Raw genomic sequence first — 57,421 nt, forward strand, 5'->3', positions numbered from 1 at the left:
CTGGGCGTGTGCCGGCGACGACCCGGTCTTCCAGCCCACCAACGCCGCCACCGACCGCGCACCGGTCATCCCGCACAACCCATCACGGTCAATCTCGGCGGTGATCGCCACCATGCGGGCATCAATGGCATTGCGCTGACCAGCCAACTCCGCCAACTCACCAAACAACACCTCCAACCGCTCCTTCGGGCTCACCACCACCGCCGAAGACGAAGCGATCGAAGACATAACCCCATCCTCACAACCGGCCACGACAAACCACGGCCCCAAACCCCTAACCCCCGAGCGCCCAGACGCGCCTTATCCACAGCCACGAATTCATCCACAAACGCGCCCGACGGCAGCCACCTAAGAGTGGCCGGACAGCTGAGCCCGCATCTGTTCGGATTCCTAGCTGCGAACACCGCGTCGGGCTTATCGTGTCTTCGACCGTTGCCACCGGGAGGCTGATATGGACGGGACCCCGTTCGGGCGATACCGCTTGGTTGAGTTATTGGGTCGCGGCGGTATGGGCGAAGTATGGCGGGCCCACGACACCGAAACCGACCGCATCGTTGCCATCAAGCTGTTGCCCGCCTTTCTGTCTGACGACGAGGAATTCAAGCACCGCTTCCGCCGAGAGGCCCACGCGGCAGCGCGACTGAACGACCCGCACGTCATACCCATCCATAACTACGGCGAGATCGACAACCAGCTCTATGTCGATATGCGGCTGATCGACGGTCGCGACCTGCAAACTGCCCTTGCCGAAGGGCCTTTGGATCCCGCCCGCGCAGTGCGCATCATCGAGCAAGTCGCCATGGCGTTGCATGCCGCGCACAAGGTGGGATTGCTACATCGGGACATAAAGCCGTCCAACATCCTGCTCGACGACAACGACTTCGCTTATCTGATTGATTTCGGGATCGCCCGTGCGATCGACGAGACGCGAATGACCAAGTCCGGCGACACAATCGGCACTTTCCAATACATCGCACCCGAGCGTCTAGACGCCCGGGCAGACGAGGACGCCCGCGCCGACATCTACTCGCTGGCCTGCGTCCTGTATGAATCCCTCACCGGAGAGCCACCTTTCCCCGGCAGCACTACCGCCCACCTGGTCACCGCACACCTCAACGCCCCGCCGCCTCGGCCCTCGACCATACGACCGGATGTGCCTCCGGCTGTCGATGACGTCATTGCGACCGGCATGGCCAAAGACCCGAACCAGCGGTATGCCACCACCATCGAGCTAGCCAACGCCGCGACCGACGCCATCACCGCACCGATTGCCCGGCATCCCAAATCCCGCCCACAACAGCGGCTTTCGCGGCGAACACAGCGGCATCCATGCCGGTGACCGAACTTGCCGCCCAAGCATATGTCGTCGACCCCATCCCCGTGACAACCCAACACGGCCCGGTACCCGAGACCCCCACACCGCAACTCGCGCCGTGGTGGCGTCGCCAACGCCGCCCGGTGCAATTGGGCCTGATCGTCGCCTCGGTGGTAATCCTGGCCGTCGGCACCGGCATCGCGGGCTACGTGTTACGACCACATTCGCCCGCATCTTCAACCCGAGCGTCGCAACCCTCCACCGCTACTCACATCCCCCGCCGCCCACCCCGGCCGGGCCATCTCCTGTCGCGGAAGGTGCACTGGACGGGCTGCTGCTCAGCCCCGTCGACGTCAACACCGCGATGGGCGCCAACGGGATGATGGTCGTGCGCACGCTCACCGCAATGGGGACAACAGTGCCGACGTACCGGACAAGGCTTGCCGACCGATTGGCGGTCCGTTGCTAGCCCCGGTGTATGCGGACAGCGGGTGGAGCGCCTTTCGTGAGCAGGTGCTGCGCGAGCCCGGCACCACCTGGACTCATCTCACCGATCAGGGTGTGGCGGTGTTTCACTCCGCGCACGAGGCGGGCGCCTTCTTCGACTCCTCCGCCCAAAACTGGCCGGCTTGCACCAACCGACAGTTCATCAAGACGGTGACCGGCAGACCAGACATCGTGCGGACCGTAGGGCCCGTCGTTAACACCAACGGCACTTTGAGCGCCAGCTTTACCGCCGCCGGTTCGACGTGGACTTGGCAAACCTGTCAGCGGGCGCTGACGGTGGCCAACAACGTCGTCGTTGACGTCGAAGCATCTAGTTCAAACCGGGCCGACTCCCAGTCCAACGACGGCGTCAACATCGCGCATCAGATCGCCGCCAAAATACCCACCACATAGCAATGGGAGTCATACTCGCGATTGCGTCTGTCCGACGGCTCAGAAGTCGGAAACCCCGGCCTCGAACACCGCGTTGATGCCGGCCTTGGCGGCGGCCAGTGCGACCCGCGGCCCGTCGAGGAAGCGCCGCGCCCACACCGCGGCGGCGTCGTACACGTCGTCGGGGGCCACCATCTCGTCGATCAGGCCCAGCTCCAGCGCCTCCTCGGCGTCGACGAAGCGCCCGCTGAACGCCAGCTCCTTGGCTTTGCTCGCCCCGACCGCGCGGGTCAAGCGGGCCATACCCCCGGGGGTCCGGCCGGCGAGGATCTCGGTCGCCCCGAATTTCACGTTGTCACCGCTGATCCGCCAGTCCGCGGCCAGCGCCAGCGTCAGGCCCGCACCCAGCGCGTAACCGGTGACTGCGGCCACGGTCGGCTTCGGGATGGCCGCCACGGCGTCCATGGCCCGGGCGCGCACCCGCGCCGCGGCGTCCGCCTCGGCCGCGCTCAGCGTGGCCAGCTCGGGCATGTCATCGCCGGCCGAGAAGATTTCGTGGCCGCCGAACAAAATTACCGCGGCCACGTCGTCTAGTTCCCCCACCTCGGCAGCCGCGGCCGCGATCTCCCGGTATACCTGCCGGGTCATCGTGTTGGTCGGGGGCCGCGACACGAGCAGCACCGCCAGGCCGGCGTCCTGGGAGCCGTCACTGACCACGACGTGGACGAACTCGCTCAATGCCGCCACCCCATGCCGCTCATTTCCCGGGCCTGGTGGTAGCGGTCGGAGTCGAAGAACTCGAAGATCCAGTTATCCCCCTGGATCTCCAAATGTGGTTGCACCGTGACGATTTGGCGTTCGACGGCCAGCACCTCGGCGATGGTACGGCCGGTCAGCGAGTCCAGCTGCGTCCAGGTCGGCGGCAGCAGGAAGCAACGCCCGGCCTCGAAGTCGTCGATCGCGGCCTGCGGAGTCGACCAGCCGGACTGGTCGGATTCGGTGTTCTCCCCGTCCGCCCGCTGCCCCTCCGGCAGGGCGCCGACGAAGAAGTAGGTGTCGTAGCGACGGGTGCGTTCGGCCTCCCGGGTGACCCAGTTCGTCCACGGCCGCAGCAGGTCCGAGCGCAAGACCAGGTTTTCGGTCCGCAGGAAGTCCGCGAACGACAGGGTCCGGTCGTCCAGGGCGCGGCGGGCGTCGGCGTAGACCGAAGCGTCGCCGACGATTTCGTCCGGCTCGTCGGCCGGACCGGCGAACAACACCCCGGACTCCTCGAACGTCTCCCGCGCCGCCGCGCACACCAGCGCCGCGGCCAGGTCGGTCTCGATGCCGAACCGCTGTGCCCACCAGTCCGGTGGCGGGCCGGCCCACGCGATATCGGCATTGCGGTCGCGGTCGTCGACGCCACCACCGGGAAACACGATGACGCCGGGGGCGAACTCCATCTTCGAATGCCGGCGCATCAAAAAGACTTTCACGCCGCCGGGCACGTCGCGGACCAGCATCACGGTGGCCGCCGGTCGGGTCGGCAGCGGCTCGGGGGTGGTGCTCATTCCGGCCTCCTCCGGTGCGCCGCGCGGGCACGGACGCGCCGCGCGAAGTACCGTCCGTCGATGATGTCCAGCGCGATCGACTGCCCGAAAGCGGCCGACAGATTCTCCGCCGTCAGCACATCGGACAGCAACCCCGCGGCCACCACCGCACCCTCCGACAGCAGCATACAGTGGCTGAAGCCGGGCGGCACCTCCTCGACGTGGTGAGTGACCAGAACCAGCGCCGGCGCGTCGGGGTCCGCGGCCAGGTCGGCCAGCCGCGACACCAGTTCCTCACGGCCACCCAGGTCCAGACCGGCGGCGGGTTCGTCGAGCAACAGCAGCTCGGGGTCGGTCATCAGCGCGCGGGCGATCAGCACCCGTTTGCGTTCCCCTTCGGACAAGGTCCCGTAGGTGCGATCGGCCAGATGCTCGGCGCCCAGGCTCTCGAGCATGTCGACGGCGCGCTGATGATCGACGTTTTCGTAGCGTTCTCGCCAGCGGCCCAGCACCGCGTAGCCGGCCGAGATGACCAAGTCGCGCACGATTTCGTCGGTGGGGATGCGCTGCGCCAAAGCCGAAGAGCTGAGCCCGATCCGGGCCTTCAACTCCGACACGTCGACTCGGCCCAGCTTTTCGCCGAGCACGAACGCGATGCCGGTCGACGGGTGCTCGGCCGCCGCGGCAATGCGCAGCAGCGACGTCTTGCCCGCCCCGTTGGGGCCGATGATCACCCACCGTTCGTCGAGCTCGACCGCCCAATCCAGTGGTCCGACCATGACGTGCTCGCCGCGTCGCAGCGAGACGTTTCGGAAGTCGATTAACAGATCGGGATCGGCCACGGGGCTGTCTGTTTCAGCGTCAGTTTCGGGGCCGGTTTCGGGCACCCGATCATCGTGCCGCATGCCTCGCAAGCGCGTCCTACTCGGGGGGAATCTCGACGCGGCGCACTTCGCCGTCGACGGCGTCGGCGGCCTCGATCTCGCCGCGGGTGACCCCGAGCAGAAACAGCACCGTGTCCAGGTACGGGCTGCTCAACGACGCGTCGGCGACCGCACGCAACGCGGGCTTGGCGTTGAACGCCACCCCCAGCCCGGCCGCGGCCAGCATGTCGATGTCGTTGGCGCCGTCCCCGACGGCCACGGTCTGTGCCATCGGCACCCCGGCCTGCTGCGCAAAGTCCCGCAGCGCCTTGGCCTTCCCGGGCCGGTCGATGATCTGCCCGACCACCCGGCCGGTGAGTTTGCCGTCGACGATCTCGAGTTCGTTGGCGGCGACGAAGTCCAGCATCAGCTCCGCGGCCAGCGGCTCGATGATGCGCCGGAACCCGCCGGAGACGACGCCGCAGTGGTAGCCCAGTCGTCGCAGCGTCCGCAGGGTGGTCCGCGCGCCGGGCATCAGCTCCAGTTGATCGGCGACCTCGTCGATCACCGTGGCGGGCAGGCCCTCCAGCGTGGCCACCCGCTGCAGGAGCGACTCCGCGAAATCCAGCTCGCCGCGCATCGCGGCCTCGGTGATCGCGGCGACCCGGCCCTCGGCGCCGGCCTTGGCCGCCAACATCTCGATGACCTCGCCCTGCACCAGCGTCGAGTCGACGTCGAACACGATGAGCCGCTTCGCCCGCCGCTCCAGGCTGTAGTCCTCGACCGCGACGTCGACGCCCTCGTTGGACGAGACCTTGTTCAGCGCGGGCCGTAGCGGGCCGTCGGCTCCCGGCGGCACCGAGACCCGCAGCTCCAGGCCGGTCACCGGATAGTCGGAGACGCCGCGGATCAGGTCGATGTTGACGCCCAGCGCCGCCACTTCGCGAGCCACCGCGCCGAACGCCCCGGCCGTAATGGGCCGACCCAGCACGTAGATGGTGTGCGTCGAGGGCTCGCGGATGATCGGCACGGCCTCGCTGCGCTCGATCGTGACGTCGAGGCCCACCGCGTGGATGGCGTCCTCGACATCGTCGCCCAGCACGATGCTTTCGGCGACTTCCGGTGGGCAGCAAAGCAATACGCCCAGGGTCAGGCGGCCCCGGATGACCACCTGCTCGACGTTGAGCAGGTCGATTCCGTGACCGGAGAGCGCGTCAAAGAGCGCCGACGTCACACCCGGTTGATCCACGCCGGTGACGGTGATCAGCACCGACACCTTAGGTGGTGTGTTCACCCGCTATGAACCCCTAGCTGCGGACATCTACGTCGTCGAGTCGGGTCACGTCGTGGCCTTCTTTGCCGTGGGCCCGGCCGACGTGCGACTCGGCACGCATGCGCTCCACCATGTGCGGATAGTGCAGCTCGAAAGCCGGCCGCTCCGAACGGATTCGGGGCAGCTCGGTGAAGTTGTGCCGCGGCGGTGGGCAACTGGTTGCCCACTCCAGCGAATTGCCGTAACCCCACGGGTCGTCGACGGTGACCACTTCGCCGTAGCGCCAGCTCTTGAAGACATTCCATACGAACGGGAACATCGAGGCGCCCAGGATGAATGCGCCGACGGTCGAGACGATGTTTAGCCCCTGGAAGCCGTCGGTGGGCAGGTAGTCGGCGTAGCGGCGCGGCATGCCCTCGTCTCCCAGCCAGTGCTGCACCAGGAACGTGGTGTGAAAACCGATGAACGTCAACCAGAAGTGCAGCTTGCCCAGCCGCTCGTCCAGCAGCCGGCCCGTCATCTTCGGGAACCAGAAGTAGATTCCGGCGTAGGTGGCGAACACGATGGTGCCGAACAGCACGTAGTGGAAGTGGGCGACCACGAAGTAGCTGTCGGTGACGTGGAAGTCCAGCGGCGGGCTGGCCAGCAGCACCCCAGTCAATCCACCCAGCAAGAAGGTGACCATGAAGCCGATCGAGAACAGCATCGGCGTCTCAAAGGTCAACTGGCCCTTCCACATTGTTCCGATCCAGTTGAAGAACTTGATCCCGGTCGGCACCGCGATCAAGTATGTCATGAACGAGAAGAACGGCAGCAGAACGGCTCCGGTGGCGAACATGTGGTGGGCCCACACCGCCACCGACAGCGCGGCGATCGACAGCGTCGCGTAGACCAGCGTGGTGTAGCCGAAGATCGGCTTGCGGGCAAAGACCGGGAAGATCTCCGAGACGATGCCGAAGAACGGCAACGCGATGATGTACACCTCGGGGTGGCCGAAGAACCAGAACAGGTGCTGCCACAACAGAACTCCGCCGTTGGCCGAGTCGTAGATGTGAGCGCCCAGGTGACGATCGGCCGCCAGCCCGAACAGCGCGGCGGTCAGCAACGGGAACACGATCAGGATCAGGATTGACGTCACCATGATGTTCCAGGTGAAGATCGGCATCCGGAACATCGTCATACCGGGTGCGCGCATGCACACGCAGGTGGTGATCATGTTGACCGCCCCCAGGATGGTGCCCAGACCGGCGACGATCAGTCCCATGATCCACAGGTCGCCGCCGGCGCCGGGTGAGTGGATCGCGTCGGTCAGCGGGGTGTAAGCGGTCCAGCCGAAGTCGGCCGCGCCGCCCGGCGTGATGAAGCCGGCCAGCCCGACCGTGGCACCGAACAGGAACAACCAGAACGAAAAGGCGTTCAGGCGCGGGAAGGCCACGTCGGGTGCGCCGATCTGCAACGGCAGCACCAGGTTGGCAAAGCCGAACACGATCGGGGTCGCGTAGAACAGCAACATGATCGTGCCGTGCATGGTGAACAGTTGGTTGAACTGTTCATTCGACAAGAACTGCAGACCCGGCGCGGCCAGCTCGGCGCGCATCAACAGCGCCAGCAGTCCGCCGACGAAGAAGAAGACGATGCAGGTGACCGTGTACATGATGCCGATCAGCTTGTGATCGGTGGTCGTGATCAGTTTGTAGATCAGGTTGCCTTTGGGACCGGTGCGGGCCGGGTACGGCCGAACGGCCTCGAGTTCTCCCAACGGGGGCGCTTCGGCTGTCAACAGCTCCTCCAAACATCCATCCCAGACAGGGTTCTACCGAATCTTAGCTCCCTATCAAGCCGCTGGCAGTGCTGGTCCTACAAACTGTCGTAATTGGTTCATCGGGGGCGCCCGGGCGCGTCGGCAGACCGGGTTCCAGCTGGCCAGATGTTAGCGTCGACTGCGTGCAATCCGGCCACAGGCGACGCTTCGTTGGACGTCTGATGGCCGTCGCAGCGATCGCGGCAGCCGCGATCGCGACGGGCAGCGGCTGCGGCTCCGGACAGTCCGGCCCCAAGGGGCCCTCGACGCGGTCGCTGGTCACCCCCACCACCCAGATCGCGGGCGCGGGGGTGCTCGGCAACGACCGCAAGCCCGACGAGTCGTGCGCGCGCGACGCGGCCCCGGCCGACGCGGGCCCCGCGACCCGGCAGGCCCACAACGCCGCGGGACTCACTCCGGAGGTGGTCCAGGTACCCGCGGAGGCCCAGCGCATCGTGGTGCTCGCCGGCGATCAGCTCGACGCGCTGTGCGCGCTCGGCCTGCAGTCTCGCATCGTCGCCGCCGCCCTGCCCGACGGCTCGTCGAGTCAGCCGGCCTATCTGGGCGAGGCCGTGCACGCCCTGCCCGGGGTCGGCGCCCGCGGCAATCCCGACCTGCGCGCGATCGCCGCGCTGCACCCGGACCTCATTCTGGGCTCGGTCGCGCTGACGCCGCGGACGTATCCGGGGCTCGCGGCGATCGCGCCGACGGTGTTCACCGGCGCACCCGGTGCGGCCTGGCAGGACAACCTGCGCATCATCGGCGACGCGACGGCGCGCCGCGGCGCGGTCGACGGGCTGATCAACGGTTTCGCCCAGCGCGCCAACCAGATCGGCGCCTCCCACGACGCGGCTCATTTCCAGGCGTCGGTTGTTCAGTTGACCGTCAACAGCATGCGGATCTTCGGCGCCAACAATTTTCCGGCCAGCGTGCTCAGGGCGGTCGGGGTGGACCGGCCGGCGTCGCAGCGGTTCACCGACAAGCCCTACGTCGAGATCGGCGCGACCGACGCCGACCTGGCCAAGAATCCGGATTTCTCGGCGGCCGAAGCCGACGTCATCTACATGTCCTGCGCCGATCGCGCCGCCGCCGACCGCGCCGCGACGATCTTGGATAGTGCCCCGTGGCGCAAACTGTCCGCCAACCGGGACAACCGTGCCTACATCGTCAACGACGAGGTATGGCAGACCGGCGAGGGTGTGATCGCGGCCCGAGGCATCGTCGACGACCTGCGCCTGGTCAACGCCGCGATCAACTAGCGGCGGCCGGTCCGGTCGGCACACATCGTCATAAGCTCATGTGTGACCAAGCTCGATTGGCCTGAAACCTTTACCTTAGGTAAGCTTTTCTAGGACGCAACCGAATCGAAGAGGGATCGCTATGAGCACTGTTTCCGCGTATGCCGCCACTTCGGCGACGGAGCCGCTGACCAAGACCACCATCACCCGCCGCGATCCGGGTCCGCACGACGTGGCGATCGACATCAAGTTCGCGGGCATCTGCCACTCCGACATCCACACCGCGAGATCCGAATGGGGCGTGCCGAACTACCCCGTGGTCGTGGGACACGAGATCGCCGGCGTGGTGACCGCCGTCGGCGCGGAAGTGACCAAGCACAAGGTGGGCGACCACGTCGGCGTGGGCTGCATGGTGAACTCGTGCGGCAAGTGCAGCAGCTGCAAGGCCGGGCTCGAGCAGTACTGCAAGCGGGGCGCGATCTTCACCTACAACTCCACCGACAAGGACGGCACCCCGACGATGGGTGGCTACAGCCAGGCGATCGTCGTCGACGAGAACTTCGTCCTGCGCATCCCTAATTCGCTGCCGCTGGACAAGGCGGCATCGCTGCTGTGCGCGGGCATCACGCTGTTCTCCCCGCTGCGCCACTGGAAGGCCGGGCCGGGCACGCGGCTGGGGATCATCGGCCTCGGCGGCCTGGGCCACATGGGCGTCAAGCTGGGCGCGGCGATGGGCGCCGAGGTGACCGTGCTGTCGCAGTCGCTGAAGAAGATGGAGGATGGGCTGCGGCTGGGCGCCAGCCACTACTACGCCACCGCCGAGCGTGACACCTTCAAGAAGTTGCGCAGCAGCTTCGACCTGATCCTGAACACGGTCTCAGCGAACCTCAAGCTCGACGACTACGTGAGCCTGCTCGACGTCGACGGCACGCTCGTCGAATTGGGCATCCCCGAGCACCCGATGGAGATCGGGGCGTTCCCGCTGGCGCTGGCACGCCGCAGCCTGTCCGGCTCGAACATCGGCGGCATCGCGGAAACCCAGGAGATGCTCGACTTCTGCGCCGAGCACCAGGTGACCCCCGAAATCGAAGTCATCGAAGCGGATTACGTCAACGAGGCCTACGAGCGGGTGCTCGCCAGCGATGTGCGCTACCGCTTCGTCATCGACATCTCGACCTTATGAGACGCCCTCGGCCAGGTCGTCGCGGCGCCACGCGATTTCTTCCGTAGCGGCGACGTGCTCGTCGTCGGGGGCTACCGCACTGACACTGATACCGGCCAGCGGCCAGCCGGCGGCGGCCAGCGTGGCGGCCACCCGCTGAATGTTCTCTTTGCCCGGGTCGTGGTGGGTGGTCTTGGTGATGAACTCGGCGATCACTTCCTTGCTGACGACGCCGTCAACTCCCGGCTGGGATTCCTTCGCGGCGATGTTGTGAGCAACCTCTTCGAGCTGCTCCTGGGTCAAAGGGGTGCTCCGCAGCAGGGCGAACAACGCGACCTGGTCGGGGCCGGGGACACCTTGCGGGTAGCCGACGTCCAGCCAGCGGATCACTGACTTGAGGAATTTCGCGTGCTTATGAGAGTGATGTTCCGACACCCCATCAGTTTCATGGTAGGGACGCTGCCGTGGCGTCCGACCATGGTGACTATTCACATGCCGTTCACGACCAGAACATCTGGTGCTTGGAATCCAGCGGTCGGCATTCGGAGGCCGATTGGGCAGGATCGGTTCTCTTTGCGGCTCCAGCGAACTACGATAAGCGAGCCGACAACGGCCCGGGCCCTGCCCGGAAGAACGGAGTGGTCATGTCTGGTCTTACGAGCAAACTCCTGGTCGCCTTGGTCCTCGTTCGCCGCGTCCGCGACCGCGGGATGCACAATCGACTGCCCGGACGGCATGGGAGTCTGCGGCATTAGCTAAAGCCTCCCACTACCGGCGACGCCCGCCCCCGGCGTGCGGCGCATGCGGTTGACCGCGACCACGCGTCTTTGACGATTTGGTATGACGACCGCCTGTGCCATGGGGCGGGAGGCTATCGGCGAGGCGCCGAAGACCGCGCGAAATGTGCGCATCCAGCTAGTTGCGGATTAACCGTTCTCCTCGCGGAGAGCCTGCATCGCCAAATTGTTGAGCAATTGCCGCCCGGCTTCGGTGCGTAACTGGGGCAGCATCGCGGAGACGACGCCGGCGGCGGTGAGCCCGAGACGGATCAGGCCGTCGGGCGCGGTGTCAGCGTCGCGGATCACGTCGTACTCGGCGCTCAGATCTTCCGCGTGTTGTGCCATCGTGATCCGGGCCACCAGTCGATTGTCACGGTCGAGATCGAACTCGTCGGCCGCGGACGCCGCGGTCAGGGTTTGGCCGATCTCGGAGATCTCGTGCGGATCGCACAGCTGAGCCACCAGCTGCCAGAAGATCGGCACGGTGGCGCGGATCAGCTGCGGCAACCGGCCGGTGGGCAGCACCTCGTCGTCGATGATGACGCGCATGCCGGCTTCGTCGCCGCGCTCGCCGTGCTGGATCAGCGCCAACGCGCGACGGAAGTCCGCCGCCCCCACGGGCCCGTCACTGCTCACCGGTCCATCCTGCCCCGAGACGCGAATCGGCGTGCGCGACGGCGCCGCAGAAAGGTCGCGTAACTTTAACCCCTGCGACACCCCTCGGCGAGTCGTCACCATGGTTTCGGTGTCGCGATGTGGCGTTCGCACCCGGCCAACGTCAATAACCCTGCAGGACAACAGGTTCCACCCGGACCGACCAGTCTTGGGATGATGACAGCCTCGCCGATTGCGGGTGCCGGCTACGAGATGACTTGTGTCGGCAGATACCCCGCGTATTTCAACGATGGCTCGACCAAGATCTCAACGCGCTGCCACGGCGGCGACAACGCGGAGGTAATCATCTGGTGACCCCGCCAGGTTGACTGCCTAACCTGCCGCTTTAGAAGTCCCAGTCCTCGTCTTCGGTGACGACGGCCTTGCCGATCACATATGACGAACCCGAACCGGAGAAGAAGTCGTGGTTCTCGTCGGCGTTGGGCGACAGCGCCGACAGGATCGCCGGGTTCACGTCGGTTTCGTCGCGCGGGAACAGCGCCTCGTAGCCCAGGTTCATCAGCGCCTTGTTGGCGTTGTAGCGCAAGAACTTTTTGACGTCCTCGGTCAGCCCCACCTCGTCGTAGAGGTCCTGGGTGTACTCCACCTCGTTGTCGTAGAGCTCGAAAAGCAGCTCGTAGGTGTAGTCCTTCAGCTCGGTGCGCTTGGCCTCGTCGACCAGCGCCAGGCCACGCTGGAACTTGTAGCCGATGTAGTAGCCGTGCACCGCCTCGTCGCGGATGATCAGCCGGATCATGTCCGCGGTATTGGTCAGCTTGGCCCGGCTCGACCAGTACATGGGCAGGTAGAAGCCGGAGTAGAACAGGAAGCTTTCCAGCAGCGTGGAGGCCACCTTGCGCTTGAGCGGCTCGTCGCCGCGGTAGTACTCCACGACGATCTCGGCCTTGCGCTGCAGGTTGGGGTTTTCCTCCGACCAGCGGAACGCGTCGTCGATCTCGGCCGTCGAGCACAGCGTGGAGAAAATCGAGCTGTAGCTCTTGGCGTGCACGGACTCCATGAACGCGATGTTGGTGTAGACGGCCTGCTCGTGCGGCGTCAGCGAATCGGGAATCAGGCTGACCGCCCCCACGGTGCCCTGGATGGTGTCCAGCAACGTCAGCCCGGTGAAGACGCGCATCGTGAGTTGCTTCTCACTGGCGGTCAGCGTTCCCCAGGACGGGATGTCGTTGGACACCGGCACCTTCTCGGGCAGCCAGAAGTTTCCGGTCAGCCGGTCCCAAACCTCGGCGTCTTTCTCGTCTTGCACCCGGTTCCAGTTGATCGCCGAAGCACGGTCGATCAGCTTCATGTTTTCGGTCACCAGAACCCCACTTCACACACCAAATTGGCTGCTGGACTGTTTGCTGTTGCTTGGACCACAAACACTACCCCTGGGGGCCGACAAGCCGGTGCAACACAACAACTTGTGTCTCCGTGTCGTGACGTTCAATCCAATCCGGCCTCTCGCAAGGGGTCGTGAGTCCGCCTCCGGGGCGCTCAGCGCGATCTCGATGACCCTTTGCAGCACCCTCCGTTAGATGTGCCATTTGGTACATGTTTAACCAAACAGCATCGAAATCGACGCGCCGCGGCAGTTGGTCTGGGACGTCTTCAGCGACGTCGAGCACTGGCCCGACTGGACCGCCTCGGTGACGTCGCTGGTCGGACTCGACGGGCCAAACCTCGCCGTCGGCAAGCGCTTCGCGATCAAACAGCCCGGCATGCAGAAATTGGTCTGGAAAGTCACCGAGCTCGACCCGGGCAAGTCCTGAACCTGGGTGCAACGTGCACCCGGCTCACTGGTGACCGCGCGCCACTATGTGACCGGCCGGGGTGGCCGCACCCTGGTCTGCCAGGAACTCGACCAAAGCGGCGTGCTCGGGGCGCTCGTCGGGCGGCTGATGGCCAAGAAGACGCGGCGTTTCCTCGAACTGGAAGCCCAGGGACTCAAGGCTCGATCGGAGCAGCTCAGCCGCGCCAATGGTTCGCACGCCTAACCTGGCTCGGCGCCGCCAACTGCTCGACGCGCTGATCGACGAGTTCGCCGACGGCGGCATCGGCGACCGATCGCTGCGGGAGGTAGCCGACGCCGTCGGCACCAGCCACCGAATGTTGCTCCACCACTTCGGCTCTCGAGAGGAGCTGCTGCTGGCCGTCGTCGACGAGGTCGAGCACCGCCAGATGGGTCAGCTGGCCGAATTGCCCACCGATGCTGCCGACGGCTTCGCCGCCATGTGGGCCGATCTGCGCCGTCCCGAACTGCGCCGGCTGGAGCGCCTGTTCTTCGAGTGCTACGCCCGCGCCACGCAGGGCGAAAAGCCTTTCGCCCGAATGGTTCCCAACGCGGTCAGCGGGTGGCTGGACGCCGTCGAGACGGTGGCCGGCGACGCATTCGACCCGGCGATGGCCAGACTCGGACTGGCCGTCACCCGGGGCCTGCTGCTCGACCTGGTGGCCACCGATGACGATGTCGGCGTGGAGGCGGCCGCGACGGCTTTCGCCGACCTGCTCAGGCTTTGGGCATCACCGAGATAAGGGTGTCGACGAGCTCCTCGGCGTTGGTGTGCCACTTGTCCAAATCCATGTGGCCACTCAGGTCCAATCCGGTGATGCCGTGGGCGCTGGTCAACAACAGCGCCCCGTAGCGGCGGGCCTGCTGCGGACCGGTGATGCGGCCCACGAGGTCGAGAAACAGATCCTGCGCGCGTTCGGCCACCCGCATCGCATCGGTCGGATCACCTGCCGGCGGAGTGAACATCAACCGGTACAGGTGCGGCCGAGGTCGATCAACGAGAGCAGACCGGAGCGCAACGACTCCTCGGGCGAGTCGTCGCTGTTGACCAAAGCCTCTAATAGGTCGCCCAATTCGCTCAGCGCGTTCGTGGCCAGAACCGCCAGCAACGATTCCTTGTCGGCGAAGTGACGATACGCCGCCGAGTGCGACACGCCGGCCCGAGCGCCCACCTCGCGCAGCGTGACGGCATCGACACCGCCGCGGTCGAGCAATACCTCGGCGGCCTCGAGCAGCGCGCGGCGGGTCGCCGCAGCACTCTCCGCTCGTGTCGCCACTCGCCGAGCATAAGCCAGCGTCTTGAGTTGACAACGTCAACTCAAAGGCTCGTCCGGCGAATGGAGACCGCCATGCATTCCTCGAATCACGCCGACCGTCAGGAGCTGATCGTCGTGACCGGCGCCTCGACAGGTATGGGCGCGGCAACGGCTAAAGAACTGGCCCGCAAAGGTTCACGTGCTTGCCGGGGTACGACGCGACGCCGACGCCGACGCGCTGGTGTCCGGCGGGCCCGAGGGGCTCGAGCCGGTGATCCTGGACATCACGATGGAAACCGATGTGGCCGCCGTCGCGGACCGCGTCGCCGCGATCCGCTGCGTCGGCCCCTGCGGGCCCTGATCAACAACGCCGGCATCGCGATCAACGCGCCGGTCGAAGCCTTGCCGATTGCCCAGTGGCGCAAGCAGTTCGAGGTCAATCTGTTCGGTCACATCGCGATGACGCAGGCGCTTTTGCCGGCGCTGCTGCTCAGCTCGGGCACCGTGGTGAACATCAGCTCCGTCGGCGGGAAGGTGGTCTTGCCGACCTACGGTGCCTACGCCGGGTCGAAGTTCGCGCTCGAGGCGGTCAGCGATGCCCTACGGCGCGAGGTCGCAAAGCTCGGCATCAAGGTCGTCGTCGTCGAACCCGGCGCGGTCAAAACCGAGATGGTCGACCGCGGCCTCACGACCGCGGAGGCGCTGAAGGCCAACATGACCGCGGCCCAACTCGCACGCTACGGCGACCTGACGGCGGCCATCACGGCGCAAGCTCACTCGTTCACCGAGGTCGGCGTGTCAGCCGAGCACGCCGCACAGGTAATAGCCAAGGCGGCCACCGCATCTCGACCACGGACTCGCTACACGATCGGGCGTGACGCCGCGATCCTGGTGCGGATCAGCCGCCTGGTCTCCGACCGGATGCTGGACCGGATCGTGCGCGCCAACCTTCGATCCTTCGCCAAGGGTACAAATGAAAGGTAAGCGCCACAAAGACTTCGGTCGGCGCCTAGGCCAGATGCTCAGTCGGAGGTGTGCACGATCAGGACGTCGTTCTTGGCCTTGCGGGAGACTTCGGACGGGACCGATCCCAGCAGCCGACCGGCGACACTGGCGAGTCCGACGTTGCCGATGACCAGCAGGTCGGCTTTGACCTCGTCGGCCAGGTTCACCAGCGCGGTGATGGGCGCACCCACCACCGACCTCTCCTCCATGTCCTTGACCCCGGCCTTGCGCGCCCGAATCGCGGCTTCCCGCAGGATCGCGTAGTACGGGGCCTCGCCCACCGTCCGATAGTCCTGACCGTGGTCGCTGCCCGGCGGAATGGCGTAACGGCCCTTCTCTTCGAGCACGGGAAGGTGCGCAGTCGCAATGACCAATTTCGCGCCGTATTCAGCGGCGATCACACCCGCGCGGTCCGCCGCACGCAGCGACGACTCGGAGCCATCAGTGCCGACGACGACAGTCTGATAGGCGCTCATCCGCCACAGTCTCGCTGACGAAGCCGATTTGGTGAATAGCCTGCGGTTATACCCATCCGGCGGGACTTAGCTCGCACCGACCGTCGCGCGGTTGGCGCGTGCGCCGCTGCGCACACCGAAGAACTGGTACTCGTCGGGTTTGACCGAGCGGGTCGCCCGCCAATACTGCCAGGTGTAGCCACCCCACAGCACCGTGTTCTTGCCGTGTTCGTCGAGATACCAGCTGCTACAGCCGCCGGTGTTCCACACCGAGCCCTTCAGTTGCTCCTGCAACTCGTCGTTGAACTTGTCCTGCGCCGCGCGGGTCGGCGCGAGCGCCTGGGCGCCGTATTTTTCGCAGGTCTTGATCGCGTCGGCCACGTAGTGGATCGGTGACTCGATCATGAACACCACGGAGTTGTGGCCCAGCCCGGTGTTGGGACCGAGCAGGAAGAACAGGTTGGGCATTTCGGCGACGGTGATCCCGCGATGCGCACCGATACCCTCCCGGTTCCACCGGTCGACCAGGTCCTCACCGCGCAGGCCTTTGATGCCGACGTAGGTGTAGGAGTCGGTGACGTGGAATCCCGTCGCGTAGACGATCACGTCGACCTCGTGCTGCGTGCCGTCGGCGGTGACGATCCCGTCGCGGGTGATCCGCACGATGCCGTCGGTGATGAGCTTGGTCTTGGGGTTCGCCACGGCCGGGTAGTACGTCGACGAGTTCAGGATGCGCTTGCACCCGATGCGGTATTTGAGAATCAGCTTGTGGCGCAGATCGCGGTCCTTGACCGAGCGGCGGATGTTGTACTTGCAGTACGCCTCAAGAAATTTCAGCGTGATGGGCCGCTTGGTCATGCCGAACACCAGGGCCTCCTGCCCCCAGTAAATGGCCAGCCGCGCCGGCGCTCGCAGCCCCGGAACGTTCGCCATGGCCTTGCGCAGCGTCGGGGAAAGGTCGGGGTTGGACCGCGGCACCACCCACGGCGGCGTGCGTTGGTAGAGCTGCAACTCGCCAACCTGATCGACGATCTCGGGCACGATCTGGATGGCGCTGGCGCCGGTGCCGATGATGGCCACCCGTTTGCCGGTCAGGTCGACACTGTGGTCCCACTCGGCGGAATGGAAAGCGGGACCGGCGAATTCGTCACGCCCCTCGATTTCGGGCAACTTCGGGATGTGTAGCGCACCGGCGCCCGAGATCAGGAACTGGGCGACGTATTCGCGACCGTCCTTGGTGAATACGTGCCAGCGGTACTCGTCTTCGTCCCAGTAGCCGCGGTCCACATGGGCCTTGAACTCGATGTAGCGGCGTAGCCCGTACTTCTCGGTCACACCCTTCAGGTAGTCCCAGATTTCGGGCTGATAGGAGAACGGGTTCTTCCAGTCCGGCTTCGGCTCGAAGGAGAACGAGTACAGGCGCGACGGGATGTCGCAGGCGCATCCGGGGTAGCTGTTGTCGCGCCAGGTGCCGCGATGTCGTCGGCCTTCTCCAGAATGACGAAGTCCACGCCTTGGCGCTGCAGCTTGATCGCCATGCCCAAGCCGGAGAACCCCGTCCCGATGATCAGCGCGCGGGTATGCACCGGCTGGTGTGCCTTGGTCGGCTCGATTTGTGTCAATGCATCGGTCACGGTGGATCGGTCCTTCTATTGGGCTAATAGCTCGCGCGTTAGCGGGTGCACTCGGTATCTACCCCCGGCTGGTTACGCGGATACCCGGTACCCCGGGTATCGGGGAGGACCGAGTCTTGACGAATGCCCGGATGATGTCAACGGGACTTTGGTCCTCAGCTGGCCGCGGAATTGCTTCGCACGGCGCTGTGGACCGGCTGATCGGGGTCGACCGCGATGCCCAGTGCCTCGGCGGTGCCGACGATGACGCCCATCATGATCGTGGTCAGATGCGCGACGAACTGGTCGCGCGGCATGCGGCGCGGGCTGCCCGGATCGCCCAACCACCACTCGGTGGACGAGGCGGCCGATCCGAACGCGGCGTGCGCGGCCAGCTCGAAGGCGGCATGGTCGAGCTTGAAGTCCTTGAGCTCGTTGTCGAACATGTCGGCCATCGTCAACGTGATCTGGCGGCCCTCGTTGAGGGTGCGCACCGTCGACTCGGTGGTCGCTCCGGAGCGCGCGGAGATGAACACCCGCAGCACATTGGGGTGCTCGTCGACGAGGTTGACGTACTCGTCGACGCTGCGCCGGACGATCTCGCGGGCCGAGTCGTTGGCCAGGTCGATCGCCGGGAAGATCGCCGCCCACAGCATGTCGCGCAACCGCTCGCCGATCGCCTGGAACAGGTCAGACTTGTCGTGGAAGTGGCGATAGATCTTCGGCTTGGCGGTGCCGGCCTCTTCGGCGATCTCGCGCACGGACAGCTCGGGCCCCAGGCGGTCGATCGCGCGGAACGCCGCCTCGACGATTGCGCCGCGCACCTTCTTGCGGTGTTCCCGCCAGCGCTCGCTGCGCGCGTCGACCTTGGCCCCCGGCTTGACGCTCGGGTGCGGTCTGGCGGGTCGGGGCATTCTCACCACCTAAAGCACCTTACGCCGCTGTAGGTGCTGACCTGCGCAGACTGCGCTTACAGCATGCAGGAGACGCAGCCCTCGACCTCGGTTCCTTCCAGCGCCAACTGGCGTAGCCGGATGTAGTACAGCGTCTTGATTCCCTTGCGCCAGGCGTAGATCTGCGCCTTGTTGACGTCGCGGGTGGTGGCGGTGTCCTTGAAGAACAACGTCAGGCTCAAACCCTGGTCCACGTGCTGGGTGGCCGCGGCGTAGGTGTCGATGATCTTCTCGTAGCCGATCTCGTAGGCGTCCTGGTAGTACTCCAGGTTGTCGTTGGTCAGATACGGCGCCGGGTAGTAGACCCGCCCGATCTTGCCTTCCTTGCGGATCTCGATCTTGGACGCCACCGGGTGGATCGAACTGGTCGAGTGGTTGATGTAACTGATCGACCCCGTCGGCGGGACGGCCTGCAGGTTCTGGTTGTAGATGCCGTGCGCCTGCACCGACTCCTTGAGCCGCTGCCAATCCTCCTGCGTCGGAATGCGAATTCCCGCCTCGGCGAACAACTGGCGCACCCGCTCGGTCTTCGGCTCCCACACCTGATCGGTGTACTTGTCGAAGAACTCACCCGAGGCGTACTTGGACTTGTCGAAGCCGCCGAACTTGACACCGCGCTCGATCGCGATGCGATTCGACGCCCGCAGCGCGTGGTAGAGCACGGTGTAGAAGTAGATGTTGGTGAAGTCGATGCCTTCCTCGGAGCCGTACATGATCCGCTCGCGAGCCAGGTAGCCGTGCAGGTTCATCTGCCCCAGCCCGATCGCGTGAGACTCGTTGTTGCCCTGCTCAATTGAGGGCACCGACCAGATATGGGTCTGGTCACTCACCGCGGTCAGCGCCCGGATCGCCACCTCGATCGTCTGCGCGAAATCCGGCGAGTCCATCGTCTTGGCGATGTTCAGCGACCCAAGGTTGCACGAAATGTCTTTGCCCACTTTGGCATACGACAAATCGTCGTTGAACTCCGACGACGTGGAGACCTGCAGGATCTCCGAGCACAGGTTCGAGTGGGTGATCTTGCCCTCGATCGGGTTGGCCCGGTTCACCGTGTCCTCGAACATGATGTACGGGTAGCCGGACTCGAACTGCAGCTCGGCCAGCGTCTGGAAGAACTCGCGCGCCTTGATCTTGGTCTTGCGGATCCGCGCGTCGTCGACCATCTCGTAGTACTTCTCGGTCACCGAGATGTCGGCGTACGGCACGCCGTAGACGCGTTCGACGTCGTACGGCGAGAACAAGTACATGTCCTCGTTCTTCTTGGCCAACTCGAAGGTGATGTCGGGAATCACCACGCCGAGGCTCAGCGTCTTGATCCGGATCTTCTCGTCGGCGTTCTCGCGCTTGGTGTCCAGGAACCGGTAGATGTCGGGGTGGTGGGCGTGCAGGTACACCGCGCCGGCGCCTTGGCGTGCACCCAGCTGGTTGGCGTAGGAGAAAGAGTCCTCGAGCAGCTTCATGATCGGGATGACACCCGAGCTCTGGTTCTCGATGTTCTTGATCGGCGCGCCGTGCTCGCGAATGTTGGTCAGCAGCAACGCGACTCCGCCGCCGCGTTTAGACAGCTGCAACGCGGAGTTGATCGAGCGCCCGATCGACTCCATGTTGTCCTCGATGCGAAGGAGGAAACAGTTGTGTACGACCGTGCCGCGAATCGTATAGGTATGCGTGTTTTCGACGTGGAGGTTGTACACCTTCGAGGGAACCTCGTCTGTGCGCCTCAATTCACGGATTCCGTACACGTGTCGTCCATATACGACCCGATAGGTCGTGCGCGAGGTCCCCTTCTGGCCGACGTAGTTGTGGAGGTTCTTGCCGACGTCGAAGATGAAATCTTCGTTGGCTCCGGGCAGACCGGGTACGAACACCTGTCCTGTCGCATTGCCGGATTGGTTGACGTACTGACGGACCCTGGACTGGATCCCGTTGCGGCGCAACAGTAGCTGCACTTGATCGATCAGCTCCGGATTCACCAGGTCGAGCACCATGCCGCCGGCGGTGCTGCACCCGTCTCCACGGAACAAACCGGCCAGCAATCCACGCTGAAACTCTTCGTCGGCCGTTAAGACGTCGTGGGACAACCGCTTTGAGTGATAGCCCGTGCCGACCAGGGAGAGGAACAGCGACGCAATGACCTTGCTGTTGCAGATCATGCGCACCGACTGGTCCGACACGCTCTGATGTACGGCGAGGTCCGCTGCGAACACTCGCTTGAACGCCGCCGCCAACTCCTGCTGGTACAACAGTTCGTGCGTGCCGATCGTGAAGTGGATACCGTTGGGGGTCCGGTCGGTGCCTCTCGATCGCTTGGAGATATGCCCTTCGGCGATGTACCAGCCGAGAATGAGACCCAAGTCGTACGACTCTTCTACATAGCGATTCACTGACACGAAACGCATGGAGTGGCGCTGCGTGTTGCGGTGCTTCCGATCGCAATTGACCTTGCGGATCAGCCCGTCAACATCTTCATACTCGCCCGCGCCGGCGTACTCCATCAGGTCATAGACCCGCCGTGCCCGCGCCTCCAACGGCGCTGCAGTCACGATGAAGTCCGTCGGATCAATGTCTTTGGCAGCCAACCAAACGAATCCATTGAAGGTGTCAGCGCCGTCGCCCTCGATGAGGGTCTGCACATCACGCGTCGTCCACACCAGGATCGGATGCTCGGGAGTGCACAGAATTGGCTCCCTGTGCCCGAAATGCGAGATCGAGATGAGTGCTTGGTCGTTGGGGTTCTCGACGACGGACTCGACGACGGAGAAGGACCCATCGTGGGAAAGCACCCGGTCGCCTGGGCGCAGGGTCTCGATCGCCTGTGGCCCGTCGGGGGTATCCACCGGCGTTCCGGCAGGAAAGCACGAAACCGGCTCACCGCGTTGCTTTTTCCCCGAATTCAGAAACGTCGGGGTGGCCGGCTGGAACCGGCCGTCGATGATCTCGTCGACCAGCTTTTCCGCCAGGCCGGTGTCGCCGGCGGCCAGCGTCAGAGCAACCATCACGACCCGGTCTTCGAAACGCTCCAGGTAGCGCTTCCCGTCGAACGTCTTCAGCGTGTAGGAGGTGTAATACTTGAACGCCCCGAGGAAGGTCGGGAACCGGAACTTCTTGGCATACGCCCGGTCCAGCAGCGTCTTGACGAAGTTGCGGCTGTACTGGTCGAGCACCTCACGCTCGTAGTAGTTCTCCTTGATCAGGTAGTCGAGTTTCTCGTCCTGATTGTGGAAGAAGACCGTGTTCTGGTTGACGTGCTGCAGGAAGTACTGATGCGCGGCCTCGCGATCCTTGTCGAACTGAATCTTGCCGTCGGCGTCGTACAGATTCAGCATCGCGTTGAGCGCGTGGTAGTCGGTCTCCCCCGGCAACGCGTGGGCTCCGGTCGTTACAGGCTCTGCAGTGACGGTTGGTGGCACGTCTGGTCCTTCCAAAATTCTTCCAAGCCCGCGCGGACGGCTTCCACGTCGTCCGGGGTACCCATCAGTTCGAAGCGGTAGAGGTAGGGCACGCCACATTTGCGGGAAACCACGTTGCCCGCGTAGGCGAATTCGGCACCGAAGTTGTTGTTGCCGGCGGCGATGACGCCGCGGATCAACGACCTGTTGTGCTCGTTGTTCAAAAAGGCGATGACTTGCTTGGGGACATAGCCACCGCTGTTGATGTCGGGGGTGGCCTTGCCGCCGCCGTACGTAGGCAAAACCAACACGTACGGTTCGTCGACCTCGATGCGTCCATGCAGCGGGATGCGCGTGGCGGGAACACCCAGCTGCTGCACGAACCGGTGGGTGTTCTCCGACACCGACGAAAAATAGACCAGCGACGATCGCAAACCCGACGGCCGCGGGTCGTCACTCATCCAATCCAGGTTGCGCTGCGCGCTAGCCATGGCACCGCAACCTCCTCACTTGCTCATCTACTGCCCTAGGCGCTCAGCGCGGTTCCGGCAAGCGCCTTGATGCGATCCGGCCGAAAGCCCGACCAGTGGACATCGCCTGCCACCACGACGGGAGCCTGCAGGTAACCCAGTGCCATCACGTAGTCACGGGCCTCGCTGTCCAGGCTGATGTCGACCGTCTCGTACGCGAGCCCCTGCTTGTCCAGCGCCTTGTAGGTGGCGCTGCACTGCACACATGCCGGCTTGGTGTACACGGTGATGCTCATGGAAGCCGCTCCTCTGCGGGGAAGGAAGATCGGGAACTTTGTTACGGACTGGCAACTGCTGGGGGCACTACATCGCCGTTACCTTCAGCGATCCGCCAAGCCCCAACATTCCCGTCCTGCGACTGTCCGGGAGAAGCGCCTGCTTCGGACCGTCCGAGCCGATTCCGGGACGTTCCACCGCGCCGTGCTGGCTTGGTGAACCTGGGGTCTGCCGGTTCGCCAAACACTACACCTAGTGGGTGACAAGATGGGCAGATACAAGATGTTCTGAATAACAATTCTGAAATTCCCTGGTCGTAAGCGCTGTCGTGGCGCAACGCACCGGCGTGTCGCAAGTCACAAACCCGGCCCGGGACGTGCATGCGTCTCGGTATAGCAGGCGCCACCGACAGCCAGGGTGTCGTGGGCGCGCCCACCCGCCGCTAGCAAAGCCGCTAGCAGGAGCTGGCGGCTTTGACTATTAACTTCTTCGAATGCTGCTGGTCACCGCGTGAGCGGCTTGTTTGATACCGCCAAATTCAACCGACTTCGGCGGTGAGCTTGCCGACCGCGTCGCGTACATTGGCCACCAGCTCGGCGGGCGCCTTGCCCTCCAGGGTCGCGAACGGCACCGACAGCTTGATCGCCTCCACGATCCGCGCGCCGGCGATGCCGAACGACTTGCGGGTGTCGTCGTGCGCCCACACTCCGCCGTAGCGGCCGAAAGCCCCGCCTATCACCGCCAACGGCTTGTCCTTGAGCGCGCCGCTACCGAACGGGCGAGACAACCAGTCGATCGCATTCTTGACCAGTGCGGGGTAGCTGCCGTTGTACTCCGGCGTGACCACCAGCACCGCATCCGCCTCCGCCGCCGCGGCGCGCAAGGCAGCCACCGGGGCCAGCGGACCCGCCTCGGCGTTCATCGCGTCGTCGATTTCCTCGTTGTAGAAGGGCAGGTCGCCCAGCCCCTCGAACACGGTCACCGTGACGTCGTCGGGAGCCACCTCAGCCGCCAAATGCGCGATCTGGCGGTTTATCGATCCGGCACGCAAGCTGCCTACCAACGCCAAGACTTTGATCTCTGCCACTGTGTCGTTTCCCTTCGGTTGATGGTCTACATCCTTCCACGCCTCAAACGGACTGTAGTCCGTTTTATTCCGGCCGCGTTAAAGTGCAGTGGTGAGCGGTGTCGAGAGGTTGGTCGAGCTGCCCGTGTCGGCCCCGCGGGAGCTGCCACCGGAACGCGGTGACGCCGCACGCAACCGCGAGCTGTTGCTCCGCGCGGCCCGGCACCTGGTCGCCCGGCGCGGGGCGGATGCGGTCACGATGGACGACGTCGCGGCGGCCGCCGGAGTCGGCAAGGGCACGCTGTTCCGCCGGTTCGGCAGCCGGGCCGGCCTGATGATGGTGCTGCTCGACGAGGACGAGCGCGCCAGCCAGCAGGCCTTCCTGTTCGGCCCGCCGCCGCTGGGGCCGGACGCACCGCCCATGGATCGACTGGTGGCCTTTGGCCGGGAGCGGCTGCGCTTCGCGCACACCCACCACGCGCTGCTGTCGGCGGCCAAGGGTGAGCCACTGACCCGCCACGTGGGCGCAGCGTCGGTGCAGCGCACCCATGTACGGGTGTTGTTGCAGACGGCCGGCACCAGCGGTGATCTCGACGTCCAGACCGATGCACTGCTGGCCCTGCTGGACGTGGATTACGTTGAGCACCAACTCGATTACGGCGGCCACACCCTCGAGACCCTGGGCGATGCGTGGGAGAGCCTGGCGCGCAAGCTATGTGGGCGGTGATCTGATCGACATGGCCGCGCCGACGTCGAACTGGGTTTTGCACGTCGATCTCGACCAATTCCTAGCCTCGGTCGAGCTGCGCCGCCATCCCGAGCTGGCCGGATTGCCCGTAATCGTCGGCGGCAACGGCGATCCCACCGAAGCCCGCAAGGTGGTCACCTGCGCCTCCTACCAAGCCCGCGAGTTCGGGGTGCACGCCGGCATGCCGCTGCGCACGGCCGCGCGACGCTGCCCGGACGCCACCTTTCTGCCGTCGGATCCGGCCGCCTACGACGAGGCCTCCGAGGCGGTGATGGGGCTGCTGCGCGATCTGAGGCACCCGGTCGAGGTGTGGGGCTGGAACGAAGCCTACGTGTCGGTGACGGCGGCCGACCCCACCGAGGGCGCGGAACAGATTCGCGCCGTTGTGTTTTCCGCAACCGGGCTGTCCTGCTCGGTGGGCATCAGCGATAACAAACAACGGGCCAAGGTGGCCACCGGCTTCGGGAAACCGGGCGGCGTCTTCACGCTCACCGACGCGAACTGGATGGACGTGATGGCCGATCGTCCGGTCGACGCGTTGTGGGGTGTGTGTCCGAAGGCGGCGAAAAAGCTTGCGGCGCTGAATATCACCACCGTACGGGAGCTGGCCCATAGCGATGCCGAGCTGCTGACGTCCACCTTCGGACCGCGCACCGGCCTGTGGCTGCTGCTGCTCGCCAAGGGCGGTGGCGACACGGAGGTCAGCGCCGAGCCATGGGTGCCGCGCTCGCGCAGCCATGTCGTCACGTTCCCGCGCGATCTCACCGATCGCACCAAAATGGATTCGGCCGTAACAGGATTAGCGAGACGATCCCTGGAGGAAGTCACGGCGAACGGACGCGTCGTCACGCGGGTGGCGGTCACCGTACGCACGGCGACCTTCTACACCCGCACCAAGATTCGCAAGCTGCCATCGCCTACGACCGATACCGACGCCATCGTCGCCGCAGCGCGCAACGTCCTGGATCTGTTCGAACTCGACCGTCCGGTCCGACTACTCGGTGTGCGACTCGAGTTGGTCATGCCGGCCTGAGTGCGCCGGGCTGGAGCTAATTGCCCGCCTCCTCCTCAGGCCGCTGCGCGGCCCGCATCGTCGCCGGGCTGGGCCGAAGCGCCCGGGTGAAGATGACGTTCACCCGACGCATCACCACGCTGTAGGGCCACCAGGCCAGCCGCTTGAATGCGTACAGCGCCCGGATGTCCGACGACGTGTAGATGAGGTATCTGTTCTTGGCGACTCCGGCCAGGATCTTCTCGGCGGCCCGTTCCGGCGAGACCGCATGACCGCTGAAACGGTCGACCCACCGGCTGACCCTGGGGTCTTCGCGGTCCACGCCGGCGATTTCGACCGTGTCGACCAGCGGTGTCTTCACGGCCCCGGGTACTACCACCGAGACACCGATGCGGTGGGCTGCCAGATCGAAGCGCAACACCTCGGACAGGCCACGTAAGCCGTACTTGCTGGCGCTGTAGGCGGCATGCCACGGCAGCGCGACGAGCCCGGCCGCCGACGACACGTTCACCACATGCCCGCCGCAGCGAGCCGCCACCATCGGGGGCACGAACGTCTCGATGACGTGGATCGGACCCATCAGATTGATCGCCACCATCTTGGTCCACTGCTCGTGACTGAGCCGGTCGACGGTCCCCCAGGCCGATACCCCGGCGATGTTCATCACGACATCCATGCTCGGATGCGTGGCGTGGACGTCGGCTGCGAAGACCGCGACTTCGTCGTAGTCGGAGATGTCCAGCACCCGGTGCGCCGGCACCTGCGCCCCCAGCGCCCGGGCGTCGGCCACGGTTTGCGCAAGGCCGTCGGCGTCGCGATCCGTCAGAAACAACTCAGCCCCCTGCGTCGCCAGCCGCAACGCGGTAGCCCGGCCGATCCCGCTGGCCGCCCCCGTAATCAGGCTGCGCTTCCCCGCGTAATACCGCGCGGGTCCCCTCTGCGCCATGGTGGTGACGATACCGCCGGTAACGGCTGGCCCGCGTTATCCGCGGCGGCCGCCCCACAACGAGTTCAGCCACAACTGCTCGAGCAGCCTGACGCGACGGTCGATGTCGTCGCCCCGGCCGATAAACGCCGGGTCGCCGGTCAGCATCAGAGCGGTGGTGCCGGTCAGGGTGCGCACCAACGTGGGGATGTCATCGCTGATCGGATTGACGGTCCCGTCCTTCATCTCGGCGTCGACGATCGCGACGATCTCACCCACCACCACCTCGAACTGCTGCTCGAGAATGCCCCGGATCTCGACGTCGGTGTAGCGGGCGGCGTTACAGGCCGCCATCACCGGGTCGTTGTGGGCGTAGACGGCGGCGGCGCTGCCCACCATCCGCTTGGCGAACTGCTCGGGTGACTCGTCGGGCCGTCGGGGAGCGAAGAACTGCGTGAGTTCTTCGAGCTCCTGGGTGGCCTCGGCCACGATCTGCGCGAGCACCGCGTACTTGGAGTCGAAGTAGAAGTAAAAGCCGGATCGGCCCACCCCGGCCCGGAGGCTGATGGTGCTGACCGACAGCTCCGCGAACGGCCGCTCCTGCAGCAGTTCCCGCACTGCCTGCATGATCGCTTGGCGCTGCTTGTCGCCGCGTCGCCGCGTGGCCGGCTCGCCCGGCTCCGCGTGGCTGCTCATCCCCTGACCTTGCACCACGCCGCTCCAAAAGCAAACTTGACAGCCGTCAACTTTTTCCCGAAGGATAGTGACAAGTGACGGATGTCACCAGCCCTGGGTTCGCAAAGGAGCGTCCATGCCCGCCACCATCAGCACGCCGCATTACCTGATCGACCAGGCAAAGCGCCGGTTCACGCCGTCGATCAACAACTTCCCCGGTATGGGGCTGATCGAACGCAAGCTGTTGAACACCCAGTTCCCCGAGCGGAAGCTCGCCGATCCACCGCCGGGCAGCGGCCTCAACGCGGCCGTCGGCGACGCGGGGCTCCCGGTGATCGGGCACATCATCGAGATGCTGCGGGGCGGACCCGACTATTTGATGCACCTCTACAACACCAAGGGCCCGGTGGTTTTCGGGGACTCGCCGGTGCTGCCGGGCATCGCCGCCCTGGGCCCGGACGCCGCCCAGATCATCTACTCCAACCGCAACAAGGACTACTCGCAGCAGGGCTGGGTGCCGGTGATCGGCCCGTTTTTCCACCGGGGCCTGATGCTGCTCGACTTCGAGGAGCACATGTTCCACCGGCGGATCATGCAGGAGGCCTTCGTCCGCTCCCGGCTGGTCAGCTACGTCGAGCAGATGGACAAGGTCGTGTCGCAGACGGTCGCCAACGACTGGGTGGCCAACGACGCGCGCTTCCTGCTCTACCCGGCGATGAAGACGCTCACGCTCGACATCGCGTCGATTGTGTTCATGGGTCACGAGCCGGGCACCGACCACGAGCTGGTGACCAAGGTCAACAACGCGTTCGCGATCACCACGCGCGCGGGCAACGCGATCATCCGCACTTCGGTGCCGCCGTTCACCTGGTGGCGCGGACTCAAGGCGCGCGAGCTGCTGGAGAACTACTTCCGCGAGCGGGTCAAGGAACAGCGCGCCACCCAGGGCGACGACCTGCTGTCGGTGTTGTGCCGTACCGAAGACGAGGACGGCAACAAGTTCTCCGACGAGGACATCGTCAACCACATGATTTTTTTGATGATGGCCGCGCACGACACGTCGACGTCGACGGTGACGACGATGGCCTACAACCTGGCGCAACACCCGGAGTGGCAACAGCGCTGCCGCGAAGAATCCGACCGCCTCGGCGACGGCCCGGTCGACATCGAGTCGCTGGAGAAGCTGGAGTCACTCGACCTGGTGATGAACGAGTCGATCCGGCTGGTGACCCCGGTGCAGTGGGCCATGCGGCAGACGGTCCGCGACACCGACCTGCTGGGCTACTACATCCCCAAGGGCACCAACGTCATCGCCTACCCGGGGATGAACCACCGGCTGCCCGAATTATGGACGGACCCACTGAAATTCGACCCGGAGCGGTTCACCGAACCGCGCAACGAGCACAAGCGGCATCGCTATGCGTTCACGCCGTTCGGCGGCGGCGCCCACAAGTGCATCGGAATGACGTTCGGGCAGTTGGAGATCAAGACGATCCTGCACCGCCTGCTGCGCCGCTACCGGTTGGAGCCACCCCGCCCCGGCTACAAGTGCGAGTGGGACTACGGCGGCATGCCGGTGCCGAAAGACGGCATGCCAATCATGTTGCGCCCACTGTGAGTTCGAGCTCAGGCCAGCAACCGGTTCGCGCACGCGATCAGCGCGCGTAACGCCGACTGCGTCGGATCCTCGGATAGGCCCACCGCCCATTCGGCATGCAGGCCGTCGCTGCCACAGATGAACGTGGCGGTGCACCCGTCCGAGGCCATCTGGTGGAATTTCAACGTCTCGATGGCGATCCCGCGCTCGTGCAGCATCGAGGTGAGTGCGGCGATCGGCCCGCTGGCCGCAGCGGTCGAGGTGCTGATGTGATCGCCGACGGCGATCATCGCCCGGAAATTGTGGGCTTGCGGACCGAGGCGTCCGGTGGGTCGCTCGGTGTCGGCGCACACCCATTGCCTTAGCCGCAGTGGGCCCGCGGCCTGGCCGTAGGTCGCCACGAAGTTTTCCCACGTCATCGCACCGGCCTGTTCGCGCAGGCCGCGCGGCAGGGCGACCCCGAAGCGCTCGCCAAACCACGCGTTGGCGTCACGGCGGTGCGCAGCACTGCCCGGGGACGTGAGGTCCGGACGGTGATGGGGCCTGGATAACGGCTGTGTAAGAGGCATTGTGTCGGTCTTCTCTGGTCGAAACGAGCGACCGACGGTAGTAGCTTCCGACCCACAGCGGGGGGTCGGTCTAAATCAGACCCCGCTGCGCGTGCTGGCTACTACGGCACTCTTGAGAAGACGTACGAGCGCGACATTAGACCTCCAACCGGTCACGTGGCAAACCCTTTTCCTGCCAGGTTTACATGTGTCGAATAGCGGTTACCCCACTCGTCGCCTTGATCTCCGCATGACCATGCTTTCGCCACATGACCATGCTTTCCCCAGATGAAAGGCATCGACAATGACGTCGACGAGAATCGAGAGTGCCCGTGAGGCAACAGCCGTGGCGGTCGGGTTGGTCCAAGTACTCCTGGTGCCCGCGCGCTTTGCAGCTGCGTGGCGGAAAGTCGCAGCGGCCGAGGACTTGCCGCCGCCGGCACCCAGGCGGCGAGCACCACTGCCGCGCCAGCCCGCAGCATGACCGCGCCAAATGTGTTGGTAGTGAACGGATCGTCTCCGGCCGTAGCGCTGCGGCGCAACACCATTCAATGGTGTTGCGCCAGTGCAAATATGACAAAACATGCGCCAAACCTTTTGTGAAGAAAATCACGAAATCTGATTTGCGCGCGCTTAACAGGGGGTACCTGTCGCTCGCAATGCCGTTGTCCACTCCTCGGAAAGGCAAGACGATGAAGTCGACCCGCACTACGAAAACCCTGAGAGCAATCGCTGCAGCGACCGGAGCAGTTGCTCTATTGCTGGCAGCGACAGGATGCTCTACAGCCGTAGGCGGCACGGGATGTTCCGCGGTGTGCCTAAGACCTTCCCCTGTAGTCAACCAGGGCAAGCGATTCCTAGCCCTAGATGACCAACCGGCGGCCCAGTCACGGGTAAAACCGCTTCGATATCGGCCAGTGCCTAGCCGCATCGGATCCTTGTTCAAGATATGTCGAATAATGTGAAAGGCATAGTCATGAAGGCAATCACCCCGAAGAAAACCGTCAAAGCCCTCGCGGCTGCCGTGGGCGCGGCCGCCGTGTTGCTCTATACCTGGCTGCTCAACAGCCGCGGGCGGCACGGGCGCGCCTTTGGTCGATCTGCCGCCCGTAATCTCGATTCCCGGGGTTATCAGCATCCTCTAACCGTTCGGGCAGGCGGCCCGCCGGGAACCTCAGTTCCTGGTGGGCCGTCTTCCGTTCAGCTGATCGGCGCGGCCGAAGAACTCAGCCGCAGGTAGGCCTGGATCGTCGTTCCGGTGCTCGCGGTATGGGTCCGGACCAGATCCGAGATGGCGTTGACCAGAAACAATCCGCGGCTGGCGGGGCCGCTCGGCCCGGGGTCCAAGCGCCCGACCAGCGGATCCTCGAGGCGCCCGTTGTCGCGCGCCTCGCACACCAGGTGGTCGTCATCGCGCCAGAAGGCCAGCCGGCAGGCGCCATCGGTGTACATCAAGCTATTGGTGGCCAATTCGGTGGCCACCAATTGCAGGTCTTCGATGCCGTCTTGGGAAAGGCCGACCCACCCGGCGTAGTTGACGGCGAACGACCGCGCCGGGCGCAGGTCCGCGGACTTACGGACCATATAGGTCACGGCGCCCGGATTTGCCGGTAGCGGCTGATTGCATTGCGCGAGTACGTCATCCGGCGCGTAGTCGGCGCTATGTTGCAGTGAACCGCGTTTCCACAGGAGCGGATGGGTCGCACGTGCGCTTGCCAGCACATCGTCGTCAAGCCGTTCCCCGTCAAACAGACACAGCGAGCTCAGCTGGCATCCTTCGAATGCGCTGTTGACCAGCGCCTCGTGCTGTTTGCAGGCCGCAAACTCGTCGGCGCTGCGCTCCGGCCAGCAGACTTCGCTGACAATGCGCACGCGCCGGCCGCCGTTCTCCTCGACAAAGGAGCCCTCCAGTGCCAGAAAGCGGCTGGGGTTGCGCGCCGCTTCGGCGACGTCGATCAGCTGCAGCCCCGCCGTCGAGCCCTGGCCGCCCAGCGCGTCGCTCAGCAAGCTCAAGTAGTCACCGGGCACCGCCACCAGTACCGGCTCGTCCATCGCCAAGCCTTCGAGCGCGAAAGGCACCACCGCGTCCAGGAACTCCCGCTGCGAGTGGTACCAGAGCGCGGAATGAACCAAGCCTTGACGCTCGTTCTCCGTGCCCCTAATCATTTCGGCGCTCCCGCTTTCCATCACCAATGCCAACCCCCAGCCGGACGGGCCCGCTACGTATCCGCGCCCCATTACCCATGCCAGTACCCCACCCGCGCGATCCCTATGCAGGAAAGTGGTCACAAACCGGTTTCGGAAACCCGATGTACGTCACAGCCACCGGGAGGCGGCCGCATCGAGATGACGACGAATGCGGTAGTGCGCCAAGCTGTCATCGCCGGCCGCGATCGCGTCGAGAATCCGCAAGTGCGCGTGTTCGACGGCGACGACGTCGTCGCGGGACGGCGGCTCCTGTCCGGTGCTGGACCAGTGCCGGCGGAACAACTCGACGATGATCCGCAAGAACAGGTCCAGCAACCCATTGCCGGCCAGTTGCGCGAGCCCGATGTGGAACCGCGATTCCTCCGACGTTGCCTGGCGCGCGTCATCGACTGCGCGCGGGGTGCCCTCCAACGCGGACCGATGGGCGTGCAGGAAGGCAGCCACCTCGGGTTCGGCGCGCCGTGTGACGACCTTGGCGACGTTGTCGATCTCGATCGCGTCCCGCACGCAGCGCAGGTCTTCGCGGCTCGGCTTTCGGAATTGCAGATACAGCGCGATCGTGTCGATGCTGGCTTGCGCATAGGGTTTGGTCACGACCAGGCCGCCGCCGGGTCCCCGACGCATCTGCGCGACCGAGTGGTATTCGAGCAGTCGCACCGCTTCGCGCAACACCGCGCGGCTCACCCGATACCGCTCCAGTAAAGCCGTCTCGGTGCCGAACACCGATCCGACCTCCCAACCGCCGGAACCGATTTCGTCGCAGATGGCGGCCGCCACCACCTCTGCCAACTTGCCGCGCGGTACTTCGCCGTCGGCGGGCACACGCCGGCGACCGGTGCGTCCCTTGCGCGGTTGATGCTCTTGCAGCCAGACATTCACCGCTTCGACGTGGCGCTCGGACAGCGTCTTGGCGCGCGCTGCATCTCCGACTGTCACGGCGGCGGCGATGTCGAAATGGTCGTTGTGCATGTAGTCAAGCGCCTCGATGGCGTCGGCTGCCGAGTCGGTCCGCGACCGCAGCGCGTAACGGGTGGTAAGCCTCATCAACACGTCGATAAACAGTTGCAGGACCGGGTTTTCGACTGCTCCGCCAGCGCGATGTGGAACTCGTCGCGTGGCGCCGGCAGACCGGGGCGCCACTGTTGTTCCGCCCGCAACACCGCCCGCAGCCGGTCGATGCCGACTTCGTCGATGCCGTTCGGCCGCCAGCGAGGTCGCCAACGGCTCGAGGACCAGCCGCGCGTTCAACAGCTCAGCCAGCGTGACGCCGAGGTATTCGAGATAGATGACCACGGCGCGCGTCGCGGGCCCCGCGTCGGGTTCGCTGATCAGCAGGCCGCCGCCCGGTCAGCGCCGCATCCGGGCCACTTGATGGTGCTCGACGAGGCGAACGGCCTCCCGCAACACCGACCGGCTGACGCCATAGCGCTGTTGCACCGCATGCTCGGAACCCAGCGACTCTCCGACCGGCCAGCCGCGGCGAACGATGTCCGCCTCTATATCGCGGGCAATCGTCGAGCCCAGCTTCTTGGTTCCGCCGACGGGCGGTGTGGGTCCTACCTGAAGCTCAATACTGCACTCCCACAGCCATTCTCAGCAGGTAAGCAGCAAGCAACCCGCGACCGGGCCACCGCCCACGGAAACCACGCCGACCTCGGGACGCTGCGACACCTGCCGCTCCCCCGCTTCGCCGCGCAACTGCAGGCACCCTTCGTGCAGGGCCCAGTAGCCGTGCATGCGCCCGGCCGACAGCTGGCCACCGTAGGTGTTCAACGGCAGTTGCCCGTCGCGGGCGATCCGCGTACCGCCCTCGACGAACGGGCCGGCCTCGCCGTCGCCGCAGATCCCCAGGGCTTCCAGCCACGCCAGGGTGAGGTAGGTGAAGACGTCGTACAGCTCGGCGACGGCGAGGTCGACGGGCTTCAACTCCGTGCGTGACCACATCTGCGCCGCGGCGTCCGACATCGCCATCTTCGGGTAGTCGTCGCGGTGGAACCAGCCACCGGCGCCGTCGGATCCGCCGATCGCCTCCACCCGCACCGGCCGGTGCGGGCAATCGGGACCGTAGTCGGCGTTGGACACGACGACCGCGATCGATCCGTCGATCGGCACGTCGCAGTCCAACAGCCCGAACGGCGTGGACACCAGCCGCGCCCCCAGGTAGTCGGACATGGTCATCGGCTCGCGGTACACCGCAAGCGGATTCAGCGCGGCGTTGCGCCTGCCGTTCAGCGCCAGCCAACCCAGCTGTTCCTTGGTGGTTCCATACAGCTCCATATGCCGACGACAGTTCAGCGCCAGCCAGTTCGCCGCCGAATACGCCTGGGCCGCAACAAGATCGTTGGCATCGTCCATCGTGCCGACGGCGGGTTTCTCGGCGCCCTTTGGTGTTTCGAACATTCGCGCCAGCGGCGGAGCGGGCGCGAACTCTTGCTGCTTGACCGGCACCGTGCCGCCCAGCATTTGGATGGTCCGGTATACCACCACGTGCCGGGCCCGCCGCTCGGACACCGCGCGGCAGGCCGACATCACCGGGCTGAGCAGCCCCCGGTACCGAACCCGCTGCCGCAGTCCGCCGCCTCGATCCGCAGTTCGGCATTGACCTCTTCGGCCGGGGTATCGCCCAGGGTCGCGATGCCGTCGATGTCGGCGGGCGCCAGGCCGGCGTCGGCGATCGCGGCGCGCACCGCTTCCATGGTCAGGTCTCGCCCCGGGATGCCGATCCGGAAAATACCGACACCGGATACGATCGCGTCTTTTCCGAAATACGCCATCCGCACCGCCCGTCAGAGAACCACGTGTCGTACGCACACCGAACCAATTGAGCGTACTGTATTGCCCGTGCCAGCGGAGTCGACGTCACAGCTGCTGATCGAGCATTGCGCCGATTGCTCGCGTTGGGTGCACCCCGCGACCGGCCAATGCCGGGACTGTGGCGCGACGTTGGTCGCGCGCCCCGTCTCCGGGCAGGGCACCGTGTTCACCTTCACGGTCAACCACCATCCGTACAACCCGGACATCCCCCGTCCCCTACGTGATCGCCATCGTCGAGCTCGCCGAACAACCCGGGCTGCGAGTCGCCGCCAATATCGTTGACTGCGAACCAGATTCGGTGACATGCGGGATGCCGGTGAGCATGCGGCCCGAGAGGGGCGCCGGCGGGGCGCCACTGTTCGCACCGGCTAGTTGATCAGCGGGTCACGCGGCATGCCGAGGATCCGCTCGGCGATCTGGTTCCGGGTAACTTCCGAGGTACCGCCGGCAATCGCCATGCCGCGCGCGCCCATGATCAACCGGCCCGCCGCCGCTCCGGCCCCGTCGACCAGCGCGACCTCCGGGCCGGTGAGGGCGGCCATGATCGCGGCGCCCTCCACCATGTGCTCGGCCAGTTTCAGCTTGGTCACGTTGCCTTCCGGGCCCGGCCCCGCGCCTTCGACGCTGCGGGCCACCCGGCGCAGGTTGAGCAGCCGCAACGCGGTTTCGTTGGCCAGATAGGTCCCCACCCGGATGTCCGCGCCCGCCAACCGATCCGCGTGCTGCTTGGCCAGCTCGACGAGCGCGGTCGCCAAGCCCTCGTAGAAGGACCCACTGCCGCCGATGCTGACCCGCTCGTTGCCCAGCGTCGCCCGCGCGACCGTCCACCCCGAGTTGGGCGTTCCGACCACGTCTTCGTCGGGCACGAACAGGTCGTTGAAGAACACCTCGTTGAAGTCCGAGCCGCCGGTGATCTGCCGCAGCGGGCGCACCTCGACCTCGGGAGCCTTCATGTCGACGATCACCGTGGTGATGCCGGCGTGCTTGGGCGCATCGGGGTCGGTGCGCACGGTGGCCAGGCCCCGCGCGCAGTAGTGGGCCCCGCTGGTCCACACCTTTTGGCCGTTGATCTTCCAGCCGCCCTCCACCCGGGTGGCCCTGGTCTTGATCGACGCCGCGTCCGAGCCCGCCTCGGGTTCGGAGAACAGCTGGCACCAGATCTCGTCCTTGCGTAACGCCTTCTCGACGAATCTTTCGATCTGCCGATCAGTTCCGTGCTGGATGAGGGTCAGGATCACCCACCCGGTGATGCCGTAGTCGGGCCTCTTGATGCCGGCCGCGCGGAACTCTTCCTCGATGACCAACTGTTCCACCGCGTCGGCGGCCAAACCCCACGGCTTGGGCCAGTGCGGCATCACGTAGCCGGTCGCGATCAGCTTGTCGCGTTGTGCCTGCTTGTCCAGGGCGGCCAGCTCGGCGGCGGCGGCACGGATGCGGGTGCGCAGCTCCTCGGCCTCGGGAGGCAGATCCAGGCTGTTCTCCCGGACCGCACCCGCCGCGGTGCGCTCGAACACGTCGCGGGCCGGGGCGTCACCACCGAACAGCGCCGAGGTCACCAGTGCCCGGCGCAGATGCAGGTGCGCGTCGTGCTCCCAGGTGAAGCCGATACCGCCGTGCACCTGAATGTTGAGTTCGGCGTTGCGCGCGTACGCCGGAAAGGCCAGTGTCGCAGCGACTGCCGCGATCAGTCGGAACTGCGTTTCGTCTTCGGATGAGTCTTCGGCGGCCGCACGCGAGGCATCCCAGACCGCGGCCGTCGCCGACTCCACGGCGACGAGCATGTTCGCGCAATGGTGCTTGACGGCCTGGAAGGTGGCGATGGCGCGGCCGAATTGCTGGCGCACCTTGGCGTACTCGACGGCGGCGTCGACGCAGTCGGATGCCCCGCCGACCGCCTCGGCGGCCAGCAGGGTCCGGGCCCGGGCCAGCGCCGATTCCCGCGCCCCCGCGATGATGTCGGCGGAACCGACGCTCACGTTGTCCAGCCGGACCCGCCCGGACCGCCGGGTCGGGTCGAGGTTGTCGGGGACCTCGACCGAGACACCGGCGCGACCGCGGTCCAGCAGCAGAACATCGTCGCCGGCGGCGATCAGCAGCAGGTCGGCCAGGCCCGCGCCCAGCACCACTCCGGCCTCGCCGTCGGCGACACCGTCTTTGACCCACACCCGGCCGTCCAGCCCGATGCCCGCGGTGACCGATCCATCGATCAGGCCCGGCAGCAACCGCGATTGTTGTTCTGCTGAACCATTTTTAGCGATCACGGACGACGCGATCACCGTCGGGACGAAGGGACCGGGAGCGACCGCGCGGCCGAGCTCTTCGACCACCACGACCAGCTCGGGCAATCCGTAGCCGGACCCGCCGTGTTCCTCGTCGATGTGCAGGCCGAGCCAGCCGAGTTCGACGATGCCGGGCCAGAACGTGGGGCGGCCCTCGTCGGGGCTGTCCAGCAGTGCCCGCGCCGCCGGGCGCGCCTTCTGCGACGTCATGAACGCGCGAGCGACCTCGGCGAGCTCGCGATGGTCGTCGGTAAGTGCGATACCCATGGGGACCTCCTCGCGCCAGTACCCGCTCCGCCGGGTGGTCAGCCGGCCCCGCTCCGAGGGGAAGCGGGGCGGCTGCCTAAAGAGTGTACTTATTGCGCTCGGGCCGATAGCGGCCCCCTACTGCTATTTGGGCGCGAAACGCTGTCCCGCGTCCAGGCGCAGGCACTGACCGTTGAGCATCGGGTTGTCGACGATGGCCAACGCCAGCTTGGCGTACTCCTCGGGCCGGCCCATCCGCTTGGGGAAGGCCGCGTCGCGGGTCAGCGTCGCCGCCATCTCGTCGGGGACCATCGAGGTCAGGCCGGTGAGGAACAGGCTCGGGGCGATGGCCAGCGCCCGGATCCCCATCGATCCCAGGTCGCGGGCCATGGTCAGGCACATGCCCGCGATCGCAGCCTTGGCGGCGGTGTAGGCGACCTGCCCGATCTGACCTTCGAAGGCCGCGATCGAAGCGGTGTTGATGATGACGCCGCGCTCTTCGTCCTCGGGCTCGTTCTTGGCCATGTGCGCGGCGGCCAGCCGGCTGATGTTGAAGGTGGCGATCAGGTTGAGATCGATAACCGATTGGAAGGATTCGAGATCGTGGGGGCCCGACTTGGTCAACGTGCGCTTGGCGATGCCGCCACCGGCCGTGGTGACGACGACGTGCAGGCCGCCCAGCTTGTCGACCGCGGTCTGCAGGGTCTCCTCGGTGCCGGCGTAGTCGGTGACATCGACCGGGTAGAACGCACCGCCGATGCCTTCGGCGACCGCTTTTCCGTCGGACCCCTCGCGGTCGAGGACGGCGACATCCGCACCGCGCTCGGCGAACAGTTCGGCCGTGGCCCGACCCATCCCCGACGCGCCGCCGATGACGACGGCCTTCTTCCCATTGATCTCCATCCGGACGTCTCCTTTTTGGGTTGTCAGATCATGTGCAATCTGTAACGTTACGCAGGAACGCTAGCGTGTCCGCCCGGCAGGGTTGTCACCGAGCCATGCCAAGCTGGCAAACGTGCTTCTTCTCGAGGTGGTGGCCACGTCGACCGACGTCGGCGCCACGTCGTCCCGGCTGACCAAGGTCGCGCGCATCGCGGACCTGCTGACCCGCGCCGCACCCGACCCGGAGGTGGTCGCGATCGTGGTGTCGTGGCTCTCCGGTGAGCTGCCCCAACGTCAGATCGGCGTGGGCTGGGTGTCGTTGCGGTTGCGCCCGGCACCGGCCGCCGAGCCGCAGCTCACCGTCGCCGGCGTGCATGCCGCCTTCCCCGAGATCGGCGCCATCTCGGGGAAGGGATCGCAGGCGCGACGCGCCGAACTGCTCGCGACGCTGTTCGCCGCCGCCACCGAATCCGAGCAGACGTTCCTGGTGCGGCTGCTCTCCGGCGAGCTGCGCCAGGGCGCACTGGCCGGGATCATGGCCGACGCGGTGGCCAAGGCCGCCGGCATTCCGGCCGCCGCGGTCCAGCGCGCGGCGATGCTGGGCGGGGATCTGCCGTCGGCGGCGGCGGCCGCACTGTCCGGTGGCGCGGTCGCGCTGCAGGCATTCACGCTGCGGGTGGGCCAACCGGTCGGTCCGATGCTGGCGCAGACCGCGGCCAGCGTCGTCGACGCGCTCGAAAAGCACGGCGGTAGAACGATTTTCGAGGCGAAGCTGGACGGCACGCGGGTGCAGATCCACCGTGCCGGGGATGCGGTCACGGTCTACACCCGAAGCCTGGACGACGTCACCGCCCGGCTGCCCGAGGTGGTGGAGGCGACGCTGGCGCTGCCGGTGCGCGACCTGATCGCCGACGGCGAGGCGATCGCGCTGCGACCCGACAATCGGCCGCACCGCTTTCAGGTCACCGCCTCCCGCTTCGGCCGATCGGTCGACGTGGTGGCAGCCCAAGCGGCGCAACCGTTTTCGGTGTTCTTCTTCGACCTGCTGCACTACGACGGTGTCGATGTGCTCGACGCGCCGACTACCGAGCGGCTGGCCGCTTTGGACGCGTTGGTGCCGGCCTCCCAGCGGGTCGACCGGCTTGCCACTTCCGATCCCGATGCCGCCGCGTCGTTTCTGCAGGCGACGCTGGCGGCCGGTCACGAGGGCGTGATGGCAAAAGCGCCGGGCGCGCCCTACCTGGCCGGCCGTCGCGGAGCGGGCTGGCTCAAGGTCAAGCCGGTGCACACCCTGGATTTGGTGGTGCTCGCCGTGGAATGGGGTTCGGGACGTCGCAGCGGCAAACTGTCCAACATCCATCTGGGCGCACGCGATGCAACCGGCGAATTCATCATGGTGGGAAAGACTTTCAAGGGCATGACCGATGCCATGCTGGACTGGCAGACGGCGCGATTCAGCGAACTTGCCGTCGGGTCGACGGACGGATACGTGGTGCGGTTGCGGCCCGAGCAGGTCGTCGAGATCGCGCTCGACGGCGTGCAGCGCTCGACGCGTTATCCGGGCGGACTGGCGCTGCGGTTTGCCCGGGTGGTGCGCTATCGCGACGATAAGAGCCCGGCCGAGGCCGACACCATCGACAACGTCCGTGCCCTGTACTAATTGGGCCGGGCGGAAGACGCCCTGCCGTCGTAGGGTGTTTGACCGTGACTGTGCACGACAACGATGTCAGCTACATCCGCACGCATGACGACCTGCCGCCCGTCGCGATCGTCGACCACTCCCCCATCAGCCTGCGCCACCGGATCGTCTTCGGGATCATCGCCGTGATCGGCGCGATCGCGTGGGCCGTCATCGCGTTCGTACGCGGGGAGGCGGTCAATGCGGTCTGGATCGTGGTCGCGGCGATCTGCACCTACATCATCGGGTTCCGGTTCTACGCGCGGCTGGTCGAAATGAAGATCGTCCGCCCGCGTGACGACCACGCCACACCGGCGGAAATCTTCGAAGACGGCACCGATTATGTGCCGACCGACCGTCGGGTCCTGTTCGGCCACCATTTCGCCGCCATCGCCGGAGCGGGTCCGCTGGTCGGGCCCGTGCTCGCCACGCAGATGGGTTATCTACCCTGTAGCCTCTGGATCGTCATCGGAGCCGTTCTCGGTGGTTGCGTGCAGGACTACCTGGTGTTGTGGATCTCCACGCGGCGACGCGGACGTTCGCTGGGCCAGATGGCCCGCGACGAACTCGGGAACACCGGCGGCGCCACCGCGATGGTCGGCGTCCTCGTCATCATGATGATCATCCTCGCCGTGCTGGCGCTGGTGGTGGTCCGTGGTCTAGCCCAGAGCCCGTGGGGTGTGTTCTCCATCGCGATGACCATCCCGATCGCGCTCTTCATGGGCTGCTACCTGCGGTTCCTGCGACCCGGGCGGGTGGCCGAGGTGTCGGTGATCGGCTTCGCGCTGCTGATGATCGCTGTGGCATCCGGCAATTGGGTCAGCGAAACCTCTTGGGGCGCATCCTGGTTCACGCTGTCCGCGCTCACGGTTTCCTGGTTGCTCATCATCTACGGCTTCGTGGCCTCGATGCTGCCGGTGTGGTTGCTGCTGGCACCGCGCGACTACCTGTCGACGTTCATGAAGGTCGGCGCCATCGCGTTGCTGGCGGTTGGCATCTTTATCGCGCACCCCCTGCTAGCAGGCGCCGGCCGTTTCGCGGTTCGCCTCCAGCGGCGACAGACCGGTGTTTCCCGGCTCGCTGTTCCCGTTCCTGCTCATCACCATCGCGTGCGGCACACTGTCCGGATTTCACGCGCTGATCTCGTCGGGAACGACGCCCAAGCTGCTGGAGAAAGAAAGCCAGATGCGCTTCATCGGCTACGGCGGCATGCTCACCGAGTCGTTCGTCGCGGTGATGGCGCTGATCAGCGCGTCGATTTTGGACCAGCATCTGTACTTCGCCCTCAACGCGCCGGCCGCCCAGACCGGCGGGACCGCGGCGCACTACGTCAACGGCCTCGGCCTGTCCGGCGCCCCGGCGACCGCGGATCAGCTCAACCAGGCCGCCGCCGGCGTCGGCGAAAAGTCGATCGTGTCGCGCACCGGCGGAGCCCCGACATTGGCGGTCGGCATGTCCGAGATCCTGTACCGAGTGTTCGGCGGCGCGGGCCTCAAGGCGTTCTGGTATCACTTCGCGATCATGTTCGAGGCGCTGTTCATCCTGACCGCGGTCGATGCCGGCACCCGGGTCGCCCGGTTCATGTTGTCCGACGCGCTGGGCAACTTCGGCGGTCCGCTGGCCAAGCTGCGCAACCCGAGCTGGCGCCCGGGCGTGTGGGGCTGCAGCCTGGCCGTCTGCGCGGGCTGGGGCAGCATCCTGCTGATGGGCGTGACCGATCCACTCGGCGGCATCAACACGCTGTTTCCGCTGTTCGGTATCGCCAACCAGCTGCTCGCGGCGATCGCGTTGACCGTCATCACCGTCGTCGTCATCAAGAAGGGCTTGCTGAGATGGGCCTGGATTCCGGGCGTCCCGCTGCTGTGGGACCTGATCGTCACGCTGACCGCGTCGTGGCAGAAGATCTTCTCCGCGAACCCGACGATCGGCTACTGGTCACAACACGCGCAGTACTCGGCCGCCAGGGACGCGGGCAAGACCGCCTTCGGCTCGGCCAAGAATGCACACCAGCTCGACGAAGTCATCAGGAACACCTTCATCCAGGGCACGCTGTCGATACCCTTCGCGGTCGTGGTGATCATCGTGTTGGCAATCGGAATTGCCGTCTCGCTCAAGGCAATTCGTGGCGGCGGCAGGCCGTTGACCGAGGACGAATCGATAAAGTCGAAGCGGTTCGCGCCCTCGAGCCTGATTGCCACCGCCGCCGAGCGGGAGGTACAACGGCAGTGGGAGGCCCCGCGGGCATCGCCGGCCGGCGAGCGCCACGCCGGACAAACCTAGAGTCCCGAATTTCGCTGCACCGCCCTAAGATTGTGCGGAATGAGAGTCGGCATCGACTTCGGCACCACCCACACTGTCGTCGCGCTCGTCGACCGGGGTAACTACCCGGTCGTCTCGTTCGACGGCGTCGATGCCTGGCCTTCGCTGATCGCCGCCAACGCCGCCGGGGAGCTGCGCTTCGGGGTGGACGCCGCCACCGTGCGCCACGATCCCGGGTGGTCGGTGCTGCGATCGATCAAACGACTGCTCAACGACGCCGGACCGCAAACCGAGGTGAGCCTGGCCGGCCGCAGCTACCGGTTGACCGAACTGCTCACCGGGTTTCTGGCGCAGCTGAAAAGCGATCTTCTGCAGCGCTCCAACGGCAGCCTGACCCCGGGCGAGGACATCGAGGCGGCCATCAGCGTGCCCGCCAACGCCTCCAGCGCCTGCTGACGCTGGATGCCTTCGTGGCGGCGGGTTTTCACGTCGCGCTGCTGAACGAGCCGTCCGCCGCCAGCCTCGAATACGCCCATCGCTACCGATCCACCATCGCCGCCAAACGTGAATACGTCCTGATCTACGACCTCGGCGGTGGCACCTTCGACGCGTCACTGCTCAAGATGACCGGGCACTCCAACGAGGTCATGATCAGCGAGGGGATCCAGCGTCTGGGCGGTGACGACTTCGACGAGGCGATTGTGCGGCTAGTGTGCGCCGGCGCGAATCTGCGCGACGTGGCAGCCGGCACGCTCGATTTGCTGCGCGAGCTGTGCGCGGCCCGCAAGGAGGCCGTCGGGCCGCAGACACGCCGCTTCCTGGTGGACCTGACGGCAGCCGGCCGGCCACCGTTCTCCTGCGGCATCGACGACGTCTACTCCGCGTGCGCGCCGCTGGTCACCCCCACGATCGACCTGCTCAACCGCATCCTGCGAGACGGCAGCAGCGACGTGGCTTGGTCGGAAGTCACCGGCATCTACGTGGTGGGCGGGGCCGGCGGCTATCCGCTCATCTCCCGGATGCTGCGCAGCACCTTCGGCGAAAAGCGTGTCAAACGCTCACCGCACCCGTTTGCCGCGACGGCTATCGGTCTGGCCGTGTTCCTCGACAAAGAGGCCGGATTCGCGTTGTCCGAACGCTTTTCGCGACACTTCGACGTCTTCCGCGAGGCCGAGGCCGGCGCCGGCGTCGTCTTCGACCCGATCGTCGGCAAGGACGTCTCGCTGCCCGCCGACGGCGAGAGCCCGCTCGTCGTCCGCCGGACGTACCGCGCGGCGCACAACATCGGGCATTTCCGCTTCGTGGAATGCAGCCGTCTTGTCAACGGCCGTCCCGACGGGGACGTCACTCCCTATGATCCGGTGCTGTTCCCGTTCGATCCGGCCCTCCACGATCGCGACGACCTCGGGCGCCAGCCGGTCGGACGGTGGACCGAGGGGCCGGATGTCGAGGAGCGCTACGTGGTCGCGCCCAGCGGCGCAGTGGAGATGACGCTGACGACGCAGCCGGGCGGGTTCATGCGAACCTTCCGGTTGGCGCGCCGCGCCGCGGTATAGCCCCGTCTAGTCATCGGGTGAGAGTCGCCCAACACCGCGACGTTGGCGCACCAGCACGTGAGGGTAAGCGTCAAACATGGCAGAGATAGATCTCGAGGCGCTGTCCACCCCCGAACACGGATACACCGTCAACGACGATGATGACGACGACCCGATCCTGCTCGACCGGGACGGCAACCACGTGCAGACGTGGCGGGAGCGATATCCCTACGACCACCGGATGCCGCGCGGCGAATACGAGGACCTGAAGCGGCGCCTGCAGATCGAGCTGCTCAAGCTGCAGAACCACAGCAAGCGCACCGGGGCCCGGCACGTCATCGTGTTCGAGGGCCGCGACGCGGCGGGCAAGGGCGGCACCATTCAGCGATTCATGGAGCACCTCAATCCGCGTGGCGCGCGGGTGGTGGCGCTCGACAAACCGACCGAGCGCGAACGCTCTCAGTGGTATTTCCAGCGCTATGTCAGCCACTTGCCGTCCGGCGGTGAAATGGTGCTGTTCGACCGGTCCTGGTACAACTGGGCCGGCGTCAAACGGGTGATGGGCTTTTGTTCCCCCGAGCAGTACGCCGAATTCATCCAGCAGGCACCGCTTTTCGAGGGGATGTTGGTCGCCAATGGGATCAACCTGACCAAGCTGTGGTTCTCCGTCTCGCCGGCCGAGCAGCGCACCCGCTTTGCCATCCGGTTGGTCGACCCGGTGCGGAACTGGAAGTTCTCGCCGATGGACATGGAGTCGATCAACAGGTGGAGCGAATACACGGAGGCCAAGGAAGCGATGTTCAAGGCGACCGACACCGATGTTGCGCCGTGGATCGTGGTGCGCAGCAACGACAAGAAGCGGGCCCGCGTCAACGCCATGCGCTACGTCCTGGCCAAATCCGACTACGACGACAAGGACGACGAGGTGGTGGGCAAGCCGGATCCGTTGATTGTGGGCCGCGCGCTCACCGATTGAGCTAGAAACAACGCCGGTGCTGATTTCGCCACGAAGAGAAAGGGGCCGCCGATGCCCACCTGGCTTATCACCGGCTGTTCGACCGGACTCGGCCGCGCGCTGGCCGAAGCTGTCATCGACGCCCACCACAATGCGGTCGTCACCGCACGCGACGCCGCAAAGGTCGCCGACCTGGCCGACGTCGCGCCTGATCGGGTGCTGGCCGTCGCGCTGGACGTCACCAAGCCCGACCAGATCGACTCGGCCGTGCGACAGGCCGAACAGCGGTTCGGCGGCGTCGACGTGCTGGTCAACAACGCCGGCTACGGATATCGGGCCGCGGTCGAAGAAGGCGACGACGCCGAAGTCCGCACCCTGTTCGAGACCCACTTCTTCGGCGCCGTCGCGATGATCAAGGCCGTGCTGCCCGGCATGCGCGCGCGCCGCAGCGGCGCGATCGTGAACGTCTCCTCGATCGGCGCCCAGGTGATGCCGGTCGGATCGGGTTACTACGCGGCCGCCAAGGCAGCGCTCGAGGGCATGAGCGGCGCGCTGCGCGGGGAACTGGCCCCGCTCGGCATATCGGTCACCGTCGTCGAGCCCGGGGCATTTCGAACCGACTTCGCCGGTGCTCGCTCGTTCAGTCGGCCACCGTCATCGACGACTACGCCGGAACCGCCGGACAGCGTCGCAAGGAAAACGACAGCATGCACGGCACGCAGGCCGGCGACCCCGCCAAGGCCGGCGCCGCGATCGTCGCCGCCGTCGAATCCAGCGAGCCGCCGGCGTTCCTGCTGCTGGGCCCCGACGCGCTTGCCCTGTATCGCTACACCGCGGACGCGCGCGCCAGCGAGATCGCCAAGTGGGAGCAGCTGACCAGCGGTACCGACTTCGACTGAGTCAGCACCGTTCGTCGGTAGCAATGCGTTTGGCAAGTGCCCGTGACTGTTTGGCCGCGTAGCCGATCACCGCGGGCCGCGTCAGCATCCCGTGGAAGTACAGTCCGTCGGCGGCGGGCATCGGTGCCAAATGCAGCGGCACGCCGTCGGACCCAAGTACACCCAGGTGACCGACCAACAGCTCCAGCCCGGTCCGGTAACCCGTCGCCGCGATCACCGCATCGGGGCTGATTCGGCTGCCGTCTTCAAGCACGGCCTCGCCGCCGTCGAACGCGGACAACGCGGGCACCACCTCGACCGATCCCGCGCGCACAGCATCGACGACCTCGAGGTCGACGATGGTCGGCGCGACATGCAGCCGGTGCGCTCTGGCGAACGGCCCCTCGGCGGGCACGGGCAGTCCGAAATCGCTGAGGTCCCCGAACGCCCTGAGGCGCGCGGCCGCAGCGATCCGGTCGGACAGCCGCGCGGGCAGGTGGTACAAGGGAATCGACAGCACGTCGACGGGAAGGCCGGCAGGACCCTTGCGGGGCATGGTGTTTGGCGGTGTGCGCACCGATAGCCACACCTTGGCGGTGCTGCCCGTACTCAGATCGTGGGCGATCTCCATGCCCGACGACCCGGACCCGACCACGAGTACCCGCTTGCCGGCATAGGGTGCCGGATTGCGGTAGCTGTAGGAATGCGACAGCTCGCCGGCGAAGCAACCCGGCCAGTTCGGGATGACCGGTGTGTGTTGATAGCCGATGGCAACCACGACGTTTCGGGCCGCGATCTCGCCGTCGGACGTGCTCACCGACCATCCAGACGAATCCCGGTCGATCCGCTTTACGTCGGTATGCACCCGTAGCTCGACACCGGATTCGCGGGCGTGACGTGCGAAGTGCTCGACCACTTGGTCGCGGCTCGGATAAACGGGAGTTCCTTTGGGATAACGCCTTCCGGGCAGATGCGAGAACTGCCGACCGGTGTTGAGTTTGAGCCGGTCATAGCGGCCACGCCACACCGCGGCCACTTCTCCGGCGCGCTCGACGACGAGCGGCCGAATGCCCAAGTCGCAAAGGCTCAGTGCCGCGAACAATCCCGCCGTCCCCGAACCGACGACCACGACGCCGCGGTCACCCCTGTGCCGTACGTTCGTCATGATTGGCGCGCTCGCAGATCCTTGCGCAGAATCTTGCCCGTCGGTGACTTCGGGATCTTCTCGACGAACTCGACCTGCCTAATCTTCTTGTACGGCGCCACTTTTCCCGCGACGAAGTCGATCACTTCACCCTTCGACAGTGCGATGCCAGGCTGGCGTACCACGAAGGCCTTCGGGATTTCTTCACCCGAGGCGTTATGGATGACACCCACAACCGCGACGTCGGCGATGCCCGGGTGAGTCAACAACAGCGCCTCGAGTTCGGCGGGCGCGACCTGATAACCCTTGTACTTGATCAGCTCCTTGAGCCGGTCCACGATGTACACGCAGCCCGCGGCGTCCACCGGTGCCAAATCACCGGTATGCAGAACGCCGTCGGCATCGATGATCTCCGCGGTCGCCGCGGGATTTCGCAGATAACCCGCCATCGCGTTGGGTCCGCGGAAGCACAGCTCACCCGGCTCGCTCAAGCCCGAAGCGGGAAGCGTTATTTCGGCTCCCGTCTCGATGTCGACGAGCTTGCTCTGCGAGTTCGGCACGGTCCACCCGCACGAGCTGACGGGTGCCTCCACGCCCGTCGGATGCCGTCCGTCCAGCGGAATCACATGGCTGGCCGGACTCAGTTCGGTCATCCCGTACGCCTGCACGACCCGGCATCCGAGTCGCTGCTCCACCGCCTTGGCCAGTTCTTCGTCCAGGGGTGCGGCCGCCGAGGTGAGGGTGTGCAGGGAAGACAGGTCGAAGGAATCCACCATCGGGTCTTTGGCCAATGCGACGGCCACCGGCGGCGCGATGTAAGCCTGTGTGACGCGGTAATTCTGGATGGTGGCCAGAAACTCGCCCAGGTCGAAGGCCGCCATGACGACCACCCGCGCTCGGTCTCGCAATGCGGCGCACAAGAGTCCGGTCAATCCGTAGCTGTGAAAGAAGGGAACCACCGCGATCAGTGTCTCATCGGGACTGACTCCTGACACTGGGTGCAATTGGGCTACGTTAGTGACGAGGTTGCGATGAGTCAGCATCACGCCCTTGGGCTTTCCGGTGGTGCCCGAACTGAACAGAAGCACCGCCACGTGTGTCGCCGGATCGAAATCGACCTCCGGACCGCCGCTGCCCGTTGGGTTTACGCAATCGTCAATATCGAGCGGCAGCACGTCGCTGCTGGATAGGCCCGCCGCATTCGCCGCCTCCTCGGCCTGCTCCCGAAATCGAGATGCCACGATTACCAGTCGCGCGCCCGAATCCCGCAACTGAAGCACGATCTCGTCCACGGTGGACAAGACGTTGATCGGCGTCGCCGTCGCCCCCGCCCGCAGGATTCCGTGCAAGGCGGCCGCGAACGCCGCGCTGTTCGGTGACAGCAGGGCCACCACGTGGCCCACGCCAATTCCCCGCTGGGCCAACGAGCGGGCGACGCACCCGATGCGGGCAACCAGTGCGCGGTAGGTGACTTCGGTTCCCGTTGCGGTCTCGACGAGAGCAACGCGCTCGCCGTCGGCCTGGCCGAGGTCGCCGAACACGTACTCGTACACCGCGACGTCCGGGATGACGACGTCGGGAAACGGGCTGACGAAATTCATGCTTCCTCCAGGCTTCAGTCGTCCAGGACGAAATCCACGATCGACCGCGTCGCCGCGGCGTGTGTCACGGATCGGTCCGCATCCACTCCGTGACCGGCCATGGTCGGAGCGAAGACTTTGTGATCCCGAGTATTCAACCGTTCAACGACCCCGTCCCATGACGAGCCGTCGTGCCACAATCCGTGCACCAAAACGAATGTCGACATTTCTCCCCCTTTAGACCAGCGGGCCTATGCGTTCGGGCACGCCCAGCAGTGACTTTCCGTAAATCTCGTAACCGACGTAGGAATTCAGCGCGGCATGTCGTGCCGCGACGTTCGCGTCGCGCCAATACTGCTGCATTGCACTGGAATCGGCGAAACTGCCCGCGCCGTGGACGTCGATCAGGATCTGTATCGCCTCCAGCACCTGCCGGGCGGCGTAGCCGCACTGCGCTCGCGCCAGTGCACGAAGCGGATATCCCGCCTGGCCGTTGACGATCTCACCGGAGTCCAACGCGTCGGCGACCTCGAAAGCATGTAGCCGAGCGCTGCGCAACTTGAGTTGTGCCTCCGCGACCTGAATCTGCACCCCCGTCGAATCACGCTGGTGGACAAAGGATGTGCCGGTCAACGACTTCGACGGAGACGTTTGAAGCACCAGGTCTACGGCCGCTTGACCAAGGCCGAGCAACAGCCCTACCAAAAGCAGGGCGGCCACCGGTGCCAGCGGAAGCCGGTAACCCGAGCCACCTCCCGGCGTCCGCCCGGTCGCCAACGATTCGAATGCGATGGCACGGTGCTCGGGAACGAAAACTTGATCAGCCAAGAATGTTTGGCTCGCGGTGCCACGCATGCCGGCCGTGTGCCAGGTGTCGCGCAGCCGCACATCGGTGGCCGGCACGAAGCACAGAAAGTTCTGCACGTCGGCACGGTCCTGATCGGGGTCCTGACCAGGCACCACCACGCCGATCGATGCCCAGTCGGCATGCGGGGCGCCGGATGCGTATGACCAGCTGCCGCTGATCGTGAATCCACCATCCACGCGGTGCGCGGTGCCCGGGGACAGCCCGCCGGCAATCCGGGCATCGGGCGCGCGGAAGATCTCGGACTGGGCCTGCTCCGAGCCGTGCCGCACCACGACCGCGGCCGTGGCTCCGATACTCACCAGCCATGCCGCGGATGCAATTGCCTGGCCGAGCGTTTCAGCGATCTCGAGCATCGTCCGTTGTCGGGTGTGCACACCCCCGAACCGACGCGGCTTGAGCAAGCGGAAGAACCCTGCTTCGGTCAGTGCATCGATCGCCTCTTGCGGCAGCTTCCGCATGGCTTCACTGGCCAACGTGCTTTCGCGTAGCAGCGGCTGTAATCGCACCGCCGCTGCCAACAGCTCCTCGTGTGCTGTGGGACACTGTGCAGACGATGTTGTCATCTCACTCCGATCGCAATTGCGAAATCCGTTGTCGGATAACGCTTTCACAGCGATGCTAGAGCCGCCAGAGTCGCGATACCTTTTGTCGGTACAGTTCGCGCAACGTTTGAGACACTTTGCTACGCATAGCTAGGTTCGGCCTCTTACCGAGACCGGCGACACGCGAACTTCCGAAAAATGCTGCTTCGCAAATGATGTAACGTCCGCCACATTAAGCGATCCGTACCGGCACTCGCCGCGAATGCCCGAGTAGTCCGTTCAAGCGGGAGAAGCGGAGTTCGAAATGGGCGAAAAGAGTGAACCGAAAACCGTTGCGGAACTCAAGGCAACCGACGCCTTCAAGCAAGTCGCCAAATTCTTTCCGTGCCTGCAAACACTCGGCCCGGTGGACCGTCGCAAGCCGCTTTCGCTGACCCAACGCGCCGACAGCGTCGGGCCGATCACCGTGCTTGACCTGGCCTTCAACGTCGATGCCTGCCTCCGCTGCGCCCACGATCGGCCGTTTTACCAAGTCAACATTCTCGCGTCCGGGCAAATGGAGCTAGTGCAGCGCGGCTCCTCGATAACCTATGCGCCCGGACTTGCCACTATTTGTCTGCCCAAGGGAGAACTGGTCGTTCCCCGCTGGCAGGCGGGCTGCCGAGTGATTGCCTTGCGAGTGAACCGCAATGCGCTCGAGGACACGCTCGGCGAGGCGCTCGGGCGCCCATTGACCGCGCAGATCGAATTCAAGCCGTCCATGGTGACCACCAAGGGACCCGCGCGCAGCTGGATGCACATGTTCACCGTGTTCGCCCAGGAACTCTTTCGAAAAGACAGCGCCCTGACACAACCCTTGGTGGCAACGCCTTTCGTGGACAGCTTGCTCCACGCACTGCTGCTTGCCGCTGACCACCCGTACCGGAACGCGCTCGCAGAGCGGACCAAACTTGTTGCACCCCATACTATTCGGCCCGCGGTAGACATCATCGAGTCCGAGCCCCATCTCCCCTTGACGGTTACGTCGCTGGCGGCCGAGTGTCACGTCAGCTCGCGCGCTCTGCAGCAAAGTTTCATTCGCCACCTGGGCATGTCGCCGATGACTTACCTCCGGCAGGTGCGGCTGAGGCGTGCGCACCAGGAGCTGCTCGAGTCGGATCCCTCGGTCGAGACCGTGGCCTCGATCGCCAAGCGCTGGGGATACTCGAACCCCGGACGGTTCGCCGCCGCACACGCCTCGCGGTACGGCGAGACACCGGCGGCCACGCTGCGTCGGTCGGGCCGGGCGACCCCGCTGTCTCAGTCGAGCCCGCCCGCGCAAACCGCCAGGGTGTAGCCGGAGCTTCGGGCCCCGCGGCACCGAGAATGGCTTCGCAGATTTAGAGAGGGTTATTCTCCAAACTCGAGAGACGATTTACGATCGGTACGGATCCGCCGGATCGACCCCCTTGCACCACGATCGGAGCCCAACATCGACGCCTGGATTCTCGATGCGGTACGCACACCCCGGGGACGGGGCCGCCCGGATGGCGGACTGCACAACGTGCATCCGCAGACCCTTTTCGCCACCTGCCTCACCGCCCTGGCCGACCGCACCGGTTTCGACCCTGCAAACGTCGATGACGTAATCGCCGGCAACGGCATCCTGTCGGGTGACCACGGCGACGACATCGCGCGGCTGTCGGTGCTATTGGCCGGTTGGCCCGAGACCGTGCCGGGGATGACGCTCAACCGGTTCTGCGGATCCGGGCAGCAAGCCGTCACCGTCGCGGCATCCTCGATTGCCGCGGGCGCCGACGATCTGGTGATCGCCGGTGGCGTCGAATCGATGTCGCGATGGGACGTCACCGCCGGAGTGCCGACGATCGACGGCAACAACGCGGGCCTGCGAGCACTTCATCCGACTGTTCCGCAAGGCATTTCGGCTGACCTCATCGCGACCCTGGAGGGCTTCACCCGCGAGGTCGTCGACACGTATGCCGCACTCAGCCAGACCCGTGCCGCCGCCGCGATCGACGAGGGAAGATTCGACCGCTATTCCCTTCTGGGTTCCACCAGGGGTTCGAGCCCTGCGCGGCAGATCGAAGGCTTAGCAAGCTAACTCGCACGTCTTGGAAGATTCTTGCCGTGCGACGGGCTCGCAAGCAGGTATCGCAGGAGGCGGCTTCGACACATGGCGGGAGTTGGCGCTTGCTCGCCTCGACGTCCGCCGGGTATCTTTGCGCTCTTCCACTCACGGGAGTCTGCGGCCGGGAGCAACGATGCCCAACCACCACCCATCTCGTTCGTGGCGCGGCTGCGCCATGTGCAAGCGCTCAAAAGCGCCGAGGAGCGGGCCGCTCATCCAAGGATCCCGTCGCAGTCAAGCGACGTCTGGGTCTAACCCGGCGATACTCGCGGCGGTCCCTGGATCGCAGCTAGTCAGGTAGGCCAACCCCAATCCGCCAAGCAAACATCGGAAGCAGTTGTCGTTACGGTGGACCCCGTACGGCAGCTCAGCCCTCCTGGTAGCTCCAGTTGCGCAGTGGTTCCGCGATCTCGTCGAGACCAGTCGTTGCACCAGTGGTGACCCGGATCACGAAATCGAAACGGTCATCCTCCGGCGCGCTGATCCACTGTGCGTTGATGGCCAAGAAGGTCCGACAGGCTGTCCACGCGAGTCGCTTGTTGCCGTCCACCAGCGCATGATTCCGAGCCAGCGAGTGCAACAGCGCGGCGGCCTTCAAGTGCAGATCCGGTGGTGCCTCTCGCCCCTGCTCGCGACGGCAACCCCAAATGGTGCCGCCCCATCGGCTGCTACGAAGCCTCCAAACACCTCGCTGACCGATACCGGAGAGACAGATGAATCACCCCATGACCCCCGAAGAGGAATACGAGTTCTACGCTCGTCCGGAAAACCACGAACCCCAGGGACCAGGGCGCCGCCGGCTGACCGCCACCGTGCCCGTTCGCTTCCCACCCGAGCTTCTAGAGCAGGTACGCACTGCAGCCGCGGCAGACGACCGCTCGGTCTCGTCTTGGATCCGGCGGGCAGTCGAGCACCAACTCCGCCATCCGGCCTAATCTCGTTATCAACCCAGGTACCGGTCCGGGCGGGATACCGGTTTCGAAGTCGTTTCTGGTTATGCGGCAATCGATTTAGCAGAAAGCATTCCGACCAGAACGCGGCCTATCACCTTGCAGTCGAGGTCGCGATTCATCAAGATGACCTTGTGACTGCCCTCGCGGACACCGTCCTGCCGCTGATCAGGACACGGGCGCAGGTTTGGCGGTGGAACGTCGCCGATGCGCACGGGGCCCGGATGCATGATGCGGTTGCTGCCCTGCGCGAAGCCGCCGAAACCGAAGATCCGACCGTCGTGTTCGCCGTAACCCAGAAGGCGATCGCGTCGGCGCTCAGGGTAATCATGCGCGCCGATGACTCAAGCGGAATCATCGGTGACGCCTGCGATCTGTTGGATCTGCACCCCCGAATGGCGGAGATGGCCCGTCCGGCCACTGCCGAGTTGATCGACTGGATGATCAAGTTCCAGTTCGAGAACGAATGTGACTACTTTGCAATCGACCCCGTCGCCTACGCGCCCGCCCTTGGGGACCTGGGCATCGCGCGGTACCGAACGAAACTCGATGCGGTCGCGGCAAATCTCGGGACCCGCCCATCCGAAGATTAACGATGGACGGCCCCGCACGCCAGCGCTTGGTACGTCCTCGACTGGAATGCGCAACGCCTGGCCGTCCTCGATAGAGACGTTGACGCGATCATCCGCACCCATGCCCGAGACCGGCGGGTCGCGGCGTGGCTTCAGGACACCGCCGAGGCCCTCGAGGAAATCGGGCAGATCGATCTCGCGCTCGAGTGGGCTAGGCAGACAACCGATTTCGACTCCGGCCATCAGTCGCGGCGGGCCGCGAATTACTGGTGCGAACTCCTCGCTACGTATAGGCCCGACGACCTGCTGGCTGCTCGGGCGGAGGTATTCCGCCGCTGGCCATCGTCGACCACGGCCGCAGACCTCTATAAGGCCGCCGGAACCGCGTGGCCCGACTACCGCGATGACGTATTTGCGCGTCTGGCACCGATGCCGGCGCGTGAGACCGTGATCTTTGCGCTGGCTCATCTCAAGGACATCCCGCTCGCGTGGACCGCCGCGCATGACCTAGGTCTCGACGACGACCGCACCTGGAGTGACCTCGCCAAGGCATACGCGAAAGTCGACCGTCTCGCCGTACTGCCGGTCCACGCCACGCTGGTAGAGAAGGAACTGGCCGAAACCGACGCCCAGCATTATCGAAGCGCCGCTCGGCGGCTCAAGAAGATGCGCAAGCTCGCCGGTGGATCGGATCAGGCCACCGAGGTCGATGAGTTGATCGCCGACCTCCGCGACCGGTACCGCCGCCGGCCTCAACTCCAATTGGAGTTCGATCGCGCGGGGCTGCCCTAACACTCGTCGTTGTCGAACGGTGAACCCGGTCATCGGCGTAAACGATCGAGACGGCACGGGCAGCTAACGCCGAATCACGGATGAGACGTGCTCACAGTAGATTATCCATCGGTGGAGCTAAGGGGATTCGAACCCCTGACCCCCACACTGCCAGTGTGGTGCGCTACCAACTGCGCCATAGCCCCGAGAAGTTGTGCCAACCGAAGCTACACCACCGGCAACCCTCCTTCAAAACTGCTGGTCAGGCCGCATCGAGCTCCGCCTCGGCCGCAAGGAGATCGAGCACCGGCCGCGTCTCCGACGCCACCACCCAGCCGATGGCCACGATCAGCAGCACAATTCCGCTGATCGTGAAGCCCCACCCGTAGGTCAGCTGCTCGGCGACCCAACCGACCGCCATGGAGCCGACGATGGCGCCCAGATCCGTCACCATCTGCACCGCGGCCACCGGAAGACCCGCGCGAGCCTCACAGCCGAGGATGTCGGCGACGGCGGCCTGCAGCGGCAACATGAAAATGCCCGTCGTCGCCCCGACCAGGCCCGCGACGGCCAGAAACACCGGTAACGACGACACCACCCCAGCCAGGCAGTCGCGGCGCCGGTGGACGTCAGGCCGACGATCAACAACATGCGCCGTCCCATCCGGTTGGACAGGTAGCCGCTGGGGACGACGGCCAGCGCGTTACCGGCGGCGAACGCCGCGAGCACCGCGCCGATGACGCCGACGCTGCGGTGCATCACGTCGGCGACGAACAGCGGTACCAGCGCTACGCGCAGCCCGAACGCCGACCAACCCGTCGCGAAATTCGACAGCAGCGCCGACCGATACGCGCGAACCCGCAGCGCCTCTCGCATCGTCACCGTTGCTCGCGTCGGCGGCGGTGGCGCGGCCAGCGCGGAATTTCGCAGGCTGAAAAACAGCACCACCGCCACCCCCAGCAGTGCGACGCCATACACGACAAACGGCGCGGTCAACCCCCAGCCCGCCGCCAGGCCGCCGACCGCCGGACCGCCGACCGCGCCGATCATAAACGAGGTGGTGAATAGGCCCGCGATCCGCCCGCGCGCGTCGGGGCGGGCAAATGTGGATCATCAGTCCCAGCGCCGAGACATAAAACATGGTCGAGCCGATGCCGCTGAGAAGGCGGAAAAGCAGCAGTTGCCAATAAGTCTGGGAAAACGCGCAGGCGGCCGTCGACACGGCCACGATCAGCAAACCGCCGATATAGATGCGTCGCTCACCCAACCGCTGGGCCAGTAACCCGCTTACCGGTGCGAAACACAACCGGCTCAACGAAAAGACGGTGACCAAGAAAGTCACCGCCTTGATGCTGACCCCGAAGGTTCGCGCAAATGTGGGTAGCGCGGGTGAGACGACACCGTAGCCCAGCGCAATCATGATATTCGCCCAGCTCAGAATCCAAACTTCGCGCGGCAACCGAGCTGAACTGGACCCGCGGCCCCCCGAGCGGGCACGACAGAGGGTAAAGGTCACCCAATGACTTTATTAACTACCTCGCGCGCGGTTTCCTGCACCTCGGCCAAATGCTCGGGGCCGTTGAAGGATTCGGCGTAAATCTTGTAGACGTCTTCGGTGCCGGAGGGCCGTGCAGCAAACCATGCGTTGGCCGTCGTCACCTTCAGTCCACCCAGGGCGGCGCCATTTCCGGGCGCCGCGGTCAGCTTCGCGGTGATCGGCTCCCCCGCCAACTCCGTTGCGGTCACCTCGTCGGCGGAAAGCTTGGCGAGCCGGGCTTTCTGCTCGCGGTTGGCGGGTTCGTCGACCCGGGCGTAGAACGGGGTGCCGTACTTGTCGGCCAGCGCCTGATGCCGCTGCGACGGCGTAGATCCGGTGACGGCCAAAATCTCGGAAGCCAACAGCGCCAGCGTGATGCCGTCCTTGTCGGTGGTCCACACCGATCCGTCGCGCCGCAGGAACGACGCCCCGGCCGACTCCTCGCCGCCGAAGCCAATGGTGCCGCCGATCAGGCCGTCGACGAACCACTTGAAGCCGACGGGCACCTCGACGAGTTTGCGTTCGACGCCGGCGACCACCCGGTCGATGATCGACGAGCTGACCGCGGTCTTGCCGACGGCGATGCCGGCCGGCCAGGACGGCCGATGGGTGTAGAGGTACTCGATGGCCGCCGCCAGATAGTGATTGGGGTTCATCAGCCCCGCGTCGGGAGTGACGATGCCGTGGCGGTCGGAGTCGGCGTCGTTGCCGGTGGCGATCTGGTAGCGATCCCGGTTGGCGATGAGCCCAGCCATCGCGTTCGGCGAGCTGCAGTCCATCCGGATCTTGCCGTCGTGGTCGAGCGTCATGAACCGCCACGTCGCGTCGACCAGCGGGTTAACCACCGTCAGTTCAAGGTTGTGCCGTTCGGCGATCGCGGCCCAGTAGTCGACGCTGGCCCCGCCGAGCGGATCGGCGCCGATCCGCACCGCCGCCTTGCGGATCGCGTCGAGATCGACCACGTTGGGCAGGTCGGCGACGTAGGCGTCCAGGTAGTCGTGCCACTGGGCGGTCTGCAACGCACGGGCCAGCGACACCCGCTTGATCCCCGCGCCACCGGTCCGCAGAATCTCGTTGGCGCGCTTGGCAATTGCGTTGGTCGCGTCGGTATCGGCCGGACCGCCGTTGGGCGGGTTGTACTTGAAGCCGCCGTCGGGTGGCGGGTTGTGCGACGGCGTCACGACGATCCCGTCGGCCAGGGCGTCGGTGCGGCCACGGTTGTAGCTGAGGATGGCGTGGCTGACCGCCGGGGTCGGTGTGTAGCGGTCGGCCGAGTCGATCATGACGACCACGTCGTTGGCGGCCAGCACCTCGAGCGCGGACACCCACGCCGGCTCGGAGAGGCCATGGGTGTCGCGGCCGATGAACAGCGGGCCGGTGGCGCCGTGCGCGGCCCGGTATTCGACGATCGCCTGGGTGATGGCCAAGATATGGGCTTCGTTGAACGCGCCGTTCAGGGCCGAGCCGCGGTGGCCCGACGTTCCGAAGGCAACCTGCTGCGCAACGTCGTCGGGGTCGGGTTGGATGGTGTAGTACGCCGTGACCAGATGTGGCAGATCGACGAGGTCTTCGGGCTGGGCCGGCTGACCGGCTCGCGGGTTGGCCATGTCTACAGATTGTGCCCGTGTCCGACGCGCACGTCGCTCTACGCTGCGTAGCGCATTGGAAAACGAAAGGGAACCAAGCGGTGGCACGACCCGACTGTCGCGAGTTGGGCGCGGTTTTCGCCGGCGGCGCGGTGGGCTCGATCGCCCGCGCGGCGCTGGCCACGCTCGCCCAATCCGACCCGGCGACCTGGCCGTGGCCGACGTTCGCCGTCAACATCGTGGGGCGTTCCTGGTGGGCTACTTCACCACTCGCCTACTGGAACGCCTGCCGCTGTCGAGTTACCGGCGGCCGCTGCTCGGCACCGGATTGTGCGGCGGCTTGACGACCTTTTCGACCATGCAGGTCGAGACGCTGAGGATGCTCGAGCACGGGCATTGGCTGCTGGCGCTGACCTACACCGTCACCAGCATCGTGCTGGGATTGCTGGCCGCGCATCTGGCGACCGTGTTGGTGCGCCGGGTCCGGGTGCGCCCATGACGACGCTCTTCGTCTGGACGGGTGTCGCACTGATCGGCGGCATCGGTTCGGTGGCCCGCTTCTTGACGGACCGTTGGGTCACCCGCCGGGTAGCGCGGCCGTGTCCGGTTGGCACGCTGGCCGTCAACATCAGCGGTGCCGCGCTGCTCGGCTTCCTCGGCGGCTTGGCGCTGAGCAAGGACGCGGCATTGCTGGCCGGCACCGCATTTGTCGGCGCATACACCACGTTCTCCACCT

The 57,421-nt window shown here is 65.6% G+C and carries 49 protein-coding genes, 1 tRNA gene and 12 pseudogenes (1 of these 62 cut by a window edge); 25 read left to right on the forward strand and 37 right to left on the reverse strand.

Going from position 1 to position 57,421, the window contains the following annotated elements; genetic code table 11:
* Positions 1-228, reverse strand: a 228-nt coding sequence (locus T428_RS25560) for a DUF222 domain-containing protein (protein WP_036467183.1), incomplete at its 3' end; no start/stop codon positions are given.
* 280 nt (positions 229-508) lie between these two features.
* Between T428_RS25560 and T428_RS25565 the strand changes: the two genes are divergently transcribed.
* Both T428_RS25565 and T428_RS33985 read left to right on the forward strand, forming a co-directional pair.
* Positions 509-1,339 (forward strand): serine/threonine-protein kinase, encoded by an 831-nt coding sequence (locus tag T428_RS25565; RefSeq protein WP_425411985.1) that lies wholly within the window; start codon positions 509-511, stop codon positions 1,337-1,339.
* A gap of 276 nt (positions 1,340-1,615) precedes the next feature.
* A complete protein-coding gene (locus tag T428_RS33985) occupies positions 1,616-2,215 on the forward strand; it encodes a sensor domain-containing protein (protein WP_281173743.1) in 600 nt (199 codons plus the stop codon).
* 60 nt (positions 2,216-2,275) lie between these two features.
* Here T428_RS33985 and T428_RS0104630 read toward each other — a convergent pair.
* The 5 genes and pseudogenes from T428_RS0104630 to ctaD all read right to left on the reverse strand — a co-directional run.
* Positions 2,276-2,932, reverse strand: a pseudogene (locus tag T428_RS0104630) (enoyl-CoA hydratase); the annotation flags it as partial.
* A complete protein-coding gene (locus T428_RS0104635; protein WP_025735567.1) occupies positions 2,929-3,744 on the reverse strand; it encodes an NUDIX hydrolase in 816 nt (271 codons plus the stop codon). The pseudogene T428_RS0104630 and the gene T428_RS0104635, both read right to left, overlap by 4 nt.
* Complete coding sequence (locus T428_RS0104640) at positions 3,741-4,628, reverse strand: ABC transporter ATP-binding protein (protein ID WP_025735568.1); 888 nt, start codon at positions 4,626-4,628, stop codon at positions 3,741-3,743. Before T428_RS0104640 ends, T428_RS0104635 begins: the two co-directional genes overlap by 4 nt.
* Positions 4,629-4,644: 16 nt before the next feature.
* Positions 4,645-5,880, reverse strand: a complete 1,236-nt coding sequence (gene serB, locus T428_RS0104645) for a phosphoserine phosphatase SerB (protein ID WP_025735569.1) — start codon at positions 5,878-5,880, stop codon at positions 4,645-4,647.
* A gap of 13 nt (positions 5,881-5,893) precedes the next feature.
* Entirely contained in the window at positions 5,894-7,639 is a 1,746-nt protein-coding gene (ctaD, locus tag T428_RS0104650; RefSeq protein ID WP_025735570.1) for an aa3-type cytochrome oxidase subunit I, read from the reverse strand.
* A gap of 203 nt (positions 7,640-7,842) precedes the next feature.
* Between ctaD and T428_RS0104655 the strand changes: the two genes are divergently transcribed.
* Positions 7,843-8,919, forward strand: coding sequence for an iron-siderophore ABC transporter substrate-binding protein (locus T428_RS0104655; protein ID WP_036467186.1), 1,077 nt, complete (start codon positions 7,843-7,845; stop codon positions 8,917-8,919).
* Between the two features lie 121 nt (positions 8,920-9,040).
* Positions 9,041-10,081 carry an NAD(P)-dependent alcohol dehydrogenase gene (locus T428_RS0104660; RefSeq protein ID WP_025735572.1) on the forward strand — a complete coding sequence of 347 codons (1,041 nt, stop codon included), beginning with the start codon at positions 9,041-9,043 and terminating at the stop codon, positions 10,079-10,081.
* Here T428_RS0104660 and T428_RS0104665 read toward each other — a convergent pair.
* From T428_RS0104665 to nrdF, 3 genes are all read right to left on the reverse strand, one after another.
* Positions 10,076-10,495, reverse strand: coding sequence for a DUF3349 domain-containing protein (locus T428_RS0104665; protein WP_025735573.1), 420 nt, complete (start codon positions 10,493-10,495; stop codon positions 10,076-10,078). The two genes, T428_RS0104660 and T428_RS0104665, sit on opposite strands and share 6 nt — an antisense overlap.
* 491 nt (positions 10,496-10,986) lie before the next feature.
* A complete protein-coding gene (locus tag T428_RS0104670) occupies positions 10,987-11,475 on the reverse strand; it encodes a hypothetical protein (RefSeq protein ID WP_025735574.1) in 489 nt (162 codons plus the stop codon).
* 364 nt (positions 11,476-11,839) lie between these two features.
* Positions 11,840-12,814 (reverse strand): class 1b ribonucleoside-diphosphate reductase subunit beta, encoded by a 975-nt coding sequence (gene nrdF / locus T428_RS0104680; protein WP_025735575.1) that lies wholly within the window; start codon positions 12,812-12,814, stop codon positions 11,840-11,842.
* A 250-nt stretch (positions 12,815-13,064) separates the two neighbouring features.
* Between nrdF and T428_RS25575 the strand changes: the two are divergent.
* Both T428_RS25575 and T428_RS0104690 read left to right on the forward strand, forming a co-directional pair.
* A pseudogene (locus T428_RS25575) lies at positions 13,065-13,490 on the forward strand (SRPBCC family protein).
* Positions 13,474-14,028, forward strand: a complete 555-nt coding sequence (locus tag T428_RS0104690) for a TetR family transcriptional regulator (RefSeq protein WP_025735576.1) — start codon at positions 13,474-13,476, stop codon at positions 14,026-14,028. The pseudogene T428_RS25575 and the gene T428_RS0104690 overlap by 17 nt, the downstream one beginning before the upstream one ends.
* Here the strand turns inward: T428_RS0104690 and T428_RS35625 are convergent.
* Positions 14,003-14,251 carry a hypothetical protein gene (locus tag T428_RS35625; RefSeq protein ID WP_342666155.1) on the reverse strand — a complete coding sequence of 83 codons (249 nt, stop codon included), beginning with the start codon at positions 14,249-14,251 and terminating at the stop codon, positions 14,003-14,005. The two genes, T428_RS0104690 and T428_RS35625, sit on opposite strands and share 26 nt — an antisense overlap.
* Complete coding sequence (locus T428_RS35630) at positions 14,251-14,562, reverse strand: TetR/AcrR family transcriptional regulator (protein WP_342666156.1); 312 nt, start codon at positions 14,560-14,562, stop codon at positions 14,251-14,253. Before T428_RS35630 ends, T428_RS35625 begins: the two co-directional genes overlap by 1 nt.
* A gap of 178 nt (positions 14,563-14,740) precedes the next feature.
* Here T428_RS35630 and T428_RS33990 point away from each other — a divergent pair, with 178 nt between their 5' ends.
* Both T428_RS33990 and T428_RS25585 read left to right on the forward strand, forming a co-directional pair.
* Positions 14,741-14,902 carry a hypothetical protein gene (locus T428_RS33990; RefSeq protein ID WP_245604768.1) on the forward strand — a complete coding sequence of 54 codons (162 nt, stop codon included), beginning with the start codon at positions 14,741-14,743 and terminating at the stop codon, positions 14,900-14,902.
* Between the two features lie 41 nt (positions 14,903-14,943).
* Positions 14,944-15,525 carry an SDR family NAD(P)-dependent oxidoreductase gene (locus T428_RS25585; RefSeq protein ID WP_245604770.1) on the forward strand — a complete coding sequence of 194 codons (582 nt, stop codon included), beginning with the start codon at positions 14,944-14,946 and terminating at the stop codon, positions 15,523-15,525.
* Positions 15,526-15,563: 38 nt separating this feature from the next.
* Here T428_RS25585 and T428_RS0104705 read toward each other — a convergent pair whose 3' ends face one another.
* The 7 genes and pseudogenes from T428_RS0104705 to T428_RS0104735 all read right to left on the reverse strand — a co-directional run bounded on the left by T428_RS0104705 (position 15,564) and on the right by T428_RS0104735 (position 23,789).
* The gene (locus T428_RS0104705) at positions 15,564-16,022 is read right to left on the reverse strand and encodes a universal stress protein (protein WP_025735577.1); all 459 of its coding nucleotides are present in this window, start codon (positions 16,020-16,022) and stop codon (positions 15,564-15,566) included.
* 66 nt (positions 16,023-16,088) lie between these two features.
* Positions 16,089-17,635: pseudogene (locus T428_RS25590) on the reverse strand (flavin-containing monooxygenase).
* A 155-nt stretch (positions 17,636-17,790) separates the two neighbouring features.
* Positions 17,791-18,528 carry a TetR/AcrR family transcriptional regulator gene (locus tag T428_RS0104715; protein WP_036467189.1) on the reverse strand — a complete coding sequence of 246 codons (738 nt, stop codon included), beginning with the start codon at positions 18,526-18,528 and terminating at the stop codon, positions 17,791-17,793.
* A gap of 56 nt (positions 18,529-18,584) precedes the next feature.
* The gene (gene nrdE, locus T428_RS0104720; protein WP_084298624.1) at positions 18,585-21,977 is read right to left on the reverse strand and encodes a class 1b ribonucleoside-diphosphate reductase subunit alpha; all 3,393 of its coding nucleotides are present in this window, start codon (positions 21,975-21,977) and stop codon (positions 18,585-18,587) included.
* Entirely contained in the window at positions 21,947-22,417 is a 471-nt protein-coding gene (gene nrdI, locus T428_RS0104725; RefSeq protein WP_036467326.1) for a class Ib ribonucleoside-diphosphate reductase assembly flavoprotein NrdI, read from the reverse strand. The genes nrdE and nrdI overlap by 31 nt, the downstream gene beginning before the upstream one ends.
* Before the next feature lie 65 nt (positions 22,418-22,482).
* Entirely contained in the window at positions 22,483-22,722 is a 240-nt protein-coding gene (locus T428_RS0104730; RefSeq protein ID WP_025735581.1) for a redoxin NrdH, read from the reverse strand.
* A 518-nt stretch (positions 22,723-23,240) separates the two neighbouring features.
* Entirely contained in the window at positions 23,241-23,789 is a 549-nt protein-coding gene (locus tag T428_RS0104735; RefSeq protein ID WP_156942856.1) for an NAD(P)H-dependent oxidoreductase, read from the reverse strand.
* A gap of 91 nt (positions 23,790-23,880) precedes the next feature.
* Between T428_RS0104735 and T428_RS0104740 the strand changes: the two genes are divergently transcribed.
* Positions 23,881-24,495: a TetR/AcrR family transcriptional regulator gene (locus T428_RS0104740; protein ID WP_025735583.1), complete on the forward strand. Its 615-nt coding sequence runs from the start codon at positions 23,881-23,883 to the stop codon at positions 24,493-24,495.
* Between the two features lie 10 nt (positions 24,496-24,505).
* A complete protein-coding gene (locus T428_RS0104745; protein ID WP_025735584.1) occupies positions 24,506-25,549 on the forward strand; it encodes a DNA polymerase IV in 1,044 nt (347 codons plus the stop codon).
* Between the two features lie 16 nt (positions 25,550-25,565).
* On the opposite strand, the gene T428_RS0104750 is transcribed toward T428_RS0104745, so the two are convergent.
* Positions 25,566-26,474 (reverse strand): SDR family oxidoreductase, encoded by a 909-nt coding sequence (locus T428_RS0104750; protein WP_025735585.1) that lies wholly within the window; start codon positions 26,472-26,474, stop codon positions 25,566-25,568.
* Between the two features lie 36 nt (positions 26,475-26,510).
* On the reverse strand, positions 26,511-27,149 hold the full coding sequence (locus tag T428_RS0104755; protein ID WP_025735586.1) for a TetR/AcrR family transcriptional regulator: 639 nt from the start codon (positions 27,147-27,149) through the stop codon (positions 26,511-26,513).
* A 115-nt stretch (positions 27,150-27,264) separates the two neighbouring features.
* On the opposite strand from T428_RS0104755, the gene T428_RS0104760 reads away from it, so the two are divergent.
* Complete coding sequence (locus T428_RS0104760; RefSeq protein ID WP_025735587.1) at positions 27,265-28,746, forward strand: cytochrome P450; 1,482 nt, start codon at positions 27,265-27,267, stop codon at positions 28,744-28,746.
* Positions 28,747-28,754: 8 nt separating this feature from the next.
* Here the strand turns inward: T428_RS0104760 and T428_RS0104765 are convergent, their stop codons facing one another.
* The gene (locus T428_RS0104765; RefSeq protein ID WP_245604772.1) at positions 28,755-29,294 is read right to left on the reverse strand and encodes a 2-isopropylmalate synthase; all 540 of its coding nucleotides are present in this window, start codon (positions 29,292-29,294) and stop codon (positions 28,755-28,757) included.
* A 955-nt stretch (positions 29,295-30,249) separates the two neighbouring features.
* Between T428_RS0104765 and T428_RS33455 the strand changes: the two genes are divergently transcribed.
* Entirely contained in the window at positions 30,250-30,513 is a 264-nt protein-coding gene (locus T428_RS33455) for a hypothetical protein (protein WP_156942857.1), read from the forward strand.
* Here T428_RS33455 and T428_RS0104775 read toward each other — a convergent pair.
* The 4 genes and pseudogenes from T428_RS0104775 to T428_RS25600 form a co-directional block, all read right to left on the reverse strand.
* Complete coding sequence (locus T428_RS0104775) at positions 30,474-31,439, reverse strand: anti-sigma factor RsbA family regulatory protein (protein WP_036467330.1); 966 nt, start codon at positions 31,437-31,439, stop codon at positions 30,474-30,476. The two genes, T428_RS33455 and T428_RS0104775, sit on opposite strands and share 40 nt — an antisense overlap.
* Before the next feature lie 150 nt (positions 31,440-31,589).
* Positions 31,590-32,774: an FCD domain-containing protein gene (locus T428_RS25595; protein ID WP_245604774.1), complete on the reverse strand. Its 1,185-nt coding sequence runs from the start codon at positions 32,772-32,774 to the stop codon at positions 31,590-31,592.
* A gap of 54 nt (positions 32,775-32,828) precedes the next feature.
* Positions 32,829-33,068 (reverse strand): GntR family transcriptional regulator, encoded by a 240-nt coding sequence (locus T428_RS33995; RefSeq protein ID WP_342666184.1) that lies wholly within the window; start codon positions 33,066-33,068, stop codon positions 32,829-32,831.
* Positions 33,069-33,074: 6 nt separating this feature from the next.
* Positions 33,075-34,255 (reverse strand): annotated as a pseudogene (locus T428_RS25600) (thiolase family protein).
* A gap of 67 nt (positions 34,256-34,322) precedes the next feature.
* Between T428_RS25600 and T428_RS31645 the strand changes: the two are divergent.
* Positions 34,323-34,671: pseudogene (locus T428_RS31645) on the forward strand (Zn-ribbon domain-containing OB-fold protein).
* Here the strand turns inward: T428_RS31645 and T428_RS0104790 are convergent.
* Both T428_RS0104790 and T428_RS0104795 read right to left on the reverse strand, forming a co-directional pair.
* Positions 34,664-36,841: an acyl-CoA dehydrogenase family protein gene (locus T428_RS0104790; protein ID WP_025735591.1), complete on the reverse strand. Its 2,178-nt coding sequence runs from the start codon at positions 36,839-36,841 to the stop codon at positions 34,664-34,666. The pseudogene T428_RS31645 and the gene T428_RS0104790 overlap by 8 nt on opposite strands.
* Before the next feature lie 123 nt (positions 36,842-36,964).
* Positions 36,965-37,723: an SDR family NAD(P)-dependent oxidoreductase gene (locus T428_RS0104795; protein ID WP_025735592.1), complete on the reverse strand. Its 759-nt coding sequence runs from the start codon at positions 37,721-37,723 to the stop codon at positions 36,965-36,967.
* Positions 37,724-37,835: 112 nt separating this feature from the next.
* On the opposite strand from T428_RS0104795, the gene T428_RS0104800 reads away from it, so the two are divergent.
* The 5 genes and pseudogenes from T428_RS0104800 (at position 37,836) to T428_RS25615 (ending at position 45,028) form a co-directional block, all read left to right on the forward strand.
* Positions 37,836-39,362, forward strand: a complete 1,527-nt coding sequence (locus T428_RS0104800) for an ATP-dependent DNA ligase (protein WP_025735593.1) — start codon at positions 37,836-37,838, stop codon at positions 39,360-39,362.
* Positions 39,363-39,400: 38 nt separating this feature from the next.
* Positions 39,401-41,660: pseudogene (locus T428_RS25605) on the forward strand (carbon starvation CstA family protein).
* A gap of 39 nt (positions 41,661-41,699) precedes the next feature.
* Positions 41,700-43,195: pseudogene (locus T428_RS25610) on the forward strand (Hsp70 family protein).
* Positions 43,196-43,271: 76 nt separating this feature from the next.
* Positions 43,272-44,150, forward strand: coding sequence for a polyphosphate kinase 2 (gene ppk2 / locus T428_RS0104815; RefSeq protein WP_025735594.1), 879 nt, complete (start codon positions 43,272-43,274; stop codon positions 44,148-44,150).
* 51 nt (positions 44,151-44,201) lie between these two features.
* Positions 44,202-45,028 (forward strand): annotated as a pseudogene (locus T428_RS25615) (oxidoreductase).
* Between the two features lies 1 nt (position 45,029).
* Here T428_RS25615 and T428_RS0104825 read toward each other — a convergent pair.
* From T428_RS0104825 to T428_RS0104840, 4 genes are read right to left on the reverse strand one after another with little or no spacing between them, the layout of a single operon-like run.
* The gene (locus T428_RS0104825) at positions 45,030-46,172 is read right to left on the reverse strand and encodes a flavin-containing monooxygenase (RefSeq protein WP_036467191.1); all 1,143 of its coding nucleotides are present in this window, start codon (positions 46,170-46,172) and stop codon (positions 45,030-45,032) included.
* Positions 46,169-47,752: an AMP-binding protein gene (locus T428_RS0104830; protein WP_025735596.1), complete on the reverse strand. Its 1,584-nt coding sequence runs from the start codon at positions 47,750-47,752 to the stop codon at positions 46,169-46,171. Before T428_RS0104830 ends, T428_RS0104825 begins: the two co-directional genes overlap by 4 nt.
* Before the next feature lie 14 nt (positions 47,753-47,766).
* On the reverse strand, positions 47,767-47,958 hold the full coding sequence (locus T428_RS35935; RefSeq protein WP_025735597.1) for an alpha/beta fold hydrolase: 192 nt from the start codon (positions 47,956-47,958) through the stop codon (positions 47,767-47,769).
* A gap of 10 nt (positions 47,959-47,968) precedes the next feature.
* Positions 47,969-49,057, reverse strand: a complete 1,089-nt coding sequence (locus T428_RS0104840; protein ID WP_169733613.1) for an acyl-CoA dehydrogenase family protein — start codon at positions 49,055-49,057, stop codon at positions 47,969-47,971.
* A 388-nt stretch (positions 49,058-49,445) separates the two neighbouring features.
* Between T428_RS0104840 and T428_RS30905 the strand changes: the two genes are divergently transcribed.
* Together T428_RS30905 and T428_RS25625 are read left to right on the forward strand one after the other, a co-directional pair.
* The gene (locus T428_RS30905; RefSeq protein ID WP_025735599.1) at positions 49,446-50,477 is read left to right on the forward strand and encodes an AraC family transcriptional regulator; all 1,032 of its coding nucleotides are present in this window, start codon (positions 49,446-49,448) and stop codon (positions 50,475-50,477) included.
* Positions 50,478-50,624: 147 nt separating this feature from the next.
* Positions 50,625-51,170: pseudogene (locus T428_RS25625) on the forward strand (thiolase family protein); the annotation flags it as partial.
* A gap of 466 nt (positions 51,171-51,636) precedes the next feature.
* Here the strand turns inward: T428_RS25625 and T428_RS0104855 are convergent.
* A pseudogene (locus T428_RS0104855) lies at positions 51,637-51,894 on the reverse strand (type II toxin-antitoxin system death-on-curing family toxin); the annotation flags it as partial.
* A gap of 100 nt (positions 51,895-51,994) precedes the next feature.
* On the opposite strand from T428_RS0104855, the gene T428_RS31655 reads away from it, so the two are divergent.
* The 3 genes from T428_RS31655 to T428_RS34005 all read left to right on the forward strand — a co-directional run bounded on the left by T428_RS31655 (position 51,995) and on the right by T428_RS34005 (position 53,583).
* Positions 51,995-52,204, forward strand: coding sequence for a YlcI/YnfO family protein (locus tag T428_RS31655; RefSeq protein WP_245604825.1), 210 nt, complete (start codon positions 51,995-51,997; stop codon positions 52,202-52,204).
* Complete coding sequence (locus T428_RS34000; protein WP_245604777.1) at positions 52,159-52,812, forward strand: hypothetical protein; 654 nt, start codon at positions 52,159-52,161, stop codon at positions 52,810-52,812. Before T428_RS31655 ends, T428_RS34000 begins: the two co-directional genes overlap by 46 nt.
* Before the next feature lie 408 nt (positions 52,813-53,220).
* Positions 53,221-53,583, forward strand: a complete 363-nt coding sequence (locus T428_RS34005; protein WP_245604783.1) for a hypothetical protein — start codon at positions 53,221-53,223, stop codon at positions 53,581-53,583.
* A gap of 112 nt (positions 53,584-53,695) precedes the next feature.
* Here T428_RS34005 and T428_RS0104865 read toward each other — a convergent pair.
* From T428_RS0104865 to pgm, 5 genes and pseudogenes are all read right to left on the reverse strand, one after another.
* Positions 53,696-53,768 (reverse strand) — tRNA-Ala (locus tag T428_RS0104865).
* Between the two features lie 56 nt (positions 53,769-53,824).
* On the reverse strand, positions 53,825-54,121 hold the full coding sequence (locus tag T428_RS35940) for a hypothetical protein (RefSeq protein ID WP_425411992.1): 297 nt from the start codon (positions 54,119-54,121) through the stop codon (positions 53,825-53,827).
* On the reverse strand, positions 54,010-54,612 hold the full coding sequence (locus T428_RS35945; protein WP_425411993.1) for an MFS transporter: 603 nt from the start codon (positions 54,610-54,612) through the stop codon (positions 54,010-54,012). The genes T428_RS35940 and T428_RS35945 overlap by 112 nt, the downstream gene beginning before the upstream one ends.
* Before the next feature lie 40 nt (positions 54,613-54,652).
* A pseudogene (locus T428_RS35950) lies at positions 54,653-55,078 on the reverse strand (MFS transporter); the annotation flags it as partial.
* A complete protein-coding gene (pgm, locus tag T428_RS0104875) occupies positions 55,075-56,706 on the reverse strand; it encodes a phosphoglucomutase (alpha-D-glucose-1,6-bisphosphate-dependent) (RefSeq protein WP_025735601.1) in 1,632 nt (543 codons plus the stop codon). The gene pgm and the pseudogene T428_RS35950, both read right to left, overlap by 4 nt.
* 80 nt (positions 56,707-56,786) lie before the next feature.
* Between pgm and crcB (T428_RS25640) the strand changes: the two are divergent.
* A pseudogene (gene crcB / locus T428_RS25640) lies at positions 56,787-57,184 on the forward strand (fluoride efflux transporter CrcB).
* Positions 57,181-57,421, forward strand: the 5' portion of a protein-coding gene (gene crcB, locus T428_RS0104885) for a fluoride efflux transporter CrcB (protein WP_025735602.1). 128 nt of this gene lie beyond the right edge of the window; the window shows 241 of its 369 coding nt (coding positions 1-241); it begins with the start codon at positions 57,181-57,183; its stop codon lies off the right edge, out of view. The pseudogene crcB (T428_RS25640) and the gene crcB (T428_RS0104885) overlap by 4 nt, the downstream one beginning before the upstream one ends.

Source organism: Mycobacterium genavense ATCC 51234 (genome assembly GCF_000526915.1).
Lineage (GTDB): Bacteria > Actinomycetota > Actinomycetes > Mycobacteriales > Mycobacteriaceae > Mycobacterium > Mycobacterium genavense.

Bases quoted from the DNA above. Each gene is read 5' to 3' on its own strand.
- T428_RS0104765 (WP_245604772.1), bottom strand. From the start codon at position 29,294: ATGCCTCTTACACAGCCGTTATCCAGGCCCCATCACCGTCCGGACCTC.
- T428_RS0104690 (WP_025735576.1), top strand. From the start codon at position 13,474: ATGGTTCGCACGCCTAACCTGGCTCGGCGCCGCCAACTGCTCGACGCG.
- nrdI (WP_036467326.1), bottom strand. From the start codon at position 22,417: ATGAGTGACGACCCGCGGCCGTCGGGTTTGCGATCGTCGCTGGTCTAT.
- T428_RS35945 (WP_425411993.1), bottom strand. From the start codon at position 54,612: ATGATCGGCGCGGTCGGCGGTCCGGCGGTCGGCGGCCTGGCGGCGGGC.
- T428_RS31655 (WP_245604825.1), top strand. From the start codon at position 51,995: ATGACCCCCGAAGAGGAATACGAGTTCTACGCTCGTCCGGAAAACCAC.
- T428_RS0104775 (WP_036467330.1), bottom strand. From the start codon at position 31,439: ATGATTAGGGGCACGGAGAACGAGCGTCAAGGCTTGGTTCATTCCGCG.
- T428_RS0104830 (WP_025735596.1), bottom strand. From the start codon at position 47,752: ATGAATTTCGTCAGCCCGTTTCCCGACGTCGTCATCCCGGACGTCGCG.
- T428_RS25565 (WP_425411985.1), top strand. From the start codon at position 509: ATGGGCGAAGTATGGCGGGCCCACGACACCGAAACCGACCGCATCGTT.
- T428_RS0104795 (WP_025735592.1), bottom strand. From the start codon at position 37,723: ATGGAGATCAATGGGAAGAAGGCCGTCGTCATCGGCGGCGCGTCGGGG.
- T428_RS0104760 (WP_025735587.1), top strand. From the start codon at position 27,265: ATGCCCGCCACCATCAGCACGCCGCATTACCTGATCGACCAGGCAAAG.
- T428_RS0104705 (WP_025735577.1), bottom strand. From the start codon at position 16,022: ATGAGCGCCTATCAGACTGTCGTCGTCGGCACTGATGGCTCCGAGTCG.
- T428_RS0104635 (WP_025735567.1), bottom strand. From the start codon at position 3,744: ATGAGCACCACCCCCGAGCCGCTGCCGACCCGACCGGCGGCCACCGTG.
- T428_RS0104660 (WP_025735572.1), top strand. From the start codon at position 9,041: ATGAGCACTGTTTCCGCGTATGCCGCCACTTCGGCGACGGAGCCGCTG.
- T428_RS0104825 (WP_036467191.1), bottom strand. From the start codon at position 46,172: ATGACGAACGTACGGCACAGGGGTGACCGCGGCGTCGTGGTCGTCGGT.
- ppk2 (WP_025735594.1), top strand. From the start codon at position 43,272: ATGGCAGAGATAGATCTCGAGGCGCTGTCCACCCCCGAACACGGATAC.
- T428_RS34005 (WP_245604783.1), top strand. From the start codon at position 53,221: ATGCCGGCGCGTGAGACCGTGATCTTTGCGCTGGCTCATCTCAAGGAC.
- T428_RS0104750 (WP_025735585.1), bottom strand. From the start codon at position 26,474: ATGGCGCAGAGGGGACCCGCGCGGTATTACGCGGGGAAGCGCAGCCTG.
- T428_RS0104840 (WP_169733613.1), bottom strand. From the start codon at position 49,057: ATGCGGAAGCTGCCGCAAGAGGCGATCGATGCACTGACCGAAGCAGGG.
- T428_RS0104730 (WP_025735581.1), bottom strand. From the start codon at position 22,722: ATGAGCATCACCGTGTACACCAAGCCGGCATGTGTGCAGTGCAGCGCC.
- T428_RS35935 (WP_025735597.1), bottom strand. From the start codon at position 47,958: ATGTCGACATTCGTTTTGGTGCACGGATTGTGGCACGACGGCTCGTCA.
- T428_RS0104715 (WP_036467189.1), bottom strand. From the start codon at position 18,528: ATGCCCCGACCCGCCAGACCGCACCCGAGCGTCAAGCCGGGGGCCAAG.
- T428_RS0104655 (WP_036467186.1), top strand. From the start codon at position 7,843: ATGGCCGTCGCAGCGATCGCGGCAGCCGCGATCGCGACGGGCAGCGGC.
- T428_RS0104755 (WP_025735586.1), bottom strand. From the start codon at position 27,149: ATGAGCAGCCACGCGGAGCCGGGCGAGCCGGCCACGCGGCGACGCGGC.
- T428_RS0104640 (WP_025735568.1), bottom strand. From the start codon at position 4,628: ATGCGGCACGATGATCGGGTGCCCGAAACCGGCCCCGAAACTGACGCT.
- T428_RS30905 (WP_025735599.1), top strand. From the start codon at position 49,446: ATGGGCGAAAAGAGTGAACCGAAAACCGTTGCGGAACTCAAGGCAACC.
- T428_RS35625 (WP_342666155.1), bottom strand. From the start codon at position 14,251: ATGTTCACTCCGCCGGCAGGTGATCCGACCGATGCGATGCGGGTGGCC.
- pgm (WP_025735601.1), bottom strand. From the start codon at position 56,706: ATGGCCAACCCGCGAGCCGGTCAGCCGGCCCAGCCCGAAGACCTCGTC.
- T428_RS33455 (WP_156942857.1), top strand. From the start codon at position 30,250: ATGAAGGCAATCACCCCGAAGAAAACCGTCAAAGCCCTCGCGGCTGCC.
- T428_RS0104790 (WP_025735591.1), bottom strand. From the start codon at position 36,841: ATGGGTATCGCACTTACCGACGACCATCGCGAGCTCGCCGAGGTCGCT.
- T428_RS0104745 (WP_025735584.1), top strand. From the start codon at position 24,506: ATGGCCGCGCCGACGTCGAACTGGGTTTTGCACGTCGATCTCGACCAA.